The following is a 57048-nucleotide window of genomic DNA, read 5'->3' on the forward strand; positions in this document are numbered from 1 at the left end:
GCCGCGGCCGCCGGGATCTGCGGGTGCCCGTACGGCGGGGGCGGGGCGAGCGCGGCGAGTACGATCCGCTCCGCCGGGTCGGGGACGGCCTGACGCACCTCCTCCTCCGGGAGCACGGAGGCCAGTACGCCCGCCCGCTCCCAGGGGTCGGCGGTCCGTCTCAGCAGCAGCCCCACATGCCGCTCGCGCCACTTCCGGGGACGCAGGTCCGCCTTGGCAGCCATCAGCTCCCGGTCCGTCGGCGGTGCGCTCCCGCGCAGCATCCCCGGCTCCCGGGCCGCGAAGTCCCTTAGCTCCGCGGTCAGGTAGAGCCACACCACGGCCCGGTAGCGGTTGATCCGGTACCCGACCGGGGTGACGTGGCCGCAGCGCGCGAGCCTGGTGAACCGGCTCGGGCCGACCCCCGTCACGGCGGCCGAGGCCTGCGCCCCGGCCACGGTCTCCACTCGCTCGCGCAAGGCGTCGGGGCAGCCTCCGGCCGAGCGGACCCGCTCGAGCTCACGGCGCCTGAAGCGCGCGGCCCCGGCGGCGGTCGGCGGCGCGGCGCGCACGATTCCCAGCTGGACGGCGCGCGCGAACTCGCTCCGGCTCAGCCCCAGCTCCCCCGCGGCCTGTACGCCGCCCACCAGTACGTCCGCACTTGTGCCCTCGTCAGCAACAGCATCGGCGGCCATGTCCTTGTCCATGCGCGCATCCACGGCGACGTCGTCGCGCACCACGGTGTCCATCGGTGTCATCACGGTCGGTCCTCCCCACGAGCGGCGATTACTCTGCGTGAAGACCGTAACTCAGCGCGACGAAACCCGGCGAGGCCTGTGGATAACTCCGGAAAACCCAGGTCAATGGCCCCGCCCAGCCCCTCAGCCGCCAGTGATCCGCCGCTCCGCGACCCCCAGGTGCTCCCCGACCCGGTTCACCAGCAGCGTCATCTCGTACGCGACCTGCCCGATGTCGGCCTCGGCGGCGCTCAGCACACACAGGCAACTGCCCGCGCCCGCCGCCATGACGAAGAGGACCCCCTCGTCGTACTCGACCATGGTCTGGCGTACCTCACCGGCCCGGAAGTGCCGTCCCGACCCCTTCGCCAGGCTCTGCAGCCCGGCGGCGACAGCCGCCAGGTGCTCCGCGTCCTCCCGCGCCAACCCGGCGCTCGCGCCCGTCACCAGGCCGTCGTTGGAGAGCACCACCGCGTGCCGCACCTGCTGAACACGCCGTGTCAGGTCGTCCAGCAGCCAGTCGAGCTGCTTGTCCAGTGCCATTTCCAGCCCCTCCCCGTTGACGCGGCCGACATGGCCGCGCCCCACCCCGCGTAGTCGTGGCGCAAGCCTTCCCCACCAGGGGCTTTCCGGCAAGGAGGATGGAGCCATGGCGAACAAGATGACTCAAGAGGAATGGCGGGCTTTCGTCTCCCATTCCACCCGTACCGGCAAACTGGCCACTGTCCGCGAGGACGGAAGCCCGCACATCGCTCCGATCTGGTTCGTACTCGACGGCGATTCCTTCCTGTTCACCACCGGCAAGGACACCGTCAAGGGGCGCAATCTGGCCCGGGACGCACGTGTCGCGCTCTGCGTGGACGACGACCGGCCGCCCTTTTCCCACGTCGTCCTCCAAGGCCGCGCCGACATCACCGAATACGCCGGGAACGCGGACGAGACGCTGCACCGGGCGACGCGGATCGCCGCCCGCTACATGGGCGAGGAGCGCGCGGGGGCCTTCGGCCGCCGCAACGCCGTCCCGGGCGAACTCCTCGTCCGCGTCCGCATCGACAAGGTGATCTCCGAATCCGGGATCGCCGACTGACCCCCGGCCCACCGCCGCCGCGGGTCGCTTCACACGTTCACACGTTCACACGGAATCGGCCTGCGGCTCCACGGAGTCCAGCAACCGCGCGGTGTGCACCCGCCCTGCATACTCGACCAGCCTGATCAGCACTTCCTTTCCCGAGTCCTTGTCCCTCGCGTCACACAGCACCACCGGTGTCCCCTGGTCCAGGTCCAGGGCCCGCGACACCTCGTGCGCCCCGTACCGCCGGGCGTTCGTGAAGCAGTTGACGGCGACCACGAACGGGATGCGCCGGTGTTCGAAGTAGTCCACCGCCGGGAAGCAGTCCTCCAGGCGCCGCGTGTCGGCGAGCACCACCGCGCCCAGCGCGCCCTGCGACAACTCGTCCCAGAGGAACCAGAACCGGTCCTGCCCCGGCGTACCGAAGAGGTACAGCGACAGCCCGGAGCGGATCGTGATCCGGCCGAAGTCCATGGCCACGGTCGTGGTGGTCTTCTGGTCGACCCCGCCCGTGTCGTCGACCAGTTCCCCCGCCTCGCTGAGCACTTCCTCCGTCCGCAGCGGCCGGATCTCGCTGACCGCGCCGACCAGTGTCGTCTTGCCGACCCCGAAGCCGCCCGCCACGAGTATCTTCAGCGCGAGCGCGGCCAGTTCACCGTCGCCCTCCGCGTCCGGGGCCGGATCGGGGTCCGGAGCCGGGGTCCACCCCGCGGAGCCGTTGTCGTGCAGTCCCATCACAGCGCTCGCAATCCCTCGATGACTTCACGCAGAATCCGCTCGTCCGGCAGCTGCGCCGGCGGCACCGGCCGGCTGACCTTGACGTGCCCGGCCTCCAGCAGGTCCCCGAGCAGTACCCGCACCACGCCCACGGGCAGGTCCGCGTCGGCGGCGAGTTCCGCCACCGACTGGGTCTCGTCGCGGCAGAGCCCGAGCAGTGCCCGGTGTTCCGGCCCGAGCAGCGACTCGGCCGCCGCGTCCACACCGCCCGGATCCATGACGACCAGCGCGATCAGGTCGAAGCGGACCCCGTGGGGCCCCGGCCGCGTACGCCCGCCGGTCATCGCGTACGGACGGACGAGCGGGCCCGCGTCGGCGTCGTACCACTGGCCGTTCATATGCCGGGCCGCCCTCAGCCGACGGTCGGCGGGCGCGCGGCGAACCGGGGCGGGGTGTACAGGTGCTCGCCGACCCGCTTCACCAGCCGGGCCATCTCGTACGCGATCAGCCCGATGTCGGCGCTGGCGGCACTGAGCACGGCCAGGCAGGAGCCGTCGCCGGCGGCCGCGACGAAGAGGAACCCCTCGTCCATCTCCACCATGGTCTGGCGCACGCCCCCGGCGTGGAAGTGCCGGCCCGCCCCCTTGGCCAGGCTGTGGAAGCCGGACGCCACCGCCGCCAGGTGCTCGGCGTCCTCCCTGCTGAGCGCGCTGGAGGCACCGACCGCCAGGCCGTCGTTGGACAGGACGACGGCGTGCCGGACCTCGCGGACCCGGAGCACCATGTCGTCGAGCAGCCAGTCCAGTTCGCCGGACCTGCGGACGCCGTCGAGGTCGATTCTCTGGTGTTCGATCATCGCTGTTCTCCTTCGGCTTCGGCTTCGCCATCGCCATCGCTGCGTGCGTTCGGGGAGTTCTCCTGGGCGCCGCGCACCCAGCCGGCCCGGTACGCCGCCATCCGGTCCCTCGCCTGTTCGGGGCTGCGGCCCGGCGGGTCCTGCGCGGGCGGCGTGCCATCCGGGCCCTTCGGGGCGGGGGCCTCGCGCAACTGCGGGACGAGGCTGGCCTGGCGCACCCGGCGCGGGAGTTCGGTCACCGAAGCCGAAGCCGAAGCCGAAGCCGGAGCCGGAGCCGGGCCCGAGGTCGAGCGCGATGCCGACACCGATGCCGGCGCCGCCGCCGCCGCCGCGGCGACGGTCGGGCCGGGCGCGCTCGCCACGGCAGGCGTACGGGTCACCGTGCCCCCGGGGCCGCGCGGCCGGAGCGGCGCCACCGGGGCCGGGCGCGGCTCTTCCCGTACGGGGGCCGGGCCCGGGAACGGGATCCCGCGCGCTTCCTCCCGTACGAGGGTCATGGCCGGCGGCTGCTCCGGCTCGACGGCCTCCACCGCCGCAGCCGCAGCCTCCACAGCCTCCGCGCCGCCACCGGTGCCGGGCGTGAGCGCGCCCTGGAGCAGGGAGTGCGGCAGGAGCACCACGGCGGTGGTGCCGCCGTACGGTGACGTGCGCAGGTGCACCTTCACACCGTGGCGGGCCGAGAGGCGGCTGACCACGAACAGTCCCAGGCGGTCGCTGTCGAAGAGGTCGAGCGCCTCGGACTGCTCGATGCGCCGGTTGGCCTCGCTCAGGGACTCGCGGCCCATGCCGAGACCGCGGTCCTCGACCTCCAGGACGTAGCCGGCTCCGACGGGCTCGCCGCTGACCCGGACCTTGGTGTGGGGCGGGGAGAACTGGGTGGCGTTCTCGATGAGTTCGGCGAGCAGGTGGGTGAGGTCGGCGACCGCGCCGCCGATCACGGCGGCTTCGGCGAGCTGGCGGACCTCGACGCGCGGGTAGTCCTCGATCTCCGAGACTGCGGCCCGTACGACGTTGGTCAGCGGGATCGGCATGCGCCAGGCGCGCCCCGGGGCCGCACCCGACAGGATGATCAGACTTTCGGCGTGCCGCCGCATCCGGGTGGTGAGGTGGTCGAGGCGGAAGAGGTCCCCGAGCTCGCTCGGGTCGTCGGCCCGCCGCTCCATGGAGTCGAGCAGCGTGAGCTGCTTGTGCACCAGCACCTGACTGCGCCGGGCGAGGTTCACGAAGACACCGCTGACCCCGCCGGCGAGTTCCGCACGTTCGACGGCGGCACTGAGGGCGGCTCGGTGGACGGTGGCCAGGGCCTCGCCGACCTGGGTGATCTCGTCCTCGGCCGCCGGACCGGGCGGGGTCTCGGCAGCCACGTCGATGTCCCGGCCGGCCCGCAGCCGGTCCATGGCCTGCGGGAGTTTGCGGTGCGCGATCTCCAGGGCGGTGTTGCGCAGCGAGACCAGCTCCACGACCAGGGCCCGGCCGATGCGCACCGAGATGACGAGCGAGGCGGCGACGGCCGCCAGCCCGAGCAGCACGGCGGCTCCGGCGGGGCCGAGCGCGCCCGCGGCGAACGGCTCGGCGCGGTCGGCGGCCGCGGTGTGCGCGGCTTCCTCGATCTCCCGCATCGCGGCGGCGACCCCGCTGTACGCGCTCTCCCACCCGGCGGGCGTGCCATGGGCGTCCCGGCCGGTCCCGGCGGCCAGGGCCCGGTCCTCGGCCGCGGCGAGGTCGGCGTAGGCGGCGCCCTTGGCGACGGCCTGCCAGGCGGCCTGCTGCGCGGCGGGCAGGTCACGGGCCGCGGCGTCGGTCAGCGCGCGGCGGGTCTCGATCGCCCCGGTCAGGCGGCGAAGCGTTTCGGCGCTGCGCTGACCCGGCAGTGCGAGCAGCGCGTCCTCCCGTGCAAGCTCCTCCCCGGCGCGCCCGAACTCCAGCAGGACCCGGGCGTCCGGGCCGAGTTCCGCGTCCTGGCCACCGCCGGAGAGGGCACTGGCGACGGCGAGCGCGGAGTCGAGCACGCGGGTGTACGTGTCGTAGGCGGCGTCGGCGGTGACCCGTCGGTCCGCGATCTCCGTGCGGGCGGATCCGAGCTCCTCGGCGGCCGCGACGAAGCCGCGCAGCCGGGCGACGAGACCGCCGCCGTGGTCGCCGGTGTCGGCCACGGTGTTCCGGTCTCCGAGCCGCAGCCGCCGGACGGCGGAGTCGGTGCGGCGCGCCTGCTGCTCCAGGGCGGCGGCCCGGTCGGTGGCGGCGCCGGGGGCAGCGGCGGCGGCCGGGTCGGCCAGCAGCCGGACGGCGGCGCGCCGTTCGGCTTGCAGCTCGGCGACGGCTGCGGCGACGGGCGTGCGGATCTGCTCGTCGACCTGCTGGACGCGGCTGAGCCGGGCGATGTCCTGGGCGGTGCTGACGGTGGCGAAGGCCCAGAGGGCCAGCAGCGAGACCACCGGCACCATCAGCAGCGACACGATCTTCGCGCGGACGGTGCCGGGACGCAGCCGCAGCCGGGGACCGCTCTCGGCGGGTCCGGCCGGTCCGCCCGGGCGGGTGGGCTCGCTCTGCGCCGACTCCTCGGCGGGCGGACCGGCATGGGCCCGTCGGCCGGTTCCCCTACCGGGACCGCCCGCGTGCGCGGGCAGCCGCGGCGCCGCTGCTTCCGGTGTTCTGCGGGGTGTGCGCATGGACTCCTCGTTCCGGGGCGGTACGGGCGTGGTGCGGGTGCGGGTGCGGTGCAGGTGCGGGTGCGGACATGACCGGAAGCGAGGCCTCAGCGGGCCGGCGCCGACCGCTCCCCCGGGTGCCGCGCGGCGGAAGCGGATGCGGAGGCCGAAGCGGAAGCGGAAGCCGACGCGGAGGCAGACGCCGACGCGGCCCGCTCGTCTGCCGTCGGGGACAGCGCCACGAAGGCGGAGGTGATGAAGAGGTAGGAGCCGAGGCCGACGGCCAGGGGGAAGATGAACTGCATGGCGGTGGCGCCGGGCAGGGCCTGGTCCGAGGGGGTGACGTGCACGGCGACGGCGAGCATTCCGGTGTAGTGCATGCTGGTGACGGCCGCGCCCATGACGAGTGAGGCGACGGCGACGGCCACCGGGGACTTGATGTTGAGGGCGGCCCACAGGGCCGCGGTGGCGGCGAGGACTGCGATGGCCACCGAGAGCCCGACGGTCAGCGGGGCGTAGGAGATGTCGCCGTGCAGGCGCAGGGCCGCCATGCCGAGGTAGTGCATGCTGGCGACGCCGAGGCCGGTGGTGAGGCCGCCGAGGACGAGGGCGCGGCCGCGGTCCCTGCCGTAGCCGACGGCGAAGACGCCGGCGCCGACGACGATCATGGCGACGAGGAGGCTGAGGATGGTCAGCGGCACGTTGTAGTGGATCTCGGTGCCGGTGACGTGGAAGCCGATCATCGCGACGAAGTGCATCGTCCAGATGCCGGTGCCGATGGCGGAGGCCGCGGTGACGAGCCAGTTGCGGCGGGAGGGTCCGGTCGCGGCGAGCGCGCGGACGGTGCAGCGCAGCCCGAGGGCAGCGCCGATCGATGCCATCACGTATGACAGCACGGGGGTAAGCCAGCCATAGGCGGCGTGGTCCAGGTGTCCCATGGCCACCGGACGCTAGTCCGGGTGAGGGGGCGAACAAGGGGCGCATTTCGAAAGCCGCTGGAACTGCTGGAATATGACACAGCTACGTTCACCTTCGATCACGCCGCGTGCCACCTTGCACACGGTGCGCACAGCCCGGCTCCGTACACCGCACGGTTCGCAGCCGTCGGCCGCAGAGCGCGGTGGGGGATCATGGGCGGATGAGCGAAGACCACACGCATGTTCAGGAGTTCTTCGGCGCGCGCGCGGGCGACTGGGACCGCAAGTTCCCGGGGGACGGACCCGCCTTCGCGACCGCCGTGGCCGGCTTCGGGCTGCGGCCGGGGGACCGGGTGCTCGACGCGGGCTGCGGTACCGGCCGGGCGCTGACCGCGCTGCGGGCGGCGGTCGGCCCGTCGGGAACCGTGCTCGGCGCCGACCTCACCCCGCAGATGCTGGCCGCCGCACAGCGGGCCGGCCGGGCCGCGCAGGGGACGCTGCTGCTCGCGGACGTGGCCCGGCTGCCGCTGCACGACGCGGCCTTGGACGCGGTGTTCGCGGCGGGGCTCATCGCCCACCTGCCCGACCCGGCGGCGAACCTGCGCGAGCTCGCCCGGGTCGTGCGCCCCGGCGGCAGGCTCGCGCTGTTCCACCCGATCGGGCGAGCGGCCCTCGCGGCACGACACGGCCGCGAGCTGACCCCGGACGACATGCGGGCCGAGCACAACCTCGGCCCGCTGCTGGCCGGTTCGGGCTGGCAGATGACCTCGTACGCCGACGAGGACGCCCGGTTCCTGGCGGTGGCGGTCCGGCGGCCCTGAAGGATTCTTGTACGTCGGCCCCTTGCCCGGGGGTCCGCGGAGGCGATCCGGATCAGGCCGGAGGTTGGGCATCCGCTTCGGCCGAGCGGCGCGGATGCGGCACGGGGCACCCGCCCGAGCCGGGTACCGGGAACGTGCCGAGCTCGCCCACGTCGTAGCCACCGGGGTAGCCCTTGATCTCCGGGTTCTGGCGGGCGTAGTGCGGGGCCCTGCGCGGGGGCAGCAGGCGGACGGCGCGCCCCCGCAGCCGCAGTGCGCCCCGGACCAGCCGCTGGACGCCGGCGCCCGGGGCCTCGTACCGGAAGGCACGCAGCAGCGGCTCGTCGAGGAGGGCGAGGCTGCCGCGGCGCACGGCGGGGGCCAGCGGCGCCGGGTACCAGGAGGCCATCAGGTCGAGGGTGGAGTCGGCGACCTTGCGGCCGCCTTCGTCCCAGCCGAAGTGGGCCTCCTCGTAGGCGTTCAGGGCCGCCTCGAACTCCTCGTAGGAGTCCGGGATGTCCGTGATGCCCAGGTGGCGGCCGAGCGTGGCGTAGTAGTTCGCGCACGCCCGGCGCTCGTGGCCGGTCAGCAGGCGCCAGCCGTAGGCGTCCAGCCAGCGCGCCGGAATGACCACGAAAGTGGCCAGCACGTAGCGCATGTCGTCGTTGCCGATGTCGTAACTGCGGTGCATCTGGTTGACGCGGCGGATCGCGGTGCGCGCGGTGTCGGACTCGAAGCCGTGCTCCACGACGGCGTCGAGCAGCAGCGCGGTGTCGTCGTAGCGCTTCTGCGAGCGGTCGGTGAACTCGGCGGTCTCGGCGAGCAGGCTGCCGATGCTCGGGACGGCGTAGGTCCGGAAGAGGGCGAGTTCCAGGGCGCGGGTGAAGTCCCAGGGGAACTCGTAGGTGGCGGTGAGCCGGTAGATGGCGAGGAAGTCCTTGTCGGGGTCGAGACGGAGGATCTCCCTCAGCCGGTCGTAACGCTGCACCGGGGTTCCCTTTCTGTGGCGGGTCCCCAACTCTACGTGCAGGTAGCGGGCTTGGAAATCGCTGCCCGATAGCTCTCGACGCGCGGGTTACCGGCTGGTTAGGGTGCGCCGACGAGGAAGACCGGGAGGCCACGTGTCCGATGAGGAGGACGGCGGTTCGCTGTACGTGCTGACGGCCGTGCTGCTGACCCCCGCGCAGTTCCCGAGCATCCTGGGGGACGACTTCCCGGAGGCCTGCTCGCTGCTGGGCGTGCGTCCGGCGCCGGATGGGTACGGCCTGGTGCTCGGGCAGGACGAGGACGGCGCGCGCTGGACGGTCGTCGTGGACGACGTCTCGCTCGTGGCCATGGCGATCGCCTCGTGGGACTGCGGCATGGAGTACGACCTGTCCCCCGACGAGCGGAGCATCGTCGTCTCGCTGGCGGGCTGGCCGCTGGAGCTCGCGGTGGCGACGCCCGGGATCCCGGAGCCGCACGATCCGCAGCAGGGCGCGGACGGCACCGGCCGGGTGCCGTTGGCTCCGCCCTCGGCCGAGGCGTGGGGGCCGGTGCAGCGGCGGATGGGGGCGGACCAGATCGCCCGGGAGTGGGCGGACTGGAGCGGGCGCGTGCCCACGGACGGCGGGGAGGCGGCCGCCGCGCATCCCGGGCTCGCGCGGGCGCTCAAGGAGGCGGTGGACTACACGCAGAGCCCGCCGCCGCCGGGCCGGGTGCGGTCCTCCTTCGCGGGCGAGGAGGCGCGGACCCTGCGGGTGGACGGGCCGGGCTGGTCACTGGTGGCCCGCACCACGGGTGCCGCCTTCGTCCTGCTGGACGAGGAGCCGGGCGAGGTGCTGCAGGTCCCCCACGACGGGGCCGCGGAACTGCCGGAGCTGACCGGGCTGCTGGCGGAGCTGGACCGGATCGCGGTGCGGCCGGCCTGAGCCCGCGGCCGGCCGGGCCACCGAGCATTCCGGGCACGGGGGCACGCCGGACAAGCACGGAACGGGACCGGACCGGCTGGCATGCCGGACACGCGGCGCACCGCACGTGAAAGGCACGAGGAAGACTAGGGGAAAGCTGTGCTGGTGGAACCGGTGGGTGTGGTGGTGGGCGGCCGCGCAGAGACGGTGGACGACGACTGGGGCCGGGAGAGCGCGGTGATCCGCCTGGACGGCGGTCGGTTCGGCCCGGAGGCCCTGTACGGGCTGGCCGACTTCTCGCACGTCGAGGTGGTGTACCACTTCGACCGGGTGCCGGTGGAAAAGATCGAGACGGGCGCCCGGCACCCCCGCGGCAATCCGGACTGGCCGCTGGTCGGCATCTTCGCCCAGCGCGGCAAGAACCGGCCGAACCGGCTGGGTGTTTCGCGCTGCAGGATCCTGAAGGTGGACGGCCTGGAGGTCCACGTGGAGGGACTGGACGCGGTGGACGGCACGCCGGTGCTCGACCTCAAGCCGTACATGACCGAATTCGGCCCGCGCGGCGCACTCAGCCAGCCGCAGTGGGCCACGGCGCTGATGCGGGACTACTACTGAGATCCCGCCGCCGCTCCCTCCGCACCCCGGTGGCCGATGCCGGTCGCCGGGGAGCGGTGGGGGTCGGTGGGGGTCGGTGGGGGTGGCTCGAAGTCAGACGCAGTCGAGGGGGGTGTGCGGCTCGGGCGGCAGGGTCACCGTGATGGTGTCGCCGGGGCGGATGGTGCCGCCCTGGTGGACCACGCCCATGATCCCGCCCTTGCGGATCACCTGGCCCTCGGCGTCGCGGCTCACCAGCCGCTTGAGCAGTCCGTGCTGGAAGTTGTCGATCTGCAGGCACGGATTGCGCAGGCCGGTCACCTCCACCACCGCCTCGTCGCCGAGGTGCAGCAGCGCCCCCGTCGGCAGGCCGAGCAGGTCGATGCCCGCCGTGGTCACGTTCTCCCCGAGCTGGCCCGGCTCGACCTTGAAGCCGGCTTCGCCCACCTCGTCGAAGAGCTCCTGGTGAATCAGGTGAACCTGGCGGAGATTCGGCCGCGTCGGGTCCTGGGCCACGCGAGAGCGGTGCTTGACGGTGACTCCCGCGTGCACGTCCCCCTCCACGCCGAGCCCGGCGTGGAGCGTGATGTGCTCGCGCGTGGGCTTCGTGAACGAGTACACGCCATTGCTACTGACGGCAGTGACCTGCGCCGTCCGCGCGGTGTCGGTAGCGCTGTTCATGAATGTCCCCCCTGCCGCAGTCAGCGGCCGATGCGCTTCCTGGACATACCCCGCACCTTACGGCGCTGCGAGGAGTCCAGCAGCAGGTAGGCAGCCGCCGGCACACCGATCAGCACCAACAGGCCGGCCCAGAACCCAACCGCCCAGAACAGCACGATGGCTGCCACAACTCCGGCAACCGCGACCTTTCCGCTCGTGGACATCTGCGGACACCTCCTCCTACGTCGACCACTACTCCACACAACGCACGGTTTCGGCCGCGCGTTCCCGGTCGCGCGAACACTCCGTGAAGTGACCCGGGTCACGGCCCGCCTCCCCCGACCGGGAGCCGGGCGCGAGGTAACCTCGTCCGCTCCGCCTCCAGCAGTCCAGTGTGAGGAACGCGTGCTCCCCGAGATCTCCAGCCTCGTCCACTTCCACGCCGTCTTCCTGCCCGCGGACCCCGCACGTGGCGGCCGCATGGCCTTCTGGCGGCCGGACGGAGCCGATGCCGGCCCGTCGGCCGCGGTGGGCGGCGGCAGTCTTCCGGCCGCGGTCGGCGGCAGCGGTTCCACCGAGGAACTCACCGTGGTCACCGCCGGTCTGCGGCGCACCTCCGTACACGCCCTCGTCCTGCCCGTCGCGGCCGCGCTGCCGCTGCTCACCCGCGCCCGCGCGGCCGCCGCCTCGGCGCCGGAGTCCGCGAACGCCCCCGCGAACGTCGCCACGCCCGCGACCGTCTCCGCGAACGCCCCCACGCTTGTCTCCGCGACCGTTTTCTGGGGTGCCGCCGCGCTGCTCGCGCTGCGCCTCGCCGCGCGCGGGCTGCTGCTGCCCGGGCTGAGCCCCGCCGGGTACGACGCCTGGCGGTTCGGGCCCCTCGAAGCCGCCGATCTGGAGGAGGTCCGAGAGCTCGCGGCCGCCATGCCGCCCGCCGCGCACTGTGTCCCGCTCGACGCGCCGGGCCCGCCGCGGCTGCCGACGCCGGAGCCGCTGCTGCGCGCCTTCCTCGACGCCGTCGCCGACACCCTGCCCCGCTCCCCCGCGGCGCCAACCGCCGCCGGCGGGGCCGCCTACGCCGCCGTGGCGCCCCGGCACCGCCCCGATCTGCGCGGCTGGGCGGCCGAGGTCGCCGCCGGGCACGACGCGGGGGTCCGCATCTCGCTGCGGATCGAGCTGGACGAGGCCGCCTTGGCCGCCGAGGCCGCCTCTGAGGACGCGCCCGCCCCCGGCCCGGCCTTCCGCGCGGTCCTCCAGATGCACAGCCTGGCCGACGCCGCCCTGGTGGCCGACGCCGCCGACGTCTGGGCCGGCTCCGGCGCCGCCGCGGCCGCCTTTCCACCGCGGGCCCGGATGGACGCCCTGCGCGCCCTGCGCCGCGCCGCCCGCCTGTGGCCCCCGCTGACTCCGCTGCTCGGCGCCGCCGTCCCCGACGCCGTCGACCTCGCCGACGAGGAGGTCACCGAGCTGCTCGGCGCCGCCGCCCGGGCACTGGCCGCCGACGGGGTGCAGGTGCACTGGCCGCGCGGGCTCGCCCGTACGCTCACCACGCGGGCGGTCGTCGGCGAACCCGCCAGTTCGCCCCCCGCGTCACCCACCGCGTCACGCACCGCGTCACCTGCCTCCGATCTCCCCCGCCTGCTCTTGCCCGGGGCCCTGCACTCCTTCACCTGGCGCTACGCCCTCGGCGGCCAGGGCGACCTGACCGCCGCCGAACTCGACCGGCTCGCCGAGGCCAACCGTCCCCTGGTCCGGCTGCGCGACCAGTGGGTCCTGATCGACCCGGCCGAGGCCCGGCGGGCCCGCGCCCACCAGGAGCGCAAGGTGTCGGCCGCCGACGCCCTGGCCGCCGTACTGACCGGCTCGGCGGAGCTCGACGGCGCACGTGTCGACGTACAGGCGGCCGGTCAACTGGAGCGGTTGCGCGCCCTGCTCACCACCGATCCGCAAGCTCCCGGCGCACCGGTGCCCGAGGCGCCCGCAGCCCTGCGCGCCACCCTCCGCGACTACCAGCTCCGCGGTCTCGGCTGGCTCGCGCGGATGACCGGACTCGGCCTCGGCGCCTGCCTCGCCGACGACATGGGCCTCGGCAAGACCGTCACCCTGATCGCCCTCCACCTGCACCGCGCCCAGGACCCAGGCACCGCCGGCCCGACCCTCGTCGTGTGCCCGGCGTCGCTGCTGGGGAACTGGCAGCGGGAGATCGAGAAGTTCGCGCCCGGCACGCCCGTCCGACGCTTCCACGGCGCGAGCCGCACCCTCGACGGCCTCGCCGACGGCTTCGTGCTCACCACGTACGGCACGATGCGCCTGGACGCGCCCCGCCTGGCCGCGGCCCCCTGGGGCATGGTCGTCGCGGACGAGGCCCAGCACGTCAAGAACCCCCGCTCCTCCACCGCCAAGGCCCTGCGCACCCTCCCCGCCCCCGCCCGCGTGGCCCTCACCGGCACCCCGGTGGAGAACAACCTCTCCGAGCTGTGGGCCGTCCTCGACTGGACCACGCCCGGCCTGCTGGGCCGGCTCGGCACCTTCCGCACGCGCTACGCCGAGCCCGTCGAGAGCGGCCGCGACCCCCAGGCGGCGGCCCGGCTGGCGGCGCTCGTACGGCCGTTCCTGCTGCGGCGCAAGAAGTCCGACCCGGGGATCGCCCCCGAGCTGCCGCCGAAGACCGAGACCGACCACACCGTGACGCTCAGCCGCGAACAGGCGGGCCTGTACGAGGCGGTCGTACGCGAGACCCTCGCCGCGATCTCGGAGGCGGACGGGATGGAAAGGCGCGGGCTGGTGGTCAAACTGCTCACCTCGCTGAAGCAGATCTGCAACCATCCGGCGCACTTTTTGAAAGAACACAGCTTGAAAGAACACCGCTCGACAGAGCACAGCAGTGCGACCGCCGCCCGCTCGGGCAAGCTCGCGCTGCTCGACGAACTGCTCGACACGATCCTGGCCGAGGGCGGTTCGGTGCTGGTCTTCACGCAGTACGTGACGATGGCCCGGATCCTGGAGAAACACCTCACCGCGCGCGGGATCGCCTCCCAACTCCTGCACGGCGGCACCCCGGTGCCCCGCCGCGAGGAGCTCGTCGACCGCTTCCAGGCCGGCGAGGTCCCGGTCTTCCTGCTCTCCCTCAAAGCCGCCGGCACCGGCCTCAACCTCACCCGTGCCGCACACATCGTCCACTACGACCGCTGGTGGAACCCCGCCGTCGAGGAACAGGCCACCGACCGCGCCTACCGCATCGGCCAGACCCAACCCGTACAGGTCCACCGCATCACCGCCGAAGGCACCGTCGAGGACCGCATCGCGCGGCTGCTCGAACGCAAACGGGCCCTGGCCGACGCGGTCCTGGCAGGCGGCGAGGGCGCGTTGACCGAACTGACCGATGCCGAGCTGGCCGAGCTCGTGGCACTGCGCGCGACCCCTGGGGAGTGAACCGGTGAGCACGCGGGATCCGTACGAGAAGACGTTCGCCGCCCTCCCTCCCGACCCCGGCCGCGGCTTCGCCCGCACCTGGTGGGGCCACGCCTGGCTGCGCGCCCTGGAGGACAGCGCGCTCGACGGGAAACAGGTCAGGCAGGGCCGCCAGTACGCGCGCACGGGCGCGGTCGGGGCCGTTTCGGTGCGCCCCGGCGGGCTCACGGCGGTGGTCCGCGACCGGGACGGCACGGCGCACCGGACCGACGTGCTGGTGCAGGAGTTCACGCAAGCGCAGTGGGATCTGCTGCTCGCTCTGGCGGCCGCGGAGTCGGGGCACATCGCGGCGCTGCTGGACCAGGAGGTGCCGCCGGAGCTGGCCGAGGACGCGGCGGCGGCCGGGGTGGAACTGCTGCCCGGCATAGGCGATCTGGACCCGCGCTGCGACTGCGGCGAGTGGGACCACTGCCCGCACACGGCGGCACTCTGCTACCAGGTGGCCCGGCTGCTGGACCAGGATCCGTTCGTGCTGCTGCTCCTGCGCGGCCGCGGTGAGCGGGATCTGCTGGACGAGCTGGAGGAACGCAGCACCGCGGAAGCGGCACCTCCGGACAGCCCGGCCGGGGCGGGAGGTGCGGGCGCCGGAACCGGCGACGCGGGGATCCCGGCCGCCGAGGCGTACGCGGCCGCCGACCGGGGAGCCCTGCCGCCGCTGCCCCCGCTGCCGAGGCTCCCCCAGGCACCGGGCCAGCCGCCGACCCTGGACACGGAGGCCGAGGCGGCGCCGGCGGACCTGGACGTCGACGCGGTGGAGTTCCTCGCGCGTGCGGCGGCGTCGCAGGCCCACCGGCTGCTGGCGCAGGCGCTCGCTCCGGCCCATGCGGAGCGAGCGCAGCCGCCCCCGCTCACCCCTGGCGAAGACGCCGTACGACTCACGGCCGAGGGCGGTGGTTCCCGGGTCCGCTCCCGCTTGTCGGCGGCTACCGACAGGAACCGGGCCGCCATGGACCTGGCCGTTCTCGCCTGGGGCTTCGGCGCGGCACCGGCCCTGGCCGCGCTGGAGGACGATTGGACGCCGGACCGGGCGACGCTGGCCCGCGCCCGGGCGGCCCTCGCCGCGGCCTGGGCGGACGCACCGGACGCACCGGGCGCACCGGACGTACCGGCTGGGGCCGCGCCGGAGCTGCGCCGGGTCCGCGCCCGCTGGACCGAGCCGGGCACCGACCGGCAGTTGCGGCTGGGCCGGGAGGGACGCTGGTGGCCGTACCGCCGCGAGGCCGGCCGGTGGATCCCGGCAGGCCCGTCGTCCGCCGACCCGGCGGCAGCACTGGCCGCGCTGGACCCCGCCGAGGAGACCTGACCCGGCCCACCGGGGCTTCGGCGCGGATCGGCCGCGGCCGTCAGGTCCGCGGGCCCGGGTCCGCCCCGCCGGGCAGCTCGGCGGGGCGGAGGTTTCGTGCCCGGAGCGGCCGGGAACCGTGGCGCGTGCCGGGCGTGGCCCGAGTTACGGGAGGGTGGGGACCGTCGGCGGCTTCGCCGCCTTCGGGACGTAGTCGAAGTTGGGCGTGAGCGTGCCGAAGAGGCTGCCGACGCGCGGGGCCGTGGCTCCGGTGACCGACGCGAAGAGGCTCGCGGCGTCCTGGGTGACGTAGAACGGCGCCTTTTTGATGCGGAAGCCCGTGGTGCTCGGGCGGGCGCCGAACATGACCTCGGTGTAGGTGGACTCGGCGACCGTGACTTCCTCGGAGAGCGCCTCGCCGTCGACCGAGACACCCGCGGAGTAGGCGGGCGTCGGCATGACGCGGATGAACGTCGACTTCAGGGTGATCGTCTTGCCGGATCGGGGGTGGTGGAGCTTGAGGCCGCCGGGGTAGAAGATGCGGCCCTTGGAGTCGAGGCGGTCACCGGCGGTTGAACCGATCGGCATGCTGAAGCCACGGCCGTCGGCGTCCATCACGAACGGGCTGACGGCCTCCAGAGTGATGCCCTCGCGCTCCATCCACGCCAGGGTCTCGTCGCCCACGGCCACCTGGGCATCGCCCCAGGGGGAGATGTAGAGGCCCGGCAGCGGCGCGGCGGCAGCTGCCGTCCGGATGGTGTCGGCCGGCTGCCGGGCGGCCGCTCCGGCCGAGGTCAGGCCGAACGGTACGGCGAGCGCGGCCACGGCGGCGAGGACGGTGAGACGGCGGAGTGCGTGCATACGCATACGGCGTTTCCAGTCTGTGAGGGGTGGGGAAGACGTCGGAGCTCTTCCCCGGACAGGTCCAACAGTGGGAACGGGCAGCCGAGTTCAGCGCCGGGAAAACGACGCGAACGAAGATCGACTTCACGGCGAGTATGTCCATCGATGCATGGCTTTGCGACCGCGAGGGCCGCCTGTTACTCCATCCGGGGGGAAAGACCCACGCGACGAGTGGCGTGTGACACGTAAGGGTCGCGCCAAGATCACATGCGCTGTTGGCTGGAGCGACTCCCCCCACCCACAGCCCTGGAGACACGCGTGCCGGGAACCCCCGAGTCCGGAACCAACCCACTGTCCCGTCGGCGGCTCGCCGCCCTCGCCGTCACCACTGCCGCGCTCACCGCCGCCGCCCTGTCCGGGCAGTTCACGGGCACCAGCGAGGCGGGCGGGCACATCGACGCCCCGTCGACCGTGCTCGACTCCCCGGCGGACCTGACCGACGTGTACGCCTTCACCAGCCCGGACAACGCGGACATGGTCACGCTCATCGCGAACGTCCGCCCCTTCCAAGTGCCCGGTACCGCGGCCAACGCGCTGGTGGACTTCCCGTTCGCGACCGGTGCGCGCTACGAGATCCACACGGACGCCGATGGTGACGGGGCGCCCGACACCACCTACCGCTGGACCTTCCGGGACGAGGACCGCAGGCCCTTCGGGACAGGGCCGAAGGTCGGGCCCCTGCCGGTGAGCTCGCTCGACCATCCGTCGCTCCGGGTACGCCAGAAGTACACCCTGGAAAAGGTCAGGGCGGGCGGTGTCAGCCAGACGCTGCTGAAGGACGCGATCGCCTCCCCCACCCACACCGGGCGGGTCCTGATGCCCGACTACGGCGCCTTGCGGACGCAGGCGATCCGCCAGCTCCCCGGGGGCGGCCAGACCGTGGCCACGCAGGCGGCGGAGTCGTTCAAGGCCGACACCCAGGTCTTCGGCCTGTACACGCTCGGCACCCGCGGCCCGGTGCCGGGGTGGCTGCCCGATGCCCAGCCCCTGTCGGCGCTGAACGTGAACAGTCTGGTCCTGCAAGTGCCCAAGAACGAGGTCGCCCTGAACGGCGACCCGAAGCGCAACCCGGTCGTCGGCGTGTGGGCGTCCGTCTCCCGGCAGGGCGCGAACCTGGACCGCGGTCTGGCGGAGCAGGCCCCCGCTTTCCGGCAGGTCTCCCGGCAGGGCACCCCGCACGTCGCGTTCGCCCTGTTCGGCTCCACCATCGGGCTGGCCACGCCCGGCGGGCCCGAGGACCGGCTCCAGGCCCGCGTACCGAAGGACGACCACCTGGAGGGCGACTTCCTGGCCGCGACCCTCGACCCCGTACCGCCGCACCGGATCGAGAGGGCACAGGGCCGCAAAGCACCGGCGACCCCGCGCCACGACATCCAAGCCCTGTTCCTGAAGGGCATCGGCAAGGACAACGGAGCCCCGTTCGGCTTCGACCTCAACACCCACACGATGAACGCCGACGCCGACCCGGAGCGCATCGTGCTCTCCGAGCAACTGCGCCTGAACCTCGGCACCCCCGTCACCACCCGCCCGAAAGCACACGGTGTCCTCGACGGGGATCTCCAGGGCTTCCCGAACGGCCGGCGGCTCAACGACAACATCGACGGGCCGCTGATCCGGATGCTGGAGGGCGAGCCCGCGGGGCCGTCCGCGGCGGGACTGCTCCCCCAGCCGGTCGTCGCTCTGGAGCCCGCCGACGCTCAGACCGTCTTCCCTTACCTCAATCTCCCCCATGCGGGCCCGTGAGGCGTCTGATCACCGCCGTGGGCGCGGCGGTGGCCGTGGCCGGGTGCGTGGCGGGACTTCTGCATCTCGGTCCTGACACCTCCCGGCCGCAGGCCGCCGCCGCGCCCGCGGGCGCCCGCAGCGCGGGCATCAGCCCCGCCGGTGCCGCCCGCAAGAGGGCAGAGGCGTACCCCGACGACCCGGCCGCCTGGGCCGGCCTGGCGCGCGCCGAGATCGAGCAGGCCCGCACCACCCTCGACGCGGGCCGGCTCGGCGCCGCCGACAAGGCGCTGCGCCGCTCCCTCGCCCTCGACGGCACGGACAACTACGCGGCCGTGACGGGTCAGGGGCTGCTCGCCAACGCCCGGCACGAGTTCGCCCAGGGGCGCGAGTACGGGCTGCGCGCCACCCGGATGGCACCCGACCGGCCGGACGGGTACGCCGTGCTGGCCGACGCCGAGATCCAGCTCGGGAACTATCCGCAGGCGCGGGCGGCCGTCCAGCGGATGCTCGACATCGCGCCGGCCACGGCCGCCTACAGCAGAGCCGCGTACGACCTGGAAACCGGCGGGAGGCCCGAGGACGCCGCCATCGCGCTCCAGCGAGCCGTGGACAGCGCGGTCACACAGGACGAACGGGCCTTCACGGAGGCCCGCCTGGGCGACCTGGCTTGGTCCCGGGGCGAGGTGGACCGGGCGGAGCGGCACTACGGGCGCGCCTTGGCCGCCGTACCGGACCATCCGTACGGGCAGGCCGGAATCGCCCGGGTGTCCGCCGCACGCGGGCACACCGGCAGGGCACTTGAGCTGTACGCGCGGCTCGTCGAACGGACGCCGATGCCACAGTTCCTGCTGGAGGCACTGGAGCTTCGGCGGGCGACCGGGGACACCCGCCAGGGGAGCGAGCGGGCCGCATTGTCGGCGCAGGTACGGATGGTCCGCGCGGACGGCGGACCCGTCGACCCGCATCTCATCCTCTACGCAGCCGATCACGGCGATCCGAAGGTCGCGGTGGAGCTCGCGCGCAGAGAGTGGGAGCACGCCCGGAGCGTCATCGTCGCCGATGCGTTCGGGTGGGCACTGCACCGCGCGGGCCAGAACACCGAGGCTCTCGCCTACGCCCGCCGGGCAGCCGCGACCGGCTGGAAGAGCGCGCTGTTCCGCTACCACCGGGGCTCGATCGAGAGGGCACTCGCGATGCCCGAGGGATCCCGTCATCTGAGCGAGGCCGTCGCCTTGAACCCGCGCCTCTCCCTGTACCGCCTTGACGGAGACGGATAGTCGATGAAACTTCCTTGCCGTGCGGCGGTCGTCGCGGCGCCCCTGCTGGTGCTGTTCGGCCTGACCGCCGCACCGACGGCCCAAGCCCACCCGCTGGGCAACTTCAGCGTCAACCACTACGACGGACTGCGCTTGTCGCACGACCGGATCGAGGACACCGCCGTCGTCGACAGTGCGGAGATTCCCACCGCGCAGGACGAGGAAGCGACGGACGCCGACGGCGACGGGACGATCTCTGCGGCGGAAGCGGCGGACCGGGCAGCCGAGCGGTGCGCCCGACTCGCCGGCCGCACGCGGATTTCGGTGGGCGGCGAGCGCATCGCCTGGCAGGTGGGCCGCTCCACCCTGACGTACGGGAAAGGGGCGGCGGGAGTGCCCGTCGCCCGGCTGGCCTGCTCCCTGCGGGCTGCTGCCGATCTCTCCCGGCCCGCCGACGTCACCTTCGCCTCGGGGGCGGACGTGGCACGTACCGGCTGGAAGGAGATCACCGCTGTCGCGGGCGACCGCGTACGGCTGACCGAGTCGTCGGTTCCCTCGAAGAGCCCGAGCGATGTGCTGCGCCGCTACCCGCGGGACGGGGACGAACAGCCGCTCGATGTTGCCGAGGCGGAGCTGCGTACGCAGCCGGGGGTGGACGGGGCCGCTCCCGGCGCCCCGGGGCCGGTGAAACCAGACGGGGTGCCGGCAGTTCAGGCCATGGACCGCGGCACCGTGCTCTTTCCGGCCCTGGAGCAACGGCTCACCGGCCTGACCGCGGGCCGGGACCTCACCCTGCCCGTGGGCCTCCTCGCCGTCCTGCTGACCCTGCTCCTGGGAGCGTGCCACGCGGCGCTGCCCGGGCACGCCAAACTCGCCGTCGCCGCCTGCCTGGCCCGCCGGGAAGGCGGCGTCCGCGCCGCTCTCGCGGTCGGGACGACGGTCACGGCCACCCACACCGCCGGGGTTCTGGCCATGGGCCTGATTCTCACCGCGGGCGGCGGATTCGTCGGGGAGCAACTGCTGGCATGGCTGGGGGCGATCAGCGGTGCGGTGATCGCGGCGCTGGGGATGGTGCTGGCCGTGACGGCGGTACGGGCCCTACGGACGGGACGGCCCCCGTCACACTGGCACCACGGGCACAGCCATGGGGACGCACCCAGCGAGACACCGGAACACACGCACGTCGCGCATGGCCACCGTCATGACCACGCCCACGGTCATGTACACCGGCACGCGACCGGCCCCTCGCACGACCGCGGCTCCCACGGCGACCCCGGCCACCTCGGCCACCCCGCGCACGAGGCCGGCTCCCGTGAGGGCAGGAGGCCGCGCCGCACCGGCCTCCCCGCGCTCCTCGGCGCAGGGCTCGCGGCTGGTCTGGTGCCCAGCCCGTCGGCCCTCGTCGTCCTGCTGGGCGCCATCGCCCTGAGCCGGACGTTCTTCGGCGTCCTGCTCGTCCTCGGCTACGGCCTCGGCATGGCCCTCACTCTGACCGCCGCCGGCCTGCTGCTCTCCAGCGGCGGAAGCAGATTCGCCGCGCTTGGCGAACGCCGCCTGCCCTCCCTGCGCCGTTACACCCGCTACGCGACGGTCCTCACCGCTCTCGCCGTCCTCGGCGTGGGCGTCAGCCTCGCGTTGCGCAGCCTTCTCGCCCTGTCAACTTGACCCGGCCCTGAAGGACCGGGCTTGGAGGTAGAGCCCGACTGGCTGCCGGGCTGTCTCCTCCGTCCAGACCACCTACGAGGTGGTTGGGACGCCTGACTCACGCCCCGCGTCCACACGGCTTCGCTTCGCCCTTGCGGTCGATGTCTCCGCACCGCGCCCGACCCGGCCACGGGCGAGCAGCAGCTCATCGGCGCCCTGCCGCTGTTCGCCGACGGCAAGCCACATGGGCCGCTCGCGGTACACCCCGGCCACGTCCACGCTGTACCGCGACGGCGTCAAGGTCGGCGAGAACGACGACCCGCTGAGCGGCGGGCAGCCCTTCAATGTCGATGCCACCGATGCCGAGTACCGGCTGACGACCTCGCCTCGCGCGCACCGGGGGCAAGTCGGTCCAGATCCCGGTGACCGTGCAAGGCTCGGCGGCCGGGAAGAATCTCACGTCGCTCACCGTGTCCGTGAGCTACGACGACGGGAAGACCTGGCAGACGACGTGCTGGAAGGCGTTCGAGGACGCTTTCCAGCACGTTCGTCTTCGTTCCTCAGTCCCGGACGTGTTCACGGCCCGTCAACGCAGTTGGCGGCGGACCAGGTCGTGGAAGAGGCCGGCCGGGTCGGCGAGCAGTTCGGCGGGTGAGCCCTGCTGGACGATCCGGCCGTCCGACATGACGAGCACACGGTCGGCGTCCATGATCGTGGAGAGGCGGTGGGCGATCACTATGCGGGTGGCGCGCAGGGTGCGGGTGGACTCGATGACCACGCGCTGGGCTTCGTTGTCCAGCGCGCTGGTGGCCTCGTCGAAGAACAGGATGCGCGGCTTGCGGATCAGCGCCTGGGCGATCACCAGCCGTTGGCGCTGGCCGCCCGAGACGGTGCCGCCACCGTCGGACAGCATGGTGTGCATCCCCATCGGCATGGCCTTGATGTCCTGCGCCAGGCCCGCCATCCCGGCGGCCTCCCACGCCTCCTCGAGCGAGAACGCCCCGGCGCCCCGGATGCAGTCGAAGATCGAGCCGCTGAAGGGCTGGGCGTTCTGCAGGACGACGCCGCACTGTCGGCGCACGGCCGCCTGGTCGAGCGCGGCCAGGTCCTGGCCGTCGTAGAGCACGCTGCCGTCAGCGGGTGTGTCGAAGCCGATGAGCAGCCGCAGCAGTGTCGACTTGCCGCAGCCGCTGGCCCCGACGACCGCGACGAACTCGCCCCGCCCGATGCGGAAGCTGACGTCGTCGAGCACGAGCGGGCCGTCGGCGGCATAGCGGTAGGACAGGTTCTTGGCCTCGATGGCGCCGGTCAGCTCACCCGGTCGGGTACTGGAGCGGCCCACCTCGGGAGTCTCCCGCAGGACCGGCTTGATCTGTTCGAACATCGGCAGCACCGCGACGGCCGAGATGAGCGCACCGGTCAGCTGCGTGACCGACGACAGCAGCATCGTCAGCGCGGTGCTGAAGGTGAGGAACTCACTGGCGGACATGGCGCCGCGGGCCGGTCCGGCCAGCAGCATGAACATCACCAGCGTGCACAGCGGCAGGTAGACGGCGCCCAGGACCGTGATGACGTTCTGTATCCGGCCGATGCGCTGCTGCAGGTCGCGGGTACGGGCGAACTCCCGCGCCCAGGCGGCGTACGCGAAGCTCTCGGCCGCGGCGACGCGGAGCTTGGGCAGGCCGCGCAGGGTCTGGAAGGCCTGGTTGTTGAGCCGGTGGCCGAGCTTGATCAGCCGGCGCTGGTAGCGCAGCTGCCACAGCCCGAGGCCCAGGAAGAGCGCCGCGATGACGACCAGCATGGCGAGCGCCGCCAGCGCGAGCGGCACGCTGTAGAGGAGCAGCAGTACGAGGTTCATCGTGCCGACCGCGCCCGCTTGTACGCAGACCGGGCCGATGCCGGACAGCACGCGACGCATCGCGCTGATGCCCATCGCCGCGCCGGCCAGTTCGCCGGTGGAGCGGCCTGCGAAGAACTTGGTCGGCAGCCGCAGCAGCCTGTCCCACACCGCCGGCTGCAGGGTGGCTTCGATACGGCCCTCCATGCGCAGGAGGGAGGTGTTCTGCAGCAGCATGAAGGCGGCCGAGACGATGCCGGTCGCGACCAGTGCCAGCCCGCTCTGGACGATGAGGCCGTTCTCGGCCTGCGGGACGTAGCGGCCGAGGACCTGGCCGGTGGCGATCGGCACCAGTGCGCCCAGGACCACGGCGACCAGCCCGCCCAGGATGACGCTGCGCAGCTCCGGGAGGGTGCCGCGCACGCTGAAGCGGAGCAGCGCCGGCAGGCCCACCGGTCCTTCGGGCAGGGGTCGGTACAGCATGACGGCGCGCGGTTCGAAGGCGCTCTCGTTGGTCTTGCCGATGCGCTCGCGCGTGCCGGTGGCGGGGTCGACCGCCTCGTAGCCGCCGCGCCGCCACAGCAGGGCGACCGGCGCGGCGTCCTTCTCCCGCCGGCCCACCAGCGGGCCGCTGTTCTCCCGCCACCAGCGCCCGCCGAGCCTGACCACGCGGGTACGGATCCGAGAGGCGAGCGCGATGCGTTCGACGGGATCCGTCTGCTCGGACGTGGCGTCGGCCGCGCCCGGTTCGGACAGGGTGATGCGGCTCGCGTCGGCGACCAGGCGGCACACGGCGAAGGTCACGTCGGCGCGCCCGTTCCGGTGGGAATCCCGGCCCGAGCGGGAGATGGACGCCAGCAGCGTCCGGTCCGCCTGGGTACGGGCTGCCTGGCCCGCCTCGATCCCGGCCGCCGTGCGGTCCTCGTGCGCGCGCTCGAGTTGTTCGATCCAGCCGTCCAGGGCGTACAGCAGCCGGTACTGCTGGTCGACCATGCCCTGCCACATCGCCGCGTCGACGAGGAGCGTGCCCACCGCCTCCGTCTCGTACACGGCGCCGTACTGCACGCTGCCCGGGGTGATCTGCATCCACAGGATGTCGTCGTCGGCTCCGCCGTGCACGGTGGGGGCGCTGCCGTCCAGCGGTGCCTGGTAGAGCACGCGCAGGCCGCGGCCGACGCCGCGTGCGAAAGCGTCCTCGAGGGGGCTCGGTTGTGCCCCGGCGGCGGCGTACTGCCCCTCGGGGCGGTACAGCTCCCGCAGTTCGATGCGGCGCAGTCGGCACCCCTGCAGGGGCCGGCCGACCAGGGTGTGGTCCGGGCCCTCGGCCGGGCCCAGCAGCAGCGTGCCCGGCTCCAGCCGCCCCAGGAAGTGCCAGTGCCCGGCCTGCGCGGCGTCGACGGCGAACAGGTCCAACTCACCCTGCACGACGAGCCACAGGACGAGCGGGCCCTCCAGCGACAGGCTGCGCAGGCCCGTGCAGTCGACCGCCGAGCCCAGTGCGCCCAAGGCCGCGACCACGGGGTCCGGGACCCCGCCCGACTGGCCGACGGTGGCGGTGGCGGTGGGGGCGTGGTGCGCGTGCGTCACCTCAGTACTCCTTGACCAATGCGGCGTACGGGCCCTGCGCGGCGACCAGGTGCTCGTGCCGCCCGCGTTCCACGACGGTGCCCCGGTCGAGCACCACGATCTCGTCGCTGTCGCGCACGGTGCTCAGCCGGTGGGCGATGACCACACAGGCACAGCCGCGGCGGCGCAGGTTGTCGATGATGACCTGCTCGGTCACCGCGTCCAGGGCGCTGGTCACTTCGTCGAGCACCATGACGCTGGGGCGGCGCACCAGCGCCCGTGCGATCTCCAGGCGCTGGCGCTGGCCGCCGGAGAAGTTGCGGCCGTCCTGCTCGACGCGGCTGCGGATGCCGCCGGGGCGGCGGGCGACCACGTCGTGCACGGCGGCGTCCTCGAGGGCGGCGACGACGGCCTCGTCCGGGATGGAGGGGTCCCACAGCGTGACGTTGTCGCGGACGGTGCCTTCGAAGAGGAAGACGTCCTGGTCGACGAAGGAGACGGAAGCGGCCAGCGCGCCGCGCGGGATGTCCTCCAGCCGCATCCCGTCGATGCGGATGGCTCCCTGCCAGGGGGTGTAGAGGCCGGAGATCAGCCGGGAGACGGTGGACTTGCCGCTTCCGGACCCGCCGACGAGCGCGATCTGCTGCCCGGGTCCGACCGAGAGCGAGAAGTCCTCGAGCAGCGGGGCGTCCAGCGGGCTGTAGCCGAAGGTGACGTGGTCCAGTTCCACGTGGCCCTTGAGGCGTCGGGTGCCGGCGGCGGGCTCGCGCCGCATGTAGACCGGGTCGACGGGAAAGTTCTCGACGTCCTTGAGGCGGGCGACGTCGGCCGCGAAGTCCTGGATCCTTCCGGCGACGCCGCCCAGCCGGGAGATCGGCGCGGTGAAGCTGGTCACCAGGGCCTGGAACGCGACGAGCAGACCCACGGTGAGGTGCCCCTCCACCGCCCGCAGGCCGCCGATCATCAGGATCAGCGCGCTGTTGAACGCCGCCAGCGTGGGCGCGACGATCGCCAGCCACGCGCTGGGCACGCCGAGCCGCTGCTGCACGTCCAGGGTGACCGCGTGCTGTCCGGACCAGCGGCGGAAGAAGCCGTTTTCGCCGCCGGTGGCCTTCATCGTCTCGATGAGCTGGAGGCCGCTGTAGGACGTGTTGGTCAGCCGGGCGCTCTCGGCGCGCAGCTTCTGGGTACCGGTGGCCCTCAGCCGGATCACGATCCGCATGGCCGCCACGTTGAGCAGCGCGATCAGAACGCCGACGAGGGTGAGCTGTGGATCGTACGTCCACAGCAGCACCGCGTAGAGCACGACCACCACGGCGTCCACGCCCGCGGCGGCCAGGTCCCGGGCGAGGGTCTCGGCGACCGCGTCGTTGGACTGCAGGCGCTGGACCAGGTCGGCCGGGTTGCGCTGGGAGTAGAAGGTGACCGGAAGTCTGAGGAGGTGCCGGAAGAAGCGGGCGCTGCCCAGGGTGGAGGAGATGATGCGCCCGCGCAGCAGATTGGCCTGCTGCAGGGCGGTGAGGGTCGCGGTGAGCAGGAGGGCGACGGCCATCGAGGCGAACAGGACACCCAGCAGGGACGTCTGCTCCCCGATGAGGAACATGTCGATGTACGTGCGGCTCAGGGCCGGCACCGACGCTCCGACGGCCACCAGGAGGAGGCTGGAGATCGCGGCTGCGGCCATGGTGCCCGAAGTGCCCCGCAGGCGGGCCGGCATGGCGCCCAGGACGCCCGGCTTGCGGCCGCCGCGGCGAAAGCCGTCGCCGGGCTCGAAGGTGAGCACGACACCGGTGAAGCTGGTGTCGAACTCGTCCATGGGGACGAACCGGCGGCCCTTGCCGGGGTCGTTGACGTACACGCCCCTGCGGCCGAGGCGCCGGCTCATGCCGTCGTAGACGACGTAGTGGTTGAACTCCCAGAAGAGGACGGCCGGGGCGCTCACCTCCGCGAGCGCGGCCAGGTCCATCTGCATGCCCTTGGCCTTCAGCCCGTAACCACGGGCGGCCTTCAGGAGGTTGCTGGCGCGGGAGCCGTCGCGGGAGACGCCGCAGGCGATGCGCAGTTCTTCGAGGGGGACGAAGCGGCCGTGGTGGCCGAGCACCATGGCCAGGGCGGCGGCGCCGCACTCCACCGCCTCCATCTGCAGCACGGTGGGGGTGCGGACGGGGCGGGGCGTCCTGCCCCTGGGAGCGGGCGCGGGCCTGCGGCGGGCGCCGCCCTTGGGCTCGGGGCGGTGGCGCCGGCGGCCGGCGGGCGGGAGCTGCGGCGCGGTCTGCGGCGCCCCGGTCTGCGCGGTGTTCGGCGCGGTCATGGCAGCAGCCAGTCGACGGGGCGGCGCGCGGCGAGGTGGACGGCGCCGGTGAGCGGGGTCCTCGAGTCGACGGCGTACGGGGGCCCGTCCGCGGAGGACCACCGGTAGCCGGACTTGGTGGAGGAGGAGCGTTCGAGCTGGACGAGCACGGCGACCGGGCTGCCGTGGCGGGAGAACTGTTCGGCGAGTCCGCTGTCGCCGAGGAAACCGCTGATCTGCGCCCCCGTCTGGGGCGCACGGCCCACCGCCTTGACGCGGCCGCGCAGCATGCCGAACTGCTGCTGCGGGACGGACTGGACGCTCAGGTCGACCGGGGCGCCCACCGGGATGGCCGAGCCGCTGTCGGCCGGCACGTACAGCACGGCCACCAGCGGGTCCCCCGGATTCTTCACACGTTCCACGGTCGCCACGTCCGCGCCGGTGGCGACGACCGAACCCACCTTGGCCACCAGGGTCGTCAACCGCCCGCCGGTCACCACGCGCACGGGGCGGTCCCCCTGCTCCGTGCGGACGTTGAGCAGGGGCGCTCCGGCGGCCAGTAGTTGGCCCTCCTCGGCGAGGACTCCGGTCACCTGTCCCGCGACCGGGGTCTGCAGTACGTAACTGCCCTCGGCCTGGGTGAGGACGCCGGGGGCGCTCAGCTTGGAGGACACGGTGCCGGTGAAGGCCCAGAAGCTCGCGGCGGCCATGACGATGACCGTGACGGCCAGGACGAGCCGCCCCTGCGGGCGCGCGAAGCGGACGGGCAAGTCGAGTTCTTCGGGCGATTGCAGCTTGGAAAGAGCCTTTTGGCGAAACTGCACGGACTATTCCTTCAACTGCATTCGTATCGGCCGGGCTTGTGGGCAGCCAGGAACCCCGGAGCCGTGGGGGAAACTCCGGGGTTCATGGGCATATCCCGATCAGAGACCGGCGCGACCGGTGTTCACCGAAACGCCGGTGAGGCCCGTGACGAGACCGGGGACGTGGGAAACGATGCCGTGCGCGGCCTGCACGGTGCCGAGGGAGCCCACGACGCCCACGACGTTGCTGACATCGCTGGTCACGGCGCCGACCAGGCCACCGGACACGCTGATGAGGCCGCCGGAGACGGCGTCCAGCTCGGTGTCGGCGATCTCACGGGTCTCGATGTCGTTACGCATGATGCGCACCTTTCATTGGGGGGAGGAATGCATTCTTGCGGCGGGCTGGGCGGCCCGAAACTCGGCCGCCATTCTCGACTGCCGCAATGCGCAAGATGTAAGCACGCGAACGGGCTGCGCGCCCAATCCCATTGACGCCCCATCACGGGCGGACGGGCACCTCTGACGACTGACGTGCAGCTTGATTCACCGAATAGTGACGACTTCTTCACAAGATCGAGTAACACATACGGGCCGCCCGCTGCTTACACAGAACCAAACGGACCGAACCCCCACCAACCAGACGGGATATATCCGTCATACCGCAGGCCGAAGGGGGCGGGCAGCCACGATCGCGCACACGATGTGCAGGTTTCCGGAAGGCGCGCGGCGTGACGGACCCATCACGTCGGGTGTGCGGGGGAAGGGCCGCCCTGGCACGCCATCCGTTCGGCGGCGGTGGCGGCCTCCACAAGGCCGTGGCGGGGCGGCGGTGGGAGCCCGAGGTGCCGTCGGGGAGGGTGCAACCCGGCAGGGCGGCGAGGTGACGGGCTGCAGGCACGACGAGCCGCTCCTGGGCCGGGAGGTGAGCGCATCCCGGCCCCTCGCCTCGTGCCGTACCGCCATGGAGGACGACGGGAGCGGGGCCGTCGGGTCCGCAGGACGCGGGCCGGCCGTGACCGGGTCCAGCCGCCGATGATGCGGCCCTTCCGCCAGATGGTGGGCCGGTGTTGCCGCAGGCGTCGAGAGCGTGGGTGCGGGGACCTGACCGGCCCGGCCGCCACCGCGCCCCGAACCCTACGACGCCTGATGTGACTTGGTGCGCGTGGCCCTGCCGTGCGTCAGGCCGCCCATGGGGCGGGGCGAGGAACAGACCTGAGCCATCGCGCTCGAGACTCGCCGGATGATTTACGTATGTTCGCGGATTTGTTACAGAACCGATACACCTCCACCCCGTCTCCGGAAGTGAATTTCGGGCGGCATCGGGGAAAACTGGTCGGCCGTTACGCGCCAGGAATTCACGAGATGGAAAGCAGGATCTTCATACGTGTCCGATCGACCGCTGCCGCACCCGAACACGGAGGTACCACGATGTCCGTCCCCAGGACCGAATCCGAGTCCCGTAAGACCCGACAGGCTCACCGACTTGTTCGCCGCGCCACCGAATTCGGCCCCCCTCGTGTCATGCTGATGCTCTGCCTCCTGACCACCACGCTGGTCGGGCCCATGTCACCCGCCAACGCAGCCTCGTCGTACGGCGTCATGGCAGTGGCCGTGGCCGCCTCCAAGGAAGGCGCACCCTACGTCCGCGGTGCAACAGGGCCAAGACAATTCGACTGCTCAGGCCTGACGCTCTATTCGTTCAAGAAGGCCGGCAGACAGCTGCCCCGCACCGCCGAGCAGCAGTACGAGCACACGTCCCATATTCCGCGGAGCAAACGCGAATTGGGGGACCTGGTGTTCTTTCCCAGGGGCTCGACCGTGGAACACGTGGGAATCTACGCCGGCCACGACGAGATCTGGCACGCACCCCGCCCAGGTACCCGGGTGCGGCTGGAGCGGATCTGGAGCAGGAACGTCCGCTATGGGCGGGCCAGTTGAACTCATCCACACTGGCGCCGGGCGGCGTCAAGGGTGGTCGGCGAGGGCGGCCGCCGCCCTGAGGCCGTGACGACTGACATCGACAGGACGCCGGGGCCGTCGCACTCCCCTCGGGTGCGACGGCCCCGGCGCGTGCTCGGGCGGCTCCCGCTACTGCGTGGACACCTTCAGCAGCTTGTTCGGGGTTCCGCTGCTCGGGTTGGTGATCTTCCCCGGGGTCGCCTCCGCGGTCAGGGCCTGTGCGACCTGCGCGGGCGACGCGTCCTTGTGCCCGGCCAGGTAGAGGGCGGCGGCTCCCACCACGTGCGGCGTCGCCATCGAGGTGCCGGAGATGGTCTTCGTGCCGCTGTCACTGTCGTTCCAGTCGGAGGTGATGTCCGAGCCCGGCGCGTAGAGGTCGACGACCGACCCGAAGTTGGAGAACGAGGACTGGGAGTCGTCGGCCGTGCTGGAGGCGACCGTGACGGCCTCCGGGACCCGCGAGGGAGAGCCCTGCCCGGCGTCGGTGGACTCGTTGCCCGCCGCGACGGCGAAGGTGACGCCGGCGGCTATCGACCGGCGTACCGCCTCGTCCAGTGCCTCGTCGGCGCCGCCACCGAGGCTCATGTTGGCCACCGAGGGCCCGCTGTGATGCTGCGTCACCCAGTCGATGCCCGCCACGACCTGCTCGGTGGTGCCGGAGCCGTTGTCGTCGAGCACACGGACCGCGACGACCTTGGCCTTCTTGGCCACCCCGTGGGAGGTGCCCGCGATGGTCCCGGCGACGTGCGTGCCGTGCCCGTTGCCGTCGTCGGCGCTCTGGTCGTTGTCCACCGCGTCGAAGCCGTGCGCGGCCCGGCCGCCGAAGTCCTTGTGGGTGATCCGCACACCGGTGTCGATGACGTAGGCCGTGACGCCCTCGCCGCCCGCGTCGGGGTACGTGTACTTCTTGTCCCCCGCCGTCTGTGTCTGGTCGATCCGGTCGAGGCCCCACGAAGGGGGGTTGGCCTGGGTGCTGTTGATGGAGAACTTCTTGTTCTGGACGACCTTGCCCACGGCCGGGTCGGCGGCAAGGCGCTTGGCGTCGGTCTCCGAAAGCCCGGCCGCGGAGAAGCCGTTGACCGAGGACGTGTAGGTGCGCTTCAGCTCGCCGCCGTACTTCTTGGCGAGTGCCTGTTTGTCCGCGTCCTGGTCGAGGATGACGATGTAGCTGCCGCTCAGCGCTCCGGGTGCGCCGAGCCCGTACACCGTTCCCTCGGCGGGAGTGGTCGCGCCGGCGAGGGGGGACAACAGCATGCAGACACCGGTTGCAGTGGCGACTGCCGTGGCCACCGCAAAGACCCTGAGGCCGCGCGAACGGACACGTGCATGCTTGTGAGTTGACATAAAGCGGGCACTCCTCATGTTGACGTGTGGGGCGTCAAAGCGTGGTGCGTGACCACCCGGAGCCGAAAGATCTCCGGGGGTCAGCTCGAAACCCTGACCGATTAACGGAGTTGATTCAAGGCCGCCCCGGCGGTCAGCGTTGTTCAACAAGCTTTCTTAAAGAGACCTCCTCGCCAGCCCCGCAGAATGATCACACTCTTCGAACTATCCACACATACACACGACTTCCGGATGCATTCGCGAACACCGGGCTCGAACGACGGTTGTTCGTGACGTGGATCCGGGCATCAGACCCGGCCGCGGCCTCGGCGCGGGCGACGGCCGCGATGCCCCGGCGGACGACGCGGCGACGAACTGCAGCGGGGTGTCGCAGCGACGGGGCCTTCACGGAGGCCTTCACCGGCTGAGGCCCCGCGCCGAACCGGCTACGGGAGCAGGCCGTCCACGAGTTCTGCCAGGGCCTCCGCCAGCGCGACGAGGCCGGGTCCGGCGGGACCGCCTGGCTCGGACATGTACGTGTCCCGGCGGATCTCGACCATCAGCGCACCGACCCGCTCGTCCTTGCCGTAGTACTTCAGCGGTACGTACGTGCCGGCGAAGGGGCTGTCGAGTCCTGTGCCGTCGAAGTCCGCGAACGCCTTCCCGGCGACGGCGAGGAGGCCGGCCGGGGTGTGGAAGGGGTCCGTGCCCAGGCAGACCGGCGGCCGGAGCCCGCCACCGTGCAGTTCGTACGGGAGGGGCTGCGTGGGGTACGAGTGCACGTCGATGATCACGGCTCGTCCGGCGGCCTCCAGCCGGTCCTCCACGGCCCGCGTCATCGCGTCCGCGTACGGGTGGAAACAGCGGTCGATCAAGGGCCGGCCGTCGAAGCCGTCGGGACGCAGGCGCTCCCGGTGGGTGGTGTGCGTGTACACCGCTCCCATGCCTACGGCCAGCATCTCCTCGCGCTCGTCCGGGAAACGCTCGGGGTCGATGACGAGACGGGACAGGCCGTTGACGAACTGCCAGGGCGTGACGGCAGATCCGGCCGCGGCCGCCGCGGCGATGTCGGCGGTGTGGGAGTCCGTGATGTGGTCCAGCTCCTGCTCGAGCGCCTCGTCGTCCAGCACGATGCCGCCGCGGACGGACTCCGGTATGACGCGTGAGGAGTGCGGCACGTGCAGGATCACCGGCGACGTGGCGGCACCGGGGAGGAGTCGGAAGGGCTCGGGCGACTGATGCATGGGGGATTCCTCGGAGACGGGCCGCGCGGACAGACGCCCATGAGGGCATGGCGAGCCACATCCTCCCCCGCGCGCACGCGGGTGGTCCGGCTACAGCACTAGGCTTTCGCCGTGAACGACACCACACACGGCATACGGATCAGGCCGGGCAGCCCGGCCGACGCACCGGCCATTCTGGCCATGCTCGACTCCGCGGTGGTCTGGATGAACGATCGCGGCAACACCGAGCAGTGGGGCACGACACCGTATTCGCAGACGTCCGGCGGAGTGGCGCGGGTCGAGCGGTACACGAACGAGAACGCCCCGTACATCGCGGAGTTGGCCGGAGCACCCGTCGGAGCCCTGGTGCTGGACCACGGGCCCAGCCCGCAGATGCCGATCGCACCGGCCGGGGAGCCGGAGCGGTACGTCCGGTTGCTGGTCTCCGACCGACGGTACGCCGGTCGGGGCATCGGGGCGGCGCTGCTGGCCCATGCCGCCGAGGAGACCCGGCGGGCCGGGGTGGAGCTGCTGCGGGTCGACTGCTGGGCGGGAGGCGGGGGCGAGCTGGTCGCGTTCTACGAGCGCAACGGTTTCACCCCCGCCGACCGTTTCCTGTCCGGGACCTGGCCGGGGCAGGTGCTGGCCCGGCGGGTCGTCTGACCTGTCCTTCGCCCTCGCCCTCGCCCTCGCCCTCGCCCTCGCCCTCGCCCAGGGTCAGTCGGTCAGTCGCCTGTGGCGGCGCGGCCGGGCGACTGCTGGCGCCGCACACGGGCGGCGCAGGCATGGCGCCCGACGCCGCGTACATCGAGGCCCATGTCGCCGGTTTCGACCGCCTCGAACGTCACGTGGCCGGCTGCTGTGCACGGTCCTCCAGGGCTTCTACCAGTCCCACCAGGCCACCGCCGCCGTCCAGGTCAACGACCTGCACCTGATCCGCGGCATGCTCGAACGGCCAGGCTGCGGCGTCCTGCAGATGAACGGGCAGCCCACCGCCCAGAACACTCGCGAATGAGGAGCCGACGGAGATCTGCCCGGCTTCAGGAACTCGGCCAACCCCCGCCACATCGAGGGACTCGCGAGGGGCTGGTGGTCATCGCTCTGGCTCTGTACGCCGCCGCGGCCTTCGCCCTCGAAGACACCCGGGGCCGTCCCGTGCTGCCCGTCGGCCGCTACGGTTCCGGCGCCCGAGCCGTGGAGGAGGGGGCCGCGCCCGGGATCCGGACCCTGCTCTGACCTGCGGCGGTGGTCTCCCCGGGCCCCGCACTAGGGTGCGGGATCCGCTCCGACGGCCCGCCGGTAGGCCACGTGCCCGCCCAGCGCGCCGGTCAGGGCGACCGCGGTCAGCCCGCCCCACGACCACAGCACGCCCTTCGCCGAGCAGCCGCGCAGCCGCGCCGTCAAGGACGCGGTGTAGCAGACGACGGCGGTCACGTTCACGAGGGCGTGGGCCAGGCCGACCCGGGCCTGCTGGGGCGGCAGGTCCGCCCAGTCGACCCAACCGGCGACCGCTGCCGGAGCCACCCCCGCCAGTCCGACGGCCGTGAGGGTCGTCGCCGCACGCCGCGTTCCCGGTACGGCCGCATCGAGGACGGCCGCCGACAGCCAGCAGCCGATCGGCACCTGTACCAGGACGGGATGAACGGGATGGCCCAGCGGCCGGCCCCTTAGCAGGTCACGTGCCCCGCCCAGGGGAAGCGCGCGGATTCCGCGCTGGAGGCCCCTGATGGCCGGGTCCGCGACGGTCGTCCGCTCGAGACGGTCCAGCGATTTCAGCCACCAGGACGATGTGGTGTCGAGGATGCGTGTCTTCATGACCGACGTCTACCCGGCAGCGCGCCGCCATTCCCGCACTCGGCGTCGAGTGCGTCCGAACAGGCCTCCTGCCGACCAAGTCATTTCGGCTCCCCCGCAGCGTGTTCTCGCAGCAGTGCGGTCCGCGGTGCGCGACCATACGGGCTCGGATCGGAAAAGCACAGGCGTCAAGAGATACCGGCCAGCAGACGGAAAACCGCGACAGAAAGAAGGACGGACGTGTCCGGCAGCGAAAGCGAGAACCCGGTAATCCCCTCCCCGACCCCCGCGCCGACTCGCCCCAGGTCGAACCGGGACTGGTGGCCGAATCAGCTGGACCTTCAGGTTCTCCACCAGCACTCGCCCCGGTCCAATCCGATGGGCGAGGACTTCACGTACGCGGAAGAGTTCGCGACCCTGGACGTCGACGCGCTGAAGCGGGACGTCTTCGAGGTGATGACGGCGTCGCAGGACTGGTGGCCCGCGGACTACGGCCATTACGGGCCGCTGTTCATCCGCATGAGCTGGCACGCCGCGGGCACGTACCGCATCGCCGACGGCCGGGGCGGCGGCGGCTCCGGCGCCCAGCGCTTCGCCCCCCTCAACAGCTGGCCGGACAACGTGAGCCTCGACAAGGCGCGCCGTCTGCTCTGGCCGGTCAAGCAGAAGTACGGCCCCACAATCTCCTGGGCCGACCTTCTGATCTTCGCCGGCAACTGCGCCGTGGAATCGATGGGGTTCAAGACATTCGGATTCGGCTTCGGGCGAGAGGACGTCTGGGAACCCGAGGAAATCTTCTGGGGGCCCGAGGACGCGTGGCTCGGAGATGAGCGGTACAGCGGCGACAGGGAACTCACCGGTCCTTTCGGTGCCGTGCAGATGGGACTGATCTACGTCAATCCGGAAGGGCCCAACGGCAATCCGGATCCGATGGCTGCCGCCAGGGACATTCGCGAGACGTTCGGGCGTATGGCGATGAATGACGAGGAAACGCTTGCGCTCATCGTCGGCGGCCACACATTCGGCAAGTGCCACGGTGCGGTCGGCCCCGAGTACATCGGTCCGGAACCCGAGGCCTGCCCCATCGAGCAGCAGGCCATCGGCTGGAAGAACACCTACGGCACCGGGACGGGCGCCGACGCGCTCACCAGTGGCCTCGAGGGCGCCTGGACCTCCGAGCCGACGACGTGGGACAACGGGTACCTGGACAACCTGTTCGGGTACGACTGGGAGCTGACGACGAGCCCGGCGGGCGCGAAGCAGTGGACTCCCACGGATCCCTCGGCCAAGGACACCGTGCCGGATGCTCACGACCCGTCGAAGCGACACGCTCCCATGATGCTGACGACGGACCTGGCGCTGAAGCTGGATCCGATCTATGCGCCGATCGCGAAGCGCTTCCACGAGAACCCGGACCAGCTCGCGGAAGCGTTCGGCAAGGCGTGGTACAAGCTGCTGCACCGCGACATGGGGCCCCTTTCGCGTTACCTCGGCCCGTGGATCGCCGAGCCGCAGCTGTGGCAGGACCCAGTCCCCGAAGTCGATCACGAGCTGGTCGGGGACGAGGACGTCGCTGCCCTCAAAGGCAGGATCCTCGCCTCGGGACTGTCCGTCTCCCAGCTGGTCACCACCGCGTGGGCGTCGGCGGCGAGCTTCCGCGGCACCGACAAGCGCGGCGGCGCCAACGGGGCGCGGATCCGGCTCGCGCCGCAAAGGGACTGGGAGGTCAATGACCTGCCCGAGGTGACCGAGGTGCTGCGCGGCCTCGAGCAGATCCGGCAGGACTTCAACGGCTCACAGGCCGGCGGCAAGCTGGTTTCGCTGGCCGACCTGATCGTCCTGGGCGGGTGCGCGGCGGTCGAGCAGGCCGCGAAGAACGCCGGGCACGACATCACGGTCCCGTTCGCACCGGGGCGCACGGACGCCTCGCAGGAGCAGACCGACGTGGAGTCGTTCGCCGTGCTCGAACCCAGGGCGGACGGGTTCCGCAACTACCTCCCGGCGGGAGAGAAGTTGTCGCCGGAGACCCTCCTGCTGGACCGCGCCAACCTGTTGACGCTGACCGCACCCGAGATGACGGTCCTGACCGGCGGCATGCGGGCCCTGGACACCGGTTTCGAGCGGTCCCCGCACGGAGTCTTCACCGACCGGCCGCAGACCCTGACCAACGACTTCTTCGTCAACCTGCTCGACATGGGTACGGAGTGGAAGGCGTCGGTCTCGGCCGAGAACGTGTTCGAAGGCCGGGACCGCACCACGGGCGAGGTCAAGTGGACCGCCACCGCCGTCGACCTCGTCTTTGGTTCGCACTCCCAGCTCCGGGCCGTCTCCGAGGTCTACGCGTCCAAGGACGCGGGAGAGAAGTTCGTGCGTGATTTCGTGGCGGCGTGGGACAAGGTGATGAACCTGGACCGGTTCGACCTCGTCTGAGCCCGCCGCCTGCGCCCCGGTCGGCCGCTCCTCGGCCGACCGGGGCGGAGGCATTCCCTAGCGGGTTTCGTCCGCGATCCGGTACGGGATGAAGGTGCTCGAGTTCTCGTCGACGGCCAGGGGCCGGCCGAGCGGGGGCACCGCGCGCTGGGGGCAGTCGAGGCGCTCGCACAGGCGGCAGCCCATGCCGATGGGGGTGGCGGCCGCGGTGTTGTCGAGGTCGAGCCCGTCGGAGTACACGAGCCGGGAGGCGTGCCGGATCTCGCAGCCGAGGCCGATGGCGAAGGTCTTGCCGGGTTCGCCCCAGCCGCCGCGGTGGCGGGTGAGGGCTCGGGCGGTCCACAGATGACGCCCGCCGTCGGGCATGGCGGCGACCTGGACGTGGATGCGGCCGGGCGCGGCGAAGGCCTCGTACACGTTCCACAGCGGGCAGGTGCCGCCCGCGCGGGAGAAGTGGAATCCGGTGGCCGACTGGCGCTTGGACATGTTCCCGGCCCGGTCCACGCGCACGAAGGAGAACGGGACGCCGCGCAGCCGGGGCCGCTGGAGGGTGCTCAGGCGGTGGCAGACGGTCTCGTGGCCGAGCCCGAAGTGGTCGGTGAGCCGCTCGATGTCGTAGCGGAACTCCTCGGCGGCCGTGTGGAAGGCCCGGTACGGAAGGATCAGCGCGGCGGCGAAGTAGTTCGCGATCCCGATCCGGGCCAGGGAGTGCGCGGTGGAGCCGGCCGGGAAGTCCTCGGCGCCCAGCCGGTCGAGTTCGTCGCCGTACTCCAGCAGGGCCAGCTGGGTGGCCATGCGGAACGCCTGCTGGCCGGGGCGCAGCCGGGCCGAGAGGTGCAGGACGCGGGCCACGGGGTCGTAGTGGTGGAGCCGGTCGGCGTCCGAGGCGACCCGTACCCGATGGCGCTCCGTGAGCCGCCGGCCGAGGGCCGGCAGGACGTCGCCGGGGCGGATGCCGATCTCGCGGGCGAGCTCCTCGGCGGCGAGGTCGGTGTCGTGGAGGTAGTTCTGGCGGCGGTAGAAGAACTCCCGGATCTCCTCGTGGGGCGACCGGGGCGCGCCCGCGGCGGCGTCCCGGCTCTCCGCGGTGTCCGACAGCCGCTCGGCGAGGAGTTGGCTGCGACGGCCGAGATCGAGCAGCACTTGGGCCACGGCGGGCATCCGGGAGGCCAGTTCCGCGAGGTCCGAGGGGGACACCCGGGCCTCGGCGACCTCGCCCGCGAGGGCTTCGCGCAGGTCGGCGACGAGGCGGCTCGCATCGCGCTCCGAGAAGAAGCCGGGGTCGACGCCGAAGGCCTCCGTCAGCCGCAGCAGCACCGGCACGGTCAACGGCCGCGAATCGTGCTCCATCTGGTTGAGGTAGCTGGGCGAGATGCCGAGGACGCGGGCCAGTTCGGCCTGGCTCATCCGCCGCTCCTCGCGCAGCCGCCGCAGCCGCGCTCCCGCGTAGGTCTTGTTCACCGCGCCCCCTCGCTCCTCGCTCCTCGCCGTCCCCTGCCCGTCCGGACAGCCGCCAGCCTACGCGGGAAGGCGGCCACGCCAGCCTTCGCAAACTTTGCAGAATGCCTCCCGAAGATGCGCAGAACTTGGCATCCGTCCCCGGTTGATGGCACTGGGTGCCGCTGTAAGAGTCGTCCCATGGCCCGCCGGTTCCGGCGGCCGCACCCCACCACACGGCACGAAGTGCCATTCATTGGCACCCTTTGACGACTCACAGAGACGGTGACGGTCATGGCTCAGGCAGAGACGACGACGGCAGCAGCGGCGGACCTCGCGCAGCGGTGGGCGACCGACCCGCGCTGGGCGGGCATCGAGCGCACCTACGGCGCCGGCGACGTCGTCCGGCTGTCCGGCAGTGTCCGCGAGGAGCACACCCTGGCCCGCCGCGGCGCCGAGCGGCTGTGGCGGCAACTGCACGAACTCGACTACGTCCACGCGCTGGGCGCGCTGACCGGTGGTCAGGCGGTCCAGCAGGTGCGGGCGGGCCTGCAGGCGATCTACCTGTCGGGCTGGCAGGTGGCCGCGGACGCCAACCAGGCCGGGCACACCTACCCGGACCAGAGCCTCTACCCGGTCAACTCGGTCCCGCAGGTGGTGCGCAGGATCAACAACGCCCTGCTGCGCGCGGACCAGATCGCCACCGCCGAGGGCGGGAGCGACCGTACGGACTGGCTGGCGCCGATCGTCGCGGACGCCGAGGCCGGCTTCGGCGGCCCGCTCAACGCCTTCGAGCTCACCAAGGCCATGATCGCGGCCGGGGCCGCCGGCATCCACTACGAGGACCAGCTCGCCTCCGAGAAGAAGTGCGGCCACCTCGGCGGCAAGGTCCTCGTCCCCACTTCCCAGCACATCCGCACCCTGAACGCGGCCCGCCTGGCCGCCGACATCGCCGACACCCCGACCGTGATCATCGCCCGTACCGACGCGCTCGCCGCGAACCTGCTGACCAGCGACGTCGACGAGCGCGACGCCGAGTTCGTGACGGGCGAGCGCACCGCCGAGGGCTTCTACCGGGTGCGGAACGGGATGGCGCCGGTCATCGCCCGCGGCCTGGCCTACGCCCCGTACGCCGACCTCATCTGGGTCGAGACCGGCACCCCGGACCTCGCCCAGGCCCGCGAGTTCGCCGAGGCCGTCCACGCCCGGTACCCGGACCAGATGCTGGCCTACAACTGCTCGCCCTCCTTCAACTGGAAGGCCGCCCTGGACGACGACCAGATCGCCAAGTTCCAGCGGGAGCTGGGCGCGATGGGCTACCGGTTCCAGTTCATCACCCTGGCCGGTTTCCACTCCCTCAACCACGGCATGTTCGACCTGTCCCGCGGCTACGCCGAGCACGGCATGACCGCCTACGTCGACCTCCAGGAGCGCGAGTTCGCCGCCCAGGAACACGGGTTCACCGCCGTCAGGCACCAGCGCGAGGTCGGCACCGGCTACTTCGACCTGGTCTCCACCGCCGTCAACCCCGCCTCCTCCACCACCGCGCTCTCCGGCTCCACGGAGGAAGAGCAGTTCCACTAGCCGGGCCGCCCGGCCGGCCCCGCTCCTCCCGCGACCGCCCTCCCACCCAGGAGACCGCATGTCCACGCACGCGCTGACCCGCCGTACCCAGGTTCTCGGAGCACCGGGCGACCGTCACGAGGAGATCCTCACCCCCGAGGCACTGGAGTTCATCGGGCGCCTCGACGCCGCATTCGCGGACCGGCGCCTGGAGATCCTCAAGGAGCGCCGCCGCCGGTCGGCCAACCTGGCCTCGGGCACTCCGCTCGGCTTCTCCGTCGCCACCTCGTCCGTCCGGGCCGACCCGCACTGGCGGGTGGCCCCGCCCGCGCCGGGCCTGACCGACCGCCGGGCCGAGATCACCGGGCCGCCCGACCGGCGGATGACGGTGAACGCCCTCAACTCCGGCGCGCGGGTGTGGATGGCCGACTTCGAGGATGCCACCGCCCCCACCTGGGACGACGTCATCGGCGGCCAGCTGAACCTGCGCGACGCCATCGACCGGCGCATCGACTTCACCGCCCCCGGGGGCAAGGAGTACCGGCTCGGGCAGGACCTCGCCACGATCGTGGTCCGCCCGCGCGGCTGGCACCTCCTCGAAGAGCACCTGGAGATCGACGGCCGTCCCGTACCCGCCTCGCTGGTGGACTTCGGCCTCTACTTCTTCCACTGCGCCCGGCGGCAGATCGACGCCGGTCACGGCCCGTACTTCTACCTCCCCAAGCTGGAGAACCGCTACGAGGCCCGGCTCTGGAACGACGTCTTCCTGCTGGCGCAGGACCTCCTCGCCGTCCCGCGCGGCACCGTGCGCGCCACGGTCCTCATCGAGACGATCACCGCCGCGTTCGAAATGGAGGAGATCCTCTACGAGCTGCGCGAGCACAGCTCGGGTCTGAACGCCGGCCGCTGGGACTATCTCTTCAGCCTGATCAAGACCTTCGCCCACCACACGGACTTCCTGCTCCCCGACCGGGCCAAGGTCACCATGACCGCACCCTTCATGCGGGCGTACGCCGAACTCCTCGTCCGTACCTGTCACAAGCGCGGCGCCCACGCCATCGGCGGCATGGCCGCCCACGTCCCCGGCAAGGACCCGGCCGCCAACGAGGCCGCCCTGGCCAGGGTCCGGCTGGACAAGGAGCGGGAGGCCGAGGACGGCTTCGACGGCTCCTGGGTGGCCCACCCCGGCCTGGTCCCGGTCTGCCGCGAGGTCTTCGACGCGGTCCTCGGCGAGCGGCCGCACCAACTGGACCGCACGCGCGAGGACCTGGCCGTGCAGGCCTGCGATCTGCTCTCGGTACGCCGGATCAGCGGGCCGCCGACGCCGGAGGGCGTACGGGCCAACATCGCGGTGGCGCTGCGGTACTTCGGCGCATGGCTGAGCGGGCACGGCGCGGTCGCCCTGTACGGGCTGATGGAGGACGCCGCCACGGCCGAGATCGCCCGTGTGCAGCTCTGGCAGTGGATCCGCCATCGCGCCGTCACGCGCGAGGAGGTCCTCGGCCTCCTCGACACCGAATGCGCCGCGTTCGCGCGGGAGCAGCCCGATGCGCCGGTGGCCGAGGCCCGCCGGATCCTGGAGGAGACCGCGCTCGGCCTCACGCTGCCGCCCTTCTTCACCACCGGGGCTTACGCCCGCCACCTCGTACGCCGTACGGAGGCCCGCTCATGAGCATCCCCGCCCCGGTCCCCGCCCCCCTTCCCACCCCCGTCCCCACCCCCGCTCCCGCTCCCATCAGCCGGGTCGGCGTCGTCGGAGGCGGCCAGATGGGCGCCGGCATCGCCGAGGTCTGCGCCCGGGCCGGGATCGACACCGTCGTCTGCGAAGCCGACGCCACCTCCGCCCGGGCGGCCCGCGAACGCGTCGCGACGTCCCTGGAACGGGCCGTCCAGCGCGGGAAGCTCGACCGCGTCCGCGCCGAGGACGCCCTCGCCCGCCTCGTCTTCACCGGCAGCCTCGACGAGCTCGCGGACCGCCAGCTCGTCATCGAGGCCGTCACCGAGAACGCCGGGGCCAAGACGGACGTCTTCGGCGCACTCGACAAGATCGTCGAGGATCCGGAGGCCGTCCTCGCCTCCAACACCTCCGCCATCCCGATCATGCGCCTGGGCATGGCCACGCGCCGCGCGGACCGGGTCCTGGGCCTGCACTTCTTCAACCCCGTCCCCGTACTGCCCCTGGTGGAGATCGTCTCCTCGCTGCACACCTCGGCGCAGGCCCTGCGAACGGTGGAGGGCTTCGCCCGCGACACCTTGGGCAAGACCACGATCCGCTCCCGGGACCGGGCCGGCTTCGTGATCAACGCGCTCCTCGTGCCCTACCTCCTCTCGGCCATGCGCATGGCCGAGTCCGGGTACGCCACGGCCGCCGACATCGACACCGGCATGGAACTGGGCTGCGCCCACCCCATGGGCCCGCTGAGGCTCGCGGACCTCATCGGCCTCGACACCGTCGCCGCCATCGCCGAGTCGATGTACCAGGAGTTCAAGGAGCCCCTGTACGCCCCGCCGCCCCTGCTCCAGCGGATGGTGCAGGCGGGGCTGCTGGGCCGCAAGTCCGGCCGCGGGTTCCATCCGTACGACCGGGGCTGAGGGCCTGCGGCCCGTCGAACGGACGGCGAGCGCGGGCTCCGCGATCTACGATCGTCCGCATGTCGCTTCGCCGTGCATTACCCGCGCGGCACTACCGAGCCGGCCGGCCACCCGGGTGACGTCGGCCGCGCGCGGTACCTGTCCGACGGCTACCGCGACCACCTGGTGCGGGACGTGACCTCGATCCGCCTCGCGGTCACCGCACGGGACCTCGCCCCCACGGTGCCGCTGCTGCGGGCGGGCGGGTTCGCCGTACGGGAGGTCGCGGGCGGCGGCGGCGTGGCGCGGGGCGGCGGCACCACCATCCGCCTGGACGTCGTCGCACGCGACGAGGCCGGGCTGCGTGAGGTGGAGATGTTCCTCAACCACCCCGTGGCGTACCGCCACGAGGAGCGCATCGGTCACTCGACGCTCGTCGTCGGCCCGGGTGCGCGTGCCGTGTGGACGTTCGGCGCTGCCGAATGGGACGCAGTGCCGCGGCCCGTCCGGGACGGCCCGCGGCAGCCGCCCGCGCTCAGGCCTCGAACGAGCCGTGCCGTCCCGCGCCGGCGGCGAACCGGTCGGCGCCCGACTGGGTTTCGCCCGCCGCGAGCGGGACCATGCCGTGCCGGTACTCGGCGGCCAGCGCGTCCGCCTCGCTCAGGCCGTGCTGTTCCAGGACCGAGAGGCGGTCGTGTCGCAGGCACAACTGAGGGAACCCGGCGATCTGGCGGGCCAGTTCCTCCGCCGCGCGGCGGGCCTGGCCCGGCGGCACCAGGCGGTTGGCGAGCCCGATGTCGTACGCCTCGGGCGCCGCGACGGCCCGGCCGGTGAGGATCAGGTCCATGGCCCGGCTCTCTCCGATGAGCCGCGGCAGCCGCACCGTACCGCCGTCCACGAGCGGTACGCCCCAACGCCGGCAGAACACCCCGAAGACCGCGTCCTCCTCCGCGACCCGCAGATCGCACCACAGGGCCAGCTCCAGGCCGCCGGCGACCGCGTGCCCGGCGACCGCCGCGATGACCGGCTTGCCCAGCCGCATCCGGGTGGGCCCCATGGGGCCGTCGCCCTGTGCGAGCACCTGGTTCCCGCGCCCGGCGGCGACCGCCTTGAGATCGGCGCCGGCGCAGAACGTCCCGCCCTCGCCCCACAGCACGGCGACGGCGGCGCTGTCCTCGGCCTCGAACGTGCGGAAGGCCTCGGCGAGTTGGGCCGCGGTCGGGCCGTCGACGGCGTTGCGGACCTCCGGCCGGCTGAGGACCACCGTGAACACCGGCCCGTCCCGCTCGATCCGCACGGCCGACTTCTCGTCCATCGCGTACCCCTCCCGCTCACCTGCCCCCGACGTTACTGCCAGTCGTCCCAGGGCGGGTCCATCTCGTCGAGGTCGAAGGGCGGCTCGTCGGGGTGCGGCGCCTCCGGCTCCGCGACCGACGCGACCGACGCCTCCGACGCGAGCGACGCGTCCGACGCGAGCGCCGGGCCGGCCGGGGCCGGCTCGAGGGCGTCGCACTGCGCCAGGGTGTCGAGGACGCCCTGGCCGTACTTGGTGAGCTTGGCCTCGCCGACCCCGCCGATGGTGGCGAGCTCCTCCACCGAGGCGGGCAGTAGCGTCGCGATCTCCCGCAGCGTCGCGTCGTGGAAGACGACGTACGCCGGTACGCCCTGCTCGCGCGCCGTCGCGGCCCGCCAGGCCCGCAGGGCCAGGAAGACAGGTTCGGCCGCGGCCGGCAGGTCGACCGGCACGCGGGCGCCCTTCCCGGAGCGCGACCCGGACCGGGACTCCTTGCGGGCCGGGCCGGCGGCCGCCTTCTCCTTGCGCATCGGGACGCTGCGGCGGCCTCCCAGCACCTCGCCGCTCTCCTCCGTCAGCACGAGCGTCCCGTACTCGCCCTCCACCGCCAGCAGCCGCAGCGCCAGCAGCTGACGAACGACCCCGCGCCACTCGGCGGTGCCCAGCTCCGACCCGACTCCGAACACCGACAGCGCATCGTGGTCGAACTGGATGACCTTGGCCGTCTTCTTGCCCTGCAGGATGTCGATGATCTGGCCGGCGCCGAACTTCTGGCGCCTTTCCTTCGCCAGCCGCCACACCGTGGACAGCAGTTTCTGCGCCGCGACCGTCCCGTCCCAGGACTCGGCCGGCGTCAGGCAGGTGTCGCAGTTGCCGCACGGCCCGCCCATCTGCCCGAAGTACTCCAGCAGCCGCTCCCGGCGGCAGCCGACCGTCTCGCACAGCGCGAGCATGGCGTCCAGGTGCATGCCCAGGGAGCGGCGGCGTGCGTCATCGCCCTCGGAGCCCTCGATGAGCTTGCGCTGCTGGACCACGTCCTGGAGGCCGTACGCCAGCCACGCGGTCGCCGGCTCGCCGTCGCGGCCGGCCCGGCCGGTCTCCTGGTAGTAGCCCTCGACGGACTTCGGCAGGTCGAGATGTGCCACGAAGCGCACGTCCGGCTTGTCGATGCCCATGCCGAAGGCGATCGTGGCCACGACCACGACCCCGTCCTCCCGCAGGAAGCGCGCCTGGTTCGCCGCACGCGTACGGGCGTCCATTCCGGCGTGGTAGGCCACGGCCTCGATGCCCTGCTCGACCAGGAAGGCCGCGGTCTTCTCCACCGAGGACCGCGAGAGGCAGTAGACGACTCCGGCGTCCCCGTCGTGCTCGGCCCGGATCAGCTCCAGCAGCTGCTTGAGCGGGTTGTTCTTCCCGACGATGCGGTACTGGATGTTCGGCCGGTCGAAGCTGGCCACGAAGTGCCGGGCGTCCTCCAGGCCGAGCCGCGCCACGATCTCGGCGTGGGTGGCCTCGGTGGCCGTCGCGGTCAGCGCGATCCGCGGCACCTTCGGCCAGCGCTCGTGCAGCATGGACAGCCCGAGGTAGTCGGGCCGGAAGTCGTGACCCCACTGGGCGACGCAGTGCGCCTCGTCGATCGCGAAGAGGGACACCTTGCCCCGGTCGAGCAGCCGCTGCGTGCTCTCGGTGCGCAGCCGCTCGGGAGCCAGGTAGAGCAGGTCCAGCTCGTCGGCGAGGAAGGCCTGCTCGACGGCCTGCCGCTCGTACGGGTCCTGCGTCGAATTGAGGAATCCGGCCCGCACCCCGAGGGCGGTGAGCGCGTTCACCTGGTCCTGCATCAGCGCGATGAGCGGCGAGATCACGACGCCCGTGCCTTCTCTGACCAGCGCCGGGATCTGGTAGCAGAGCGACTTGCCGCCGCCGGTCGGCATCAGCACGAGGGCATCACCGCCGGCGACGACCTGCTCGATGATCTCCTGCTGCTCGCCGCGGAAAGAGCTGTAACCGAAGACGCGGTGCAACACCTGCAAAGCATCGGAGATCTCGGGGGAAGCGTCCGAAAGGGCCATTCACGAAGCGTAACGGCACCTGCCGACACCCCGGACCCGACGGCCGGAACCTGTGGACAACCACCCCGGCCGGGCCCCGCTCACGGGCCCGGCCGCCACCGGAGCCGGGTTCAGTGATCAGCCGTCTCGTGCAGCACCGCGCCCGCGTAGGCCCCGGTCGCCACGTTTACCACGACGTCGCCGCCGGCGGCGGGGGTGGCGCGGATGTAGGCGCCGCCGTAGCCGTTGGCCACGGTGAAGACCCCCCACAGGGGCGTCCACGGCTGCAGGTCGCCGTTCTCGTCGGGGTACAGCTCCGGAATCGGGCGGACCCTGCGCTGGACGATGAAGGGGCCGCCCAGCGCGGCGAGGACCTGCTCGCGCCACTGCTGCGGGGTGAGGCCGTCCGCCCAGCCGAGCAGCACGCCGTCTCCGCCTGCCAGCGAGGTCGGCTTGAGCGCCAGGTCCTGCTGGTGCGCCACGGCGTACTCGACGAGGTCGACGCGCTCGCCGCTCTCCAGCGTGACCGGACCCGGGCGGGCCATCCGCGTCCACGGGAGGATGCGGTCCAGACTGGCCAGCTCCTCGGCGCCGAACAGCTCACGGTTCTTCTCGTCCGAGAGCAGCGCGAGGGCGCCCTTGCTGGCGTACGCCGCGGAGTCCAGCGGCGTGAAGATCCTGACCTCGCCGCGCTCCGCGGCGTCGAGGACCGGATCCATGAGCGTCGCGACCTCCGGGGACTTCACGAGGTCCCCGATCAGGAACACCCGGAAGACGACGTCCACGGGCCTGTCCCCCAGCCACACCCGCCCGTCGCGCGCCTCCAGCTGCCCGAGGTGGCAGGGGTGGGCGTCCAGGCCCAGCTCCGTCCAGCGCTCGCAGAGGACCGTCATGTACGGGAGCATCTTCGCGTAGCCGTCCGGCGAGTCCGTCAGTGCGACCACCGGTCGGTCGCCCGGCTGGAATCCGCCCTCCACGATGACGTTGTTCACCTGCTCGCGCATCGAGTCCACGAAGCCCAGGCCCCGGCCCTCGGCGAAGTCGGCGAGCACGGGGTGTTCGAGCAGCTCGCGGCACATGTCGGCGTTGTCCATCCCGCCGACCGCGCTGCCTATGTTGAGCTCCAGCAGCTTGAAGCCGGTCTCGTCCAGGTACAGGTCGGCCCGGGTCTGACGGGAGACCGAGGGGCCCCTGCCGCGCATGACGGCGGAGACCTGTACCTCGGTCAGTCCCACCGCGCGGGCGAACGCCGCGAAGTCGCCGCCGAACAGCTTGTCGGGGAGGCCGGCCAGCGCCGCGCGGAGGTTCTCCAGGTCGGTGTGGAGCCGGACCTGCTCGGCCCGGCCGAGGAAGAGCGGACGCGAAAGGTACTTGCCCGAATAGAAGGTGTCGAGCAGCTCGGAGTCCTTCTGGGCCCCGACCAGCTCGCCCCCCTTGGCTCCGCATTCGGCCACTCTGGCCAGGTAGTCCTCGGTCAATGACACGCGGTCCATGTGTATCTCTCTCCGGTGTTCGGTGATTCCGTGGGTGCGGTCCGGCCTCGGCCGCGACGGCGCCGGGCTTCAGGTCCTGCGGGCGCGGATCAGGGCGACGGACAGGACCAGCGCGGCGAGGACCGCCGAACTGATCAGCTGAACCCGGGTGTCGTGGTCGATGGACATGCGCACGAGCAGCGCGAGGATGGCGGCCAGGGTGATCCAGCCCAGGTAGGGGTGCCCCCACATCCTGACCGGCGTCGCCTCGGGCAGGTGTCGGCGCAGGCGCAGCTGGGAGCAGATCACGAGGATCCAGACCAGGAGGAGCAGGTTGCCGACCGCGTTGAGGAGGTGCAGGAAGATCGTGTGGGGCCACAGCAGGTTCAGGACCACGCCGACGAAACCGAACGAAGTGGAGGCGAGAACCGCCAGGTGGGGCACGCCGGTTCGGGTGAGCCGGGTCAGGGCCGCCGGGGCCTGGCGGCGCTGGGCCAGCGAGAAGGCCATCCGGGCGGCCGCGTAGGTGTTGGCGTTGAGTGCGGACAGGAGCGCGATCACGACGATGACGTTCATGATCTGGCCCGCGGCGGGGACGCCGATCTCGTCGAGGACCGCCACGAACGGGCTGGCGCCGAGGCGCGAGTCGGTCCACGGCAACAGGCTCACCACGACGATCATCGAGCCGATGTAGAAGACCGAGATCCGCCAGACCGCGGTGCGCACGGCCTTGGCCGTGGCACGGACCGGGTCGTCGGACTCGGCGGCGGCGATGGTGACGACCTCCAGGCCGCCGAACGCGGGTATCGCGGCGACGAAGCCCGCGACGACACCGCCCCAGCCGTGCGGAAGCAGATCGCCGCTCAGGGCCCCGGACTCCCCGCCGGGGAGCACGCCGAGGATCGCGAGGACTCCCAGGACCAGGAAGCCGACGATCGCCGCGACCTTGATCAGGGCGAACCAGAACTCGAACTCCCCGAAGTTCCCCACCGCGGTGAGGTTGACGGCGGTGAAGACCGCCATGAAGAGGAGCATCAGCGTCCACTGCGGGACCCCGGGCAGCCACCCGTGGACGATGACCGCGGCCGCTGTGGACTCGACGGCGAGAACGACGACGAGGGTCGTCCAGTACAGCCAGCCGATGGTGAACCCGGCCCACGGGCCGAACGCCCGTTCCGCGTGCGCGGAGAACGACCCGCTGGACGGGAACGCGGAGGACATCTCGGCCATCATGCGCATCACCAGCATGGTGAGGACGCCCGCGGCCGTGAACGAAAGGACGATTCCCGGTCCGGCTTGCGCGATGCCCGCGCCGGAGCCGACGAACAGCCCGGACCCGATCACCCCGCCCATCGCCATCATGGTGAGGTGGCGGGGAAGCAGCGTGCCGTGCAGCTGTCTCGGAGGCTCGGTGGGGGTCAGGACGGGTGTGGTGGTCATGGGACATCCTTGGGCGTGACGGTGACGGACGTGCCGGTCAGTGGAGGTTCCCGCGGCGCCTCGGCGCCGCGGCGGGTGAGCTTGGACCAACGCAGCGCGACCGCGCCGGAGGCCACCGCGCCCATGGCGCCGAAGACCGCGATGACGGTCGGTGCGGGGACGACGTCGGCGGCGAACCCGGCGGCGGAGATGCCGAGCCCCTGGGCCACCCGGACCGCGGTGGAGGCCAGTCCGAAGGCCTGGCCGCGCAGGTCGTCGGGGACCGAGCTGCTGTACGCGGCGTTCGCGGGGACCTGGAACGCCGAGAAGAGCCCGGACACCCCCCACAGCGCACAGGTGACGGCGAGTCCCGGTGCCACCACGGTGAACACCAGCACCGCGCTGGATGCGATGGCCAGCGGGCCGAGCAGCCGCAGGCCGCGGTCCGGGCTCATCAGGCGGGTGACCACGAACACGCCGATGACGGCGCCGGTGGGACTGGCCGCGAGGAGGAGCCCGACCCCGGTCGGGCCGTGCCCCAGGGCTTGGGCGTAGGGCGCCGCCAGCCCTTCCTTGCACGCGTAGAAGCCCGAGAGGCAGCCGAACGCCACCAGCAGGCGCAGCCGGGGGTCGGCCCGGACCAGACGGGCCCCGCCGGTCATCGCGCTGCGCCTGCCGCCGCCCGGTGCGGGACCGGCCGGCCTCGGACGCCGCGCGAGGCCGAACCAGGTGAGCACCGCCGACACCAGGAACGTGCCCGCGTTGATCAACAGGGCCTGCGACGGCCCCAACGCCGCGACGGCCACGCCACCCGCCGCGAACCCCGCGAGCTGGCCGAGCTGGGCGGTCACGTTGACGATCGCGGCGGCGGCCAGGTAGCCCTCGCCGGGCACCATCGTCGGCAGCAGCGCCGAGCGTGCGGCCAGGTGCGGCGATTGCACCAGCTGCACGACGACCAGGAGCGCGCACAGCAGCCACAGCGGGGTGTCGGGAACGGCCATGGCGGCGACCAGGCCCGCCCGGGCCAGGTCGCACAGCACCATGAGCCCGCGCCGCGGGTAGCGGTCCGCCAGCCAGGACAGCAGCGGACCGCCCAGCAGCTCGGGCAGCAGGGTCAGGGCGTAGGTCAGTGCCGCCAGACCCGCCGACTCGCTCCGTGCGAACACCAGCAGCGCCAGGGCCACCCGGGCGAGCTGGTTGCCGCCGACGGCGGTGAGCTGCGCCAGCCAGAGCATGCGGAACTCGCCGATGGCGAAGACCTGGCCGAAGCGCGGTGCCTCGGGCGGCATGCTCACGGACGTGCCTGGGACTGTGCGCGTCCCGCCACCCTGAATACCTTCGTGTCGGGCTCGGACACCGGCTCCCACGCCAGGTCGTACTCGTCGACGACCCGCATGATCGCGCGTTCGATCTCCGCTCCGCTGCCCGCACGGAACCGGTAGCGCCCGCCGGTCTCCTTGGCCCCGCCGGTGCCGTTGAGGACGGCACCCGGCTCGGGCAGGACCTCCGCGTACATCGGGGGCACCCGGTCGATGAGCGAGGTCGTCGACAGCACCCGGCAGGGCCTGACCGGCGGCTCCGGCATCAGCAGGTAGCCGCCGGCCTCGCTCGCGAGGTCGAGATCGGGCAGCGACAGGGACTCACCCAGTGACAGCCGGGTGGCGGCGTCGAACAGATCGAACCCGTAGACCTCACGCCACAGGAGGGGCAGTTCCGCGCCTCCCGCCCGCGCGGCCACCTCGAGGAAGACCAGCCCGTCGTATTCGCCCGGGCCGGTCGGCTCGACCGCGAACACCTCGAGATGGAACGCGCTGCTGCGTACCCCGAGGGCGGCCAGCGCCACCTCCGAGTACCCGACCAGCCGTTTCTCCAGTGCGGGGTCGTCGCTGGTGACGGAGCCGAACGGGTCGCCCAGGGCGTATTCCAGGCAGGTGTTGAGCAGCCGGAAGGCTCTCAGCACCCGCACGGTCCCGTCCTGCACGATGCCGTCGACCTGGTACATCGTCCCGGTGACGAACTCCTCGCAGACGTAGTTCTCCAGCGGCGAGGCCAGCGTCTCCTCCAGCGAGGAGAGGGAGTTGATCAGGAAGATGCCCTGACTTCCCGACCCGTCGCGGGGCTTGAGTACGACGGGGAAGCCGGTCCGCTCGGCGAACCGGCGGACCTGCTCGGGCGAGTCGGCGTCGACGAACCGCGGTACCCGCAGGCCCGCGGAGGCGACGAGCTGTTTCATCGTCACCTTGTCGCGTACCCGCTCGACCTCGGCGGGGCCGGGCCCCGCCACCCCCAACAGCTCGCGCAGGGCGGCCGCGACCTCCAGTTCACGCTCGAACAGCGCCACGATGTGGTCCAGGGGGCCGAACCGGCGGACGATGCCGAGGGCCAGCTCCGACACCGCCGCCCAGTCCGCGAGGTCGTCGACGACGGCCACGGTTTCGGCCCGGTCGGCGTCGACGCCCGTGCGGCCCCCCGCAGCGGTGATGTAGGCGACCCGGTCGACGGTGTGATCGACGTAGTCGGTGTAGCGGCAGCCCGCTTCCTCGTCGAAACGGTTGAGGACGAGGATGTGCCTGCCCGGGGCGGTCCGTTCGCTCATGCGCCCGGCAGCTCACGGGTGAGGTGCATCAGGGCGGTGTACGGCGGGAGGTCGAAGTCGATGACGTCCGCGCGCTGCCAGCCCGCCTCGGCCAGGACGTCGTTCCACTCGTCCAGCGAAGGAATCGCCTGGCCCATGACGGCGTGCGCCGTCTCGAACCCGAGCGTGAAGATCGGGTGCGGCTCGGTGGCCGCGAGGTCGGAACGGTAGGTGTCGCAGATGATCAGGTCGGTCGCCGCCGGGAACGCCTCGCCGATCATCTTCAGGCTCGCCAGGCACTCCTCGCGGGGCCACAGGTCGTGGCCCATCATGAAGGAGCACACGAAGTCGACCTGGCTGAACTCCGGCTGGTACTCCATCCGCGTCGCGTCGCCGTGGAACACCGATATGCGGTCGCCGAGACCGGCGTTCGCGACCGACTCCGTGGCCAGCGCCACCGCGCCCTTCGCGTAGTCCACACCGATCCCGCGGAACTCCGGGTCGCGCGCGGCGAGCTTGATCAGCCGTTCGCCGCTTCCGCAGCCGAGGTCGGCGCCGCGGGTGAGCCCGCGGTCCGCGATGATCTTGTAGAACGTCGGGTCCACGTAGGAGAAGCCGGCGTCCCGCGCGGCCAGGCCGATCGCCTTGTAGTCGCGCACCACGAAGTCCCCGGTGCGGTTTTCGTTCTTGACGAGTTCCGGCATGTTCCGGAACATCTCGCCGCATCCCTTGGTGAGCCAGTAGAAGAAGCCCTTCTTGGCCCAGGTGTCGGCGAAGAGCGGGCCGGGTGCGGCCGACGTACGCCCGGGGCCGAGCACGACGATCTCGGCGATCGCCAGTCCTCGGGCGATCGCCTCCACCGAGGGTGCGTCAAGGTCGTGCTCCCGGGCGAAGTCGGCCAGGTTCACCGGCTGCTCCGAGGAGTCCAGCCGGTCCAGCAGGCCCAGTTCCCAGGCGGCCGAGATGGCGTAGGCCGTGAGCGTGTTGTTGTAGACGTCATCGATGACGGGACTGGTCATTGTTCCCCCACATGTGCGGTCTGGGCGGCAGCGAGAACGTCGTCGACTGCCGCGATGAGAGTGGCGACCTCGGTGGCGGTGCCCACGGTCACGCGCAGGTCGGCGCCGACCGGTTGGACACGGACACCGCGGTCGAGGAGATCGGTGGCCCACGAGGGCCGGCCGTACGGAGGCCGGACGAAGAGGAAGTTGGCCTGGCTCGGTGTCACGTCGAAGCCGCGCCGGGCCAACGCGTCGGCCAGCGCTTCCCGGTTGCGCCGGTTCAGGGCGCGGCGCTCCTGCGCTAAGGCCGGGTCGGCCAGTGAGGCGAGGGCGGCGGTGCAGGCGGCGGTGCTCACGCTGAACGGCGTCTGGAGCGATCGGAGCGCGCCGATCAGGCCGGCGTTGCCGACGGCGTAGCCGATCCGCAGGCCGGCCAGCCCGTGGATCTTCGAGAACGTCCTGGTGGTCAGTACGTTGGGCAGCTCGGACAGGGCGCCGAGGGAGGGCTCGTCCTCGTCGACGTCCGCGTAGTCGTGGTAGGCCTCGTCGTTGAGCACGACGGTCGTGTCGGGCAGGCCGCCCGCCAGGTCGGCGATCGTCTGCCTGGGCCGTGTGGCACCCGTGGGATTGTGCGGGTTGGACAGGGCCACGAGCCCGACGGACGTGCCCGCCAGGTGCTTCGCCAAGTCCTCGGTCGGCGCCCACGGTCGGGTGAGGGCCGGGGTACCGCACTGGTCGCCCAGGATCGAGTAGAGCTCGAACTCGGGCTCGTGGAAGAAGGCGGCCCGGGCCGGCGTCGTGAACGCCCGCCAGGCCAGGCTGATGATCTCGGCACTGCCCGCACCCACCAGGACCCGGTTCAGCGGTACGTCGTACAGCTCCGCGATCGCGGTCTCCAAGGCGCTGGAAGGAACCGGATAACGGTGCAGTTCCGGCACCAACGCGTGCAGAGCATCGGCGACACCGGCGGACGGACCCTGCGGGTGTTCATTGGCATGCAGGCGCAGCATCACGAGGCGTTCACCAACGAAATGCGTGCGTTCCCCAGCCCCAAGCATGCATCGGCCTCGACCACGTCTCGTTTCCCCTTCGATTCGACTTCGATTAGCCTAGGAAGCGCCACTGGACGGCGACTGGACGGGAACTGGACGGCACCTCGAGCGCCGCAACGGACCTCGACGGCCAGGGCGGTGAAAGGTGCGGGGGGAGCACACGTGCAGATCCAGTTACTGGGCCCGGTGCGGGTCTTACAGGGCGATGCCCGGATCGACATTCCGACGGCGGGCCGACGGGCGGTGCTCGGCCTGCTCGGACTGGCGTCGGGCAGGGTGGTGTCCAGGGCGGAGCTGATCGAGGCCCTGTGGCAGAACGATCCGCCCAGCAGCGCGGTCAACGTCATCCAGACCCACGTCAAGCACCTGCGACAGCTGCTCGAACCCGAACGGCCGCCCCGTGCGCCGAGTTCGCTGCTCCCGTCGGTCGGCGACGGGTACGGGCTGCGCACCGAGGGCTGCGACATCGACGTCCTCTCGTTCCGCTCGGGCGTCAGCCAGGCCGCCGAGGCCCGGCAGGCGGGGGACCACGCGCGGGCCCTCGCGCTGTTCGATGCCGCGCTGGGGCTGTGGCGGGCGTCCTCTCCCCTGTCCGACGTCCCCGCCCTGGCGACCCACCCCTCGGCCCTCGCGCTGGTCGAGGAGCGGTTCGCGGCGCTGGCCGCCAAGGGCGAGACCCTCCTGGCCGCCGGAGCGGCCGAGGAGGCGGTCGCGCTCTTCGAACAGGCCGCGCACGCACGTCCCCTGGACGAGGCGGCCCTGGCCCGGCTCATCCGCGGGTACGAGGCCGCGGGAAGGCGCGCGGCGGCCATCGGCACCTACCACGAGGTCCGGCGCCGGCTGTCCGACGAACTCGGCATCAGTCCGGGCACGGAGCTGGTCTCCGCCTACAGCGAGCTCCTGGTGGAGGACACCGGGCCGCGCACCTCGAAGGCGGTGCGGCGGCTGGTGCCCGCGACCCTGCCGGGGGACGTGAGCGACTTCGTCGGCAGGCAGCGCGAACTCGCCTTCCTGGACCAGGCCCTCCTGGCCGACGCCCTCGGCACCGCGGTGCCCATCGCGGTGGTGTCGGGAACGGCCGGAGTCGGCAAGACGGCGTTGGCGCTGCACTGGTCGCACCTGGCCCGGGCTCGGTTCCCGGACGGCCAGCTCCATGTCGACCTGCGGGGCTACGACCCGCAGCAGCCGCTGTCCGGCGGGGACGCACTGTCCAGGCTGCTGTCCGCGCTGGGCCTGCCCGCCCACGAGATCCCGCTCGAGATGGCCGACCGGGTGACCCGGTACCGGACCGAGGTCAGCGGACGCCGCATCCTCATCGTCCTGGACAACGCCTCCTCGGTGGACCAGGTCCGGCCGCTGCTGCCCGGCACCGGATCCTGCGCGGTCCTGGTGACCAGCCGGGACGCCCTGGGCGAACTCGTCGCCCGGCACGGCGCCCGGCGCCTGGGCCTGGACCTCCTCCCCATGAGCGACTCCCTGGACCTGCTGCGCAGGCTGATCGGCGATCGCGTCGACAGCGAACCGGAGGTCGGCGAGGCGCTGGCCGCCCAGTGCGTGGGGCTGCCGCTGGCGCTGCGCGTGGCCGCGGAACTCGCCGCGACGCTGCGCACGACCCCCCTGCCGTACCTGGTGTCGGAACTGGCCGACCGCCGCAGGCGGCTGGACATGCTGGACTCGGTCGGCAACCCGATCAGCGCGGTCTTCTCCTGGTCCTACCAGCACCTGCCCGCGACCGCGGCGCGGATGTTCCGGCTGCTGGGCCTCCAGCTGGGTCCCCACATCTCGCTGAGCGCCTCGGCCGCCCTCGCCGGGCGCACTCCGGAAGACACCCGTACGGCCCTGACCATGCTCACCCGCGCACACCTGGTCCACATGACCGGTCCGGACCGGTACGGCATGCACGACCTGCTGCGGGCGTACGCCATCGACCTCGCCCATGGCGACGTCACACCGGTGGACCAGGCCAGGGCCCAGCAACGGCTCGTCGACTACTACCTCCACACCGCGTACGTCGCCGGCGCGATGCTGGACCATCGCGATCCGGTCGAGGTCCCCACGCCCGCGCTCGGGGTGCCGCTGGTGTCCTTCGCCGACCGCGACAGCGCGCTGGCCTGGTTCGCCTCCGAGCACCAGACCCTGCTGTGCGCGGTCGACTCGGCCCGCGACACCCATGTGGGGCACCTGGCCCGGGCCATGTCGACGTACCTCGAACAGCGCGGGCACTGGCACGACTGGGTCGCCACCCAGCACGCCGCGCTCGCCGCCGCGTACCGGCTGGAGGACCGGCCGGGCATCGCGGCGGCGCACCGCGAACTGGGCCGTGCGGGCGCGAGGATGGGCCGCCACGACGAGGCCGACCGCCTGCTGCGCCGGGCCGTCGCGCTGTTCGAGGAACTCGACGATCCGCTGGGCCAGGCGCACTGCCACAACACCCTGACCCTGGTGTTCGAGCGACAGCACGACTTCCTCCGGGCCCTGGAGCAGGCCGCGTTGGCGTTGACGAAGTACCGGGCCGCGGACAACCTGGTCGGCGAGGCCAGGGCGCTCAACAACATGGGCTGGTGCAACACGCAGCTCGGCCGGTACGCCGCGGCGGTCAGCTGCTGCGAGAGCGCCCTCGCCCGCCAGCGGGAGATCGGCGACCGCAGCGGTGAGAGCGCCACCTTGGACACCTTGGGCTTCGTGCACCACAACGTCGGCCGGCACCAGCAGGCCATCGCGTGCTTCGAACGGGCCCGCGACATCTACCGCGAGTTCGGCGACCGGTTCAACGAGGCATCGCTGCTGACCCACCTCGGCGACACCGCCCACGCCGCGGGCGATCCCGCCGCCGCCGGGGACGCCTGGCAGGAGGCCCGGGACATCCTCGTCGAGCTCGGCCACACCGGTTCCGCGGACCAGCTCGCCGTCAAGCTCGGCGACCTGGCCCAGGCGTCGTCTGCGCGCAGGCCGGGCACAGGCCCCGGTAGGTGACCCGGGCGTCGCTCACCGTGAAGCCGAACCGCTCCTGCGCCGGGAGTCGCTCCAGCGGGTCGCCGGTCGGGTGGACGTCGCGGATCAGGCCGCAGCCGGAGCAGACGAGGTGCTCGTGCGGGTGGTGGGCGTTGGGGTCGTAGCGCTTCGCGCGGCCGTCCGTGGAGACCTCCACGACCTCGCCGAGGGCGACCAGCTCGCCCAAGGCGTTGTAGACGGTCGCGCGGGAGATCTCGGGCAGCAGCCGCACCGCGCGGGCATGCACCTCATCGGCGGTGAGGTGCACGTGGTCGCCGTCGAGGACTTCCGCGACGACTCGTCGCTGGGACGTCATCCGCCAGCCGCGCCCGCGCAGCCGCTCCAGCAGATCACTCATGTCGGCTCACCTGTTTCCGGTTCGTCGGGATGCCCGAAGTTCGTCGAGTGCGTCCGAAATCCGATGGGATATGGGCTTGGTGGACTTCTTGACTTGGATTTGGTCCATCGTAGGATCGGGTCCGTTGATGGGCCAAGGGACAGGAAGATGCCATGTCTGAGAACCATGACGCAATCGTCGTAGACGCCAAGACGGAGGGTGGAGGCTGCCCCGTCGCACACGATCGTGCCCCCCACCCGACCCAGGGCGGCGGAAACCGCCAGTGGTGGCCGGAGCGGCTCAATCTGAAGATCCTCGCCAAGAACCCCGCCGTGGCCAACCCCCTCGGTGAGGAGTTCGACTACGCCGAAGCGTTCAAGACCCTCGACCTCCCGGCGGTGAAGCAGGACATCGCGGAGGTGCTGACCACCTCGCAGGACTGGTGGCCCGCCGACTTCGGCCACTACGGCCCCTTCATGATCCGGATGGCCTGGCACAGCGCGGGCACCTACCGGATCAGCGACGGCCGCGGCGGCGCCGGCGCCGGCCAGCAGCGCTTCGCCCCCCTCAACAGCTGGCCGGACAACGGCAATCTCGACAAGGCCCGCCGCCTGCTGTGGCCGGTGAAGAAGAAGTACGGCAAGAGCCTCTCGTGGGCCGACCTCATGATCCTCGCCGGTAACGTCGCCCTGGAGTCGATGGGCTTCGAGACCTTCGGCTTCGGCGGCGGTCGCGCCGACGTCTGGGAGCCCGACGAGGACGTGTACTGGGGTCCCGAGACCACCTGGCTCGGCGACGAGCGCTACACCGGCGACCGGGAGCTGGAGAGCCCCCTCGGCGCGGTCCAGATGGGCCTCATCTACGTCAACCCGGAGGGCCCGAACGGCAATCCGGACCCGCTCGCCGCGGCGCG

At 72.2% G+C, this 57048-nt stretch carries 46 protein-coding genes and 2 pseudogenes (2 of these 48 only partly in view); 20 read left to right on the forward strand and 28 right to left on the reverse strand.

All coding sequences use genetic code 11. The features are described from left to right. Both ACFWB8_RS00505 and ACFWB8_RS00510 read right to left on the reverse strand, forming a co-directional pair. Positions 1-737, reverse strand: partial view of a DUF6397 family protein gene (locus tag ACFWB8_RS00505; protein ID WP_385220276.1) — the 5' portion only. It extends 127 nt beyond the left edge of the window; the window shows 737 of its 864 coding nt (coding positions 1-737); its start codon is at positions 735-737; its stop codon lies beyond the left edge, outside the window. A 123-nt stretch (positions 738-860) separates the two neighbouring features. After that, complete coding sequence (locus ACFWB8_RS00510; RefSeq protein WP_365916468.1) at positions 861-1259, reverse strand: roadblock/LC7 domain-containing protein; 399 nt, start codon at positions 1257-1259, stop codon at positions 861-863. Positions 1260-1365: 106 nt separating this feature from the next. On the opposite strand from ACFWB8_RS00510, the gene ACFWB8_RS00515 reads away from it, so the two are divergent. Continuing rightward, positions 1366-1803 carry a PPOX class F420-dependent oxidoreductase gene (locus tag ACFWB8_RS00515; protein WP_385220279.1) on the forward strand — a complete coding sequence of 146 codons (438 nt, stop codon included), beginning with the start codon at positions 1366-1368 and terminating at the stop codon, positions 1801-1803. A gap of 45 nt (positions 1804-1848) precedes the next feature. Here the strand turns inward: ACFWB8_RS00515 and ACFWB8_RS00520 are convergent, their stop codons facing one another. The 5 genes from ACFWB8_RS00520 to ACFWB8_RS00540 all read right to left on the reverse strand — a co-directional run bounded on the left by ACFWB8_RS00520 (position 1849) and on the right by ACFWB8_RS00540 (position 6944). After that, positions 1849-2520, reverse strand: coding sequence for an ATP/GTP-binding protein (locus tag ACFWB8_RS00520; RefSeq protein ID WP_385220281.1), 672 nt, complete (start codon positions 2518-2520; stop codon positions 1849-1851). After that, entirely contained in the window at positions 2520-2900 is a 381-nt protein-coding gene (locus ACFWB8_RS00525; protein ID WP_385220284.1) for a DUF742 domain-containing protein, read from the reverse strand. The genes ACFWB8_RS00520 and ACFWB8_RS00525 overlap by 1 nt, the downstream gene beginning before the upstream one ends. Before the next feature lie 14 nt (positions 2901-2914). Further along, entirely contained in the window at positions 2915-3358 is a 444-nt protein-coding gene (locus tag ACFWB8_RS00530; RefSeq protein ID WP_385220286.1) for a roadblock/LC7 domain-containing protein, read from the reverse strand. After that, the gene (locus tag ACFWB8_RS00535; RefSeq protein WP_385220289.1) at positions 3355-6027 is read right to left on the reverse strand and encodes a nitrate- and nitrite sensing domain-containing protein; all 2673 of its coding nucleotides are present in this window, start codon (positions 6025-6027) and stop codon (positions 3355-3357) included. The genes ACFWB8_RS00530 and ACFWB8_RS00535 overlap by 4 nt, the downstream gene beginning before the upstream one ends. Before the next feature lie 86 nt (positions 6028-6113). After that, positions 6114-6944: an MHYT domain-containing protein gene (locus tag ACFWB8_RS00540; RefSeq protein WP_385220292.1), complete on the reverse strand. Its 831-nt coding sequence runs from the start codon at positions 6942-6944 to the stop codon at positions 6114-6116. Positions 6945-7144: 200 nt separating this feature from the next. On the opposite strand from ACFWB8_RS00540, the gene ACFWB8_RS00545 reads away from it, so the two are divergent. Then, a complete protein-coding gene (locus ACFWB8_RS00545) occupies positions 7145-7744 on the forward strand; it encodes a class I SAM-dependent methyltransferase (RefSeq protein WP_385220294.1) in 600 nt (199 codons plus the stop codon). 52 nt (positions 7745-7796) lie between these two features. Here ACFWB8_RS00545 and ACFWB8_RS00550 read toward each other — a convergent pair whose 3' ends face one another. Then, the gene (locus ACFWB8_RS00550) at positions 7797-8711 is read right to left on the reverse strand and encodes an oxygenase MpaB family protein (protein WP_385220297.1); all 915 of its coding nucleotides are present in this window, start codon (positions 8709-8711) and stop codon (positions 7797-7799) included. Positions 8712-8844: 133 nt separating this feature from the next. Between ACFWB8_RS00550 and ACFWB8_RS00555 the strand changes: the two genes are divergently transcribed. After that, positions 8845-9633: a hypothetical protein gene (locus ACFWB8_RS00555; protein WP_385220300.1), complete on the forward strand. Its 789-nt coding sequence runs from the start codon at positions 8845-8847 to the stop codon at positions 9631-9633. A gap of 138 nt (positions 9634-9771) precedes the next feature. Next, entirely contained in the window at positions 9772-10227 is a 456-nt protein-coding gene (locus ACFWB8_RS00560; protein ID WP_385220302.1) for an SAM-dependent methyltransferase, read from the forward strand. Between the two features lie 93 nt (positions 10228-10320). Here ACFWB8_RS00560 and ACFWB8_RS00565 read toward each other — a convergent pair whose 3' ends face one another. Both ACFWB8_RS00565 and ACFWB8_RS00570 read right to left on the reverse strand, forming a co-directional pair. Next, the gene (locus tag ACFWB8_RS00565; RefSeq protein WP_385220305.1) at positions 10321-10887 is read right to left on the reverse strand and encodes an MOSC domain-containing protein; all 567 of its coding nucleotides are present in this window, start codon (positions 10885-10887) and stop codon (positions 10321-10323) included. Between the two features lie 20 nt (positions 10888-10907). After that, positions 10908-11090 (reverse strand): hypothetical protein, encoded by a 183-nt coding sequence (locus ACFWB8_RS00570; protein ID WP_385220308.1) that lies wholly within the window; start codon positions 11088-11090, stop codon positions 10908-10910. Between the two features lie 256 nt (positions 11091-11346). On the opposite strand from ACFWB8_RS00570, the gene ACFWB8_RS00575 reads away from it, so the two are divergent. Further along, positions 11347-14298, forward strand: coding sequence for a DEAD/DEAH box helicase (locus ACFWB8_RS00575; RefSeq protein ID WP_385220485.1), 2952 nt, complete (start codon positions 11347-11349; stop codon positions 14296-14298). A gap of 4 nt (positions 14299-14302) precedes the next feature. Further along, entirely contained in the window at positions 14303-15640 is a 1338-nt protein-coding gene (locus tag ACFWB8_RS00580) for an SWF or SNF family helicase (RefSeq protein ID WP_385220311.1), read from the forward strand. Positions 15641-15784: 144 nt separating this feature from the next. On the opposite strand, the gene ACFWB8_RS00585 is transcribed toward ACFWB8_RS00580, so the two are convergent. Then, positions 15785-16486: a hypothetical protein gene (locus ACFWB8_RS00585; RefSeq protein ID WP_385220314.1), complete on the reverse strand. Its 702-nt coding sequence runs from the start codon at positions 16484-16486 to the stop codon at positions 15785-15787. 294 nt (positions 16487-16780) lie between these two features. Here ACFWB8_RS00585 and ACFWB8_RS00590 point away from each other — a divergent pair, with 294 nt between their 5' ends. From ACFWB8_RS00590 to ACFWB8_RS00600, 3 genes are read left to right on the forward strand one after another with little or no spacing between them, the layout of a single operon-like run. After that, positions 16781-18265 (forward strand): DUF4331 domain-containing protein, encoded by a 1485-nt coding sequence (locus ACFWB8_RS00590; protein ID WP_385220317.1) that lies wholly within the window; start codon positions 16781-16783, stop codon positions 18263-18265. Next, positions 18262-19524 carry a tetratricopeptide repeat protein gene (locus tag ACFWB8_RS00595; RefSeq protein ID WP_385220320.1) on the forward strand — a complete coding sequence of 421 codons (1263 nt, stop codon included), beginning with the start codon at positions 18262-18264 and terminating at the stop codon, positions 19522-19524. The genes ACFWB8_RS00590 and ACFWB8_RS00595 overlap by 4 nt, the downstream gene beginning before the upstream one ends. A gap of 3 nt (positions 19525-19527) precedes the next feature. After that, positions 19528-21168 carry a nickel transporter gene (locus ACFWB8_RS00600; RefSeq protein ID WP_385220322.1) on the forward strand — a complete coding sequence of 547 codons (1641 nt, stop codon included), beginning with the start codon at positions 19528-19530 and terminating at the stop codon, positions 21166-21168. Positions 21169-21733: 565 nt separating this feature from the next. Here the strand turns inward: ACFWB8_RS00600 and ACFWB8_RS00605 are convergent. From ACFWB8_RS00605 to ACFWB8_RS00620, 4 genes are all read right to left on the reverse strand, one after another. After that, a complete protein-coding gene (locus ACFWB8_RS00605; protein WP_385220325.1) occupies positions 21734-24571 on the reverse strand; it encodes an NHLP bacteriocin export ABC transporter permease/ATPase subunit in 2838 nt (945 codons plus the stop codon). Between the two features lies 1 nt (position 24572). Next, positions 24573-26861 carry an NHLP family bacteriocin export ABC transporter peptidase/permease/ATPase subunit gene (locus ACFWB8_RS00610; protein WP_385220328.1) on the reverse strand — a complete coding sequence of 763 codons (2289 nt, stop codon included), beginning with the start codon at positions 26859-26861 and terminating at the stop codon, positions 24573-24575. Continuing rightward, positions 26858-27664 carry an HlyD family efflux transporter periplasmic adaptor subunit gene (locus tag ACFWB8_RS00615; RefSeq protein ID WP_385220330.1) on the reverse strand — a complete coding sequence of 269 codons (807 nt, stop codon included), beginning with the start codon at positions 27662-27664 and terminating at the stop codon, positions 26858-26860. Before ACFWB8_RS00615 ends, ACFWB8_RS00610 begins: the two co-directional genes overlap by 4 nt. Before the next feature lie 99 nt (positions 27665-27763). Then, the gene (locus tag ACFWB8_RS00620; protein ID WP_385220333.1) at positions 27764-28003 is read right to left on the reverse strand and encodes a hypothetical protein; all 240 of its coding nucleotides are present in this window, start codon (positions 28001-28003) and stop codon (positions 27764-27766) included. Positions 28004-29167: 1164 nt separating this feature from the next. Between ACFWB8_RS00620 and ACFWB8_RS00625 the strand changes: the two genes are divergently transcribed. Further along, positions 29168-29584, forward strand: coding sequence for a C40 family peptidase (locus tag ACFWB8_RS00625; RefSeq protein WP_385220336.1), 417 nt, complete (start codon positions 29168-29170; stop codon positions 29582-29584). Positions 29585-29734: 150 nt separating this feature from the next. Here the strand turns inward: ACFWB8_RS00625 and ACFWB8_RS00630 are convergent, their stop codons facing one another. Continuing rightward, positions 29735-30949, reverse strand: a complete 1215-nt coding sequence (locus ACFWB8_RS00630) for a S8 family serine peptidase (protein WP_385220339.1) — start codon at positions 30947-30949, stop codon at positions 29735-29737. 425 nt (positions 30950-31374) lie between these two features. Beyond that, complete coding sequence (locus ACFWB8_RS00635) at positions 31375-32172, reverse strand: N-formylglutamate amidohydrolase (RefSeq protein ID WP_385220342.1); 798 nt, start codon at positions 32170-32172, stop codon at positions 31375-31377. 111 nt (positions 32173-32283) lie between these two features. Between ACFWB8_RS00635 and ACFWB8_RS00640 the strand changes: the two genes are divergently transcribed. The 3 genes and pseudogenes from ACFWB8_RS00640 to ACFWB8_RS00650 all read left to right on the forward strand — a co-directional run bounded on the left by ACFWB8_RS00640 (position 32284) and on the right by ACFWB8_RS00650 (position 33387). Continuing rightward, complete coding sequence (locus ACFWB8_RS00640; RefSeq protein WP_385220345.1) at positions 32284-32814, forward strand: GNAT family N-acetyltransferase; 531 nt, start codon at positions 32284-32286, stop codon at positions 32812-32814. 190 nt (positions 32815-33004) lie between these two features. Next, positions 33005-33241: pseudogene (locus ACFWB8_RS00645) on the forward strand (hypothetical protein); the annotation flags it as partial. Continuing rightward, positions 33241-33387 carry a hypothetical protein gene (locus ACFWB8_RS00650; protein WP_385220494.1) on the forward strand — a complete coding sequence of 49 codons (147 nt, stop codon included), beginning with the start codon at positions 33241-33243 and terminating at the stop codon, positions 33385-33387. The pseudogene ACFWB8_RS00645 and the gene ACFWB8_RS00650, both read left to right, overlap by 1 nt. A 30-nt stretch (positions 33388-33417) precedes the next feature. On the opposite strand, the gene ACFWB8_RS00655 is transcribed toward ACFWB8_RS00650, so the two are convergent. Further along, a complete protein-coding gene (locus ACFWB8_RS00655) occupies positions 33418-33966 on the reverse strand; it encodes a DUF2231 domain-containing protein (protein WP_385220347.1) in 549 nt (182 codons plus the stop codon). Between the two features lie 219 nt (positions 33967-34185). On the opposite strand from ACFWB8_RS00655, the gene katG (ACFWB8_RS00660) reads away from it, so the two are divergent. Beyond that, complete coding sequence (gene katG / locus ACFWB8_RS00660; RefSeq protein ID WP_385220350.1) at positions 34186-36375, forward strand: catalase/peroxidase HPI; 2190 nt, start codon at positions 34186-34188, stop codon at positions 36373-36375. A gap of 57 nt (positions 36376-36432) precedes the next feature. Here katG (ACFWB8_RS00660) and ACFWB8_RS00665 read toward each other — a convergent pair whose 3' ends face one another. After that, positions 36433-37836, reverse strand: coding sequence for a short-chain fatty acyl-CoA regulator family protein (locus tag ACFWB8_RS00665; protein ID WP_385220353.1), 1404 nt, complete (start codon positions 37834-37836; stop codon positions 36433-36435). Between the two features lie 270 nt (positions 37837-38106). Between ACFWB8_RS00665 and aceA the strand changes: the two genes are divergently transcribed. The 4 genes and pseudogenes from aceA to ACFWB8_RS00685 form a co-directional block, all read left to right on the forward strand. Then, positions 38107-39396: an isocitrate lyase gene (aceA, locus tag ACFWB8_RS00670; protein WP_385220356.1), complete on the forward strand. Its 1290-nt coding sequence runs from the start codon at positions 38107-38109 to the stop codon at positions 39394-39396. Positions 39397-39454: 58 nt separating this feature from the next. Next, a complete protein-coding gene (gene aceB, locus ACFWB8_RS00675) occupies positions 39455-41047 on the forward strand; it encodes a malate synthase A (RefSeq protein ID WP_385220359.1) in 1593 nt (530 codons plus the stop codon). After that, positions 41044-41967, forward strand: coding sequence for a 3-hydroxybutyryl-CoA dehydrogenase (locus tag ACFWB8_RS00680; RefSeq protein WP_385220362.1), 924 nt, complete (start codon positions 41044-41046; stop codon positions 41965-41967). The genes aceB and ACFWB8_RS00680 overlap by 4 nt, the downstream gene beginning before the upstream one ends. Positions 41968-42048: 81 nt before the next feature. Continuing rightward, positions 42049-42420: pseudogene (locus tag ACFWB8_RS00685) on the forward strand (DUF5829 family protein); the annotation flags it as partial. 61 nt (positions 42421-42481) lie between these two features. Here ACFWB8_RS00685 and ACFWB8_RS00690 read toward each other — a convergent pair. The 8 genes from ACFWB8_RS00690 to ACFWB8_RS00725 form a co-directional block, all read right to left on the reverse strand. Further along, the gene (locus ACFWB8_RS00690) at positions 42482-43261 is read right to left on the reverse strand and encodes a crotonase/enoyl-CoA hydratase family protein (RefSeq protein ID WP_385220365.1); all 780 of its coding nucleotides are present in this window, start codon (positions 43259-43261) and stop codon (positions 42482-42484) included. Positions 43262-43293: 32 nt separating this feature from the next. Next, entirely contained in the window at positions 43294-45309 is a 2016-nt protein-coding gene (gene recQ, locus ACFWB8_RS00695; protein WP_385220368.1) for a DNA helicase RecQ, read from the reverse strand. A 110-nt stretch (positions 45310-45419) separates the two neighbouring features. After that, on the reverse strand, positions 45420-46781 hold the full coding sequence (locus tag ACFWB8_RS00700) for a hypothetical protein (RefSeq protein ID WP_385220371.1): 1362 nt from the start codon (positions 46779-46781) through the stop codon (positions 45420-45422). 69 nt (positions 46782-46850) lie between these two features. Next, positions 46851-48200 carry an amino acid permease gene (locus ACFWB8_RS00705; protein WP_385220374.1) on the reverse strand — a complete coding sequence of 450 codons (1350 nt, stop codon included), beginning with the start codon at positions 48198-48200 and terminating at the stop codon, positions 46851-46853. Continuing rightward, positions 48197-49468, reverse strand: coding sequence for an MFS transporter (locus ACFWB8_RS00710; protein WP_385220488.1), 1272 nt, complete (start codon positions 49466-49468; stop codon positions 48197-48199). The genes ACFWB8_RS00705 and ACFWB8_RS00710 overlap by 4 nt, the downstream gene beginning before the upstream one ends. A 2-nt stretch (positions 49469-49470) precedes the next feature. Then, on the reverse strand, positions 49471-50775 hold the full coding sequence (locus tag ACFWB8_RS00715; RefSeq protein ID WP_385220377.1) for an acetyl-CoA carboxylase biotin carboxylase subunit family protein: 1305 nt from the start codon (positions 50773-50775) through the stop codon (positions 49471-49473). Beyond that, on the reverse strand, positions 50772-51773 hold the full coding sequence (locus ACFWB8_RS00720; RefSeq protein WP_385220380.1) for a class I SAM-dependent methyltransferase: 1002 nt from the start codon (positions 51771-51773) through the stop codon (positions 50772-50774). Before ACFWB8_RS00720 ends, ACFWB8_RS00715 begins: the two co-directional genes overlap by 4 nt. Beyond that, positions 51770-52765, reverse strand: coding sequence for a pyridoxal phosphate-dependent aminotransferase (locus tag ACFWB8_RS00725; protein WP_385220383.1), 996 nt, complete (start codon positions 52763-52765; stop codon positions 51770-51772). The genes ACFWB8_RS00720 and ACFWB8_RS00725 overlap by 4 nt, the downstream gene beginning before the upstream one ends. 204 nt (positions 52766-52969) lie before the next feature. Between ACFWB8_RS00725 and ACFWB8_RS00730 the strand changes: the two genes are divergently transcribed. Continuing rightward, positions 52970-55780 carry a BTAD domain-containing putative transcriptional regulator gene (locus tag ACFWB8_RS00730; RefSeq protein ID WP_385220385.1) on the forward strand — a complete coding sequence of 937 codons (2811 nt, stop codon included), beginning with the start codon at positions 52970-52972 and terminating at the stop codon, positions 55778-55780. On the opposite strand, the gene ACFWB8_RS00735 is transcribed toward ACFWB8_RS00730, so the two are convergent. Then, the gene (locus ACFWB8_RS00735; RefSeq protein ID WP_385220388.1) at positions 55716-56156 is read right to left on the reverse strand and encodes a Fur family transcriptional regulator; all 441 of its coding nucleotides are present in this window, start codon (positions 56154-56156) and stop codon (positions 55716-55718) included. The genes ACFWB8_RS00730 and ACFWB8_RS00735 overlap by 65 nt on opposite strands. Positions 56157-56308: 152 nt before the next feature. On the opposite strand from ACFWB8_RS00735, the gene katG (ACFWB8_RS00740) reads away from it, so the two are divergent. Beyond that, positions 56309-57048 carry the 5' portion of a catalase/peroxidase HPI gene (gene katG, locus ACFWB8_RS00740; protein ID WP_385220391.1) on the forward strand. Its footprint extends 1489 nt past the window's final position, so only the first 740 of its 2229 coding nucleotides appear in the window; its start codon is at positions 56309-56311; its stop codon lies beyond the right edge, outside the window.

Source organism: Streptomyces sp. NPDC060031, assembly GCF_042736805.1.
Lineage (GTDB): Bacteria > Actinomycetota > Actinomycetes > Streptomycetales > Streptomycetaceae > Streptomyces.

Excerpts from the sequence above, each read along its gene's own strand:
- ACFWB8_RS00510 (WP_365916468.1), bottom strand. The coding sequence starts at position 1,259 with ATGGCACTGGACAAGCAGCTCGACTGGCTGCTGGACGACCTGACACGG.
- ACFWB8_RS00515 (WP_385220279.1), top strand. The coding sequence starts at position 1,366 with ATGGCGAACAAGATGACTCAAGAGGAATGGCGGGCTTTCGTCTCCCAT.
- ACFWB8_RS00520 (WP_385220281.1), bottom strand. The coding sequence starts at position 2,520 with ATGGGACTGCACGACAACGGCTCCGCGGGGTGGACCCCGGCTCCGGAC.
- ACFWB8_RS00525 (WP_385220284.1), bottom strand. The coding sequence starts at position 2,900 with ATGAACGGCCAGTGGTACGACGCCGACGCGGGCCCGCTCGTCCGTCCG.
- ACFWB8_RS00530 (WP_385220286.1), bottom strand. The coding sequence starts at position 3,358 with ATGATCGAACACCAGAGAATCGACCTCGACGGCGTCCGCAGGTCCGGC.
- ACFWB8_RS00535 (WP_385220289.1), bottom strand. The coding sequence starts at position 6,027 with ATGCGCACACCCCGCAGAACACCGGAAGCAGCGGCGCCGCGGCTGCCC.
- ACFWB8_RS00540 (WP_385220292.1), bottom strand. The coding sequence starts at position 6,944 with ATGGGACACCTGGACCACGCCGCCTATGGCTGGCTTACCCCCGTGCTG.
- ACFWB8_RS00545 (WP_385220294.1), top strand. The coding sequence starts at position 7,145 with ATGAGCGAAGACCACACGCATGTTCAGGAGTTCTTCGGCGCGCGCGCG.
- ACFWB8_RS00565 (WP_385220305.1), bottom strand. The coding sequence starts at position 10,887 with ATGAACAGCGCTACCGACACCGCGCGGACGGCGCAGGTCACTGCCGTC.
- ACFWB8_RS00570 (WP_385220308.1), bottom strand. The coding sequence starts at position 11,090 with ATGTCCACGAGCGGAAAGGTCGCGGTTGCCGGAGTTGTGGCAGCCATC.
- ACFWB8_RS00575 (WP_385220485.1), top strand. The coding sequence starts at position 11,347 with ATGGCCTTCTGGCGGCCGGACGGAGCCGATGCCGGCCCGTCGGCCGCG.
- ACFWB8_RS00585 (WP_385220314.1), bottom strand. The coding sequence starts at position 16,486 with ATGCGTATGCACGCACTCCGCCGTCTCACCGTCCTCGCCGCCGTGGCC.
- ACFWB8_RS00600 (WP_385220322.1), top strand. The coding sequence starts at position 19,528 with ATGAAACTTCCTTGCCGTGCGGCGGTCGTCGCGGCGCCCCTGCTGGTG.
- ACFWB8_RS00610 (WP_385220328.1), bottom strand. The coding sequence starts at position 26,861 with ATGACCGCGCCGAACACCGCGCAGACCGGGGCGCCGCAGACCGCGCCG.
- ACFWB8_RS00620 (WP_385220333.1), bottom strand. The coding sequence starts at position 28,003 with ATGCGTAACGACATCGAGACCCGTGAGATCGCCGACACCGAGCTGGAC.
- ACFWB8_RS00625 (WP_385220336.1), top strand. The coding sequence starts at position 29,168 with ATGCTGATGCTCTGCCTCCTGACCACCACGCTGGTCGGGCCCATGTCA.
- ACFWB8_RS00630 (WP_385220339.1), bottom strand. The coding sequence starts at position 30,949 with ATGTCAACTCACAAGCATGCACGTGTCCGTTCGCGCGGCCTCAGGGTC.
- ACFWB8_RS00635 (WP_385220342.1), bottom strand. The coding sequence starts at position 32,172 with ATGCATCAGTCGCCCGAGCCCTTCCGACTCCTCCCCGGTGCCGCCACG.
- ACFWB8_RS00655 (WP_385220347.1), bottom strand. The coding sequence starts at position 33,966 with ATGAAGACACGCATCCTCGACACCACATCGTCCTGGTGGCTGAAATCG.
- aceA (WP_385220356.1), top strand. The coding sequence starts at position 38,107 with ATGGCTCAGGCAGAGACGACGACGGCAGCAGCGGCGGACCTCGCGCAG.
- aceB (WP_385220359.1), top strand. The coding sequence starts at position 39,455 with ATGTCCACGCACGCGCTGACCCGCCGTACCCAGGTTCTCGGAGCACCG.
- ACFWB8_RS00680 (WP_385220362.1), top strand. The coding sequence starts at position 41,044 with ATGAGCATCCCCGCCCCGGTCCCCGCCCCCCTTCCCACCCCCGTCCCC.
- ACFWB8_RS00690 (WP_385220365.1), bottom strand. The coding sequence starts at position 43,261 with ATGGACGAGAAGTCGGCCGTGCGGATCGAGCGGGACGGGCCGGTGTTC.
- recQ (WP_385220368.1), bottom strand. The coding sequence starts at position 45,309 with ATGGCCCTTTCGGACGCTTCCCCCGAGATCTCCGATGCTTTGCAGGTG.
- ACFWB8_RS00700 (WP_385220371.1), bottom strand. The coding sequence starts at position 46,781 with ATGGACCGCGTGTCATTGACCGAGGACTACCTGGCCAGAGTGGCCGAA.
- ACFWB8_RS00705 (WP_385220374.1), bottom strand. The coding sequence starts at position 48,200 with ATGACCACCACACCCGTCCTGACCCCCACCGAGCCTCCGAGACAGCTG.
- ACFWB8_RS00710 (WP_385220488.1), bottom strand. The coding sequence starts at position 49,468 with ATGCCGCCCGAGGCACCGCGCTTCGGCCAGGTCTTCGCCATCGGCGAG.
- ACFWB8_RS00715 (WP_385220377.1), bottom strand. The coding sequence starts at position 50,775 with ATGAGCGAACGGACCGCCCCGGGCAGGCACATCCTCGTCCTCAACCGT.
- ACFWB8_RS00720 (WP_385220380.1), bottom strand. The coding sequence starts at position 51,773 with ATGACCAGTCCCGTCATCGATGACGTCTACAACAACACGCTCACGGCC.
- ACFWB8_RS00725 (WP_385220383.1), bottom strand. The coding sequence starts at position 52,765 with ATGCTGCGCCTGCATGCCAATGAACACCCGCAGGGTCCGTCCGCCGGT.
- ACFWB8_RS00735 (WP_385220388.1), bottom strand. The coding sequence starts at position 56,156 with ATGAGTGATCTGCTGGAGCGGCTGCGCGGGCGCGGCTGGCGGATGACG.